At 41.9% G+C, this 57,671-nt stretch carries 57 protein-coding genes and 2 tRNA genes (2 of these 59 running past the window's edge); 34 read left to right on the forward strand and 25 right to left on the reverse strand.

From position 1 onward, the window contains the following. Positions 1–109, forward strand: partial view of a hypothetical protein gene (locus WJR50_RS09135; protein WP_341292953.1) — the 3' end only. The gene continues 1,238 nt to the left of window position 1, outside the view; only the last 109 of its 1,347 coding nucleotides appear in the window; the start codon falls outside the window, past its left edge; the stop codon is at positions 107–109. Positions 110–118: 9 nt separating this feature from the next. Here the strand turns inward: WJR50_RS09135 and WJR50_RS09140 are convergent, their stop codons facing one another. Next, a complete protein-coding gene (locus tag WJR50_RS09140; RefSeq protein ID WP_341292954.1) occupies positions 119–472 on the reverse strand; it encodes a YraN family protein in 354 nt (117 codons plus the stop codon). Between the two features lie 104 nt (positions 473–576). Here WJR50_RS09140 and pgi point away from each other — a divergent pair, with 104 nt between their 5' ends. The 4 genes from pgi (at position 577) to WJR50_RS09160 (ending at position 4,490) form a co-directional block, all read left to right on the forward strand. Next, positions 577–2,229, forward strand: coding sequence for a glucose-6-phosphate isomerase (pgi, locus tag WJR50_RS09145; RefSeq protein WP_341292955.1), 1,653 nt, complete (start codon positions 577–579; stop codon positions 2,227–2,229). A 119-nt stretch (positions 2,230–2,348) separates the two neighbouring features. Further along, entirely contained in the window at positions 2,349–3,332 is a 984-nt protein-coding gene (locus WJR50_RS09150; protein WP_341292956.1) for a type I phosphomannose isomerase catalytic subunit, read from the forward strand. 1 nt (position 3,333) lies between these two features. After that, the gene (lipB, locus tag WJR50_RS09155; protein ID WP_341292957.1) at positions 3,334–4,092 is read left to right on the forward strand and encodes a lipoyl(octanoyl) transferase LipB; all 759 of its coding nucleotides are present in this window, start codon (positions 3,334–3,336) and stop codon (positions 4,090–4,092) included. Then, positions 4,089–4,490 (forward strand): hypothetical protein, encoded by a 402-nt coding sequence (locus tag WJR50_RS09160; protein ID WP_341292958.1) that lies wholly within the window; start codon positions 4,089–4,091, stop codon positions 4,488–4,490. Before lipB ends, WJR50_RS09160 begins: the two co-directional genes overlap by 4 nt. A gap of 32 nt (positions 4,491–4,522) precedes the next feature. On the opposite strand, the gene WJR50_RS09165 is transcribed toward WJR50_RS09160, so the two are convergent. The 4 genes from WJR50_RS09165 to WJR50_RS09180 form a co-directional block, all read right to left on the reverse strand. Further along, positions 4,523–4,912, reverse strand: coding sequence for a hypothetical protein (locus WJR50_RS09165; protein ID WP_341292959.1), 390 nt, complete (start codon positions 4,910–4,912; stop codon positions 4,523–4,525). A 230-nt stretch (positions 4,913–5,142) separates the two neighbouring features. Beyond that, positions 5,143–6,000, reverse strand: coding sequence for a transglutaminase-like domain-containing protein (locus WJR50_RS09170; protein ID WP_341292960.1), 858 nt, complete (start codon positions 5,998–6,000; stop codon positions 5,143–5,145). A gap of 52 nt (positions 6,001–6,052) precedes the next feature. After that, complete coding sequence (locus WJR50_RS09175) at positions 6,053–6,976, reverse strand: MlaD family protein (RefSeq protein ID WP_341292961.1); 924 nt, start codon at positions 6,974–6,976, stop codon at positions 6,053–6,055. Positions 6,977–7,071: 95 nt separating this feature from the next. Continuing rightward, a complete protein-coding gene (locus tag WJR50_RS09180) occupies positions 7,072–7,857 on the reverse strand; it encodes an N-acetylmuramoyl-L-alanine amidase family protein (protein WP_341292962.1) in 786 nt (261 codons plus the stop codon). A 76-nt stretch (positions 7,858–7,933) separates the two neighbouring features. Between WJR50_RS09180 and WJR50_RS09185 the strand changes: the two genes are divergently transcribed. Next, positions 7,934–10,762, forward strand: coding sequence for a putative LPS assembly protein LptD (locus WJR50_RS09185; protein ID WP_341292963.1), 2,829 nt, complete (start codon positions 7,934–7,936; stop codon positions 10,760–10,762). Here WJR50_RS09185 and WJR50_RS09190 read toward each other — a convergent pair. From WJR50_RS09190 to WJR50_RS09200, 3 genes are all read right to left on the reverse strand, one after another. Beyond that, entirely contained in the window at positions 10,759–11,283 is a 525-nt protein-coding gene (locus WJR50_RS09190) for an NADH-quinone oxidoreductase subunit J family protein (RefSeq protein ID WP_341292964.1), read from the reverse strand. The two genes, WJR50_RS09185 and WJR50_RS09190, sit on opposite strands and share 4 nt — an antisense overlap. 3 nt (positions 11,284–11,286) lie before the next feature. After that, complete coding sequence (locus WJR50_RS09195; protein ID WP_341292965.1) at positions 11,287–12,081, reverse strand: 4Fe-4S dicluster domain-containing protein; 795 nt, start codon at positions 12,079–12,081, stop codon at positions 11,287–11,289. A gap of 93 nt (positions 12,082–12,174) precedes the next feature. Then, a complete protein-coding gene (locus tag WJR50_RS09200) occupies positions 12,175–13,977 on the reverse strand; it encodes an ABC transporter ATP-binding protein (RefSeq protein ID WP_341292966.1) in 1,803 nt (600 codons plus the stop codon). A gap of 156 nt (positions 13,978–14,133) precedes the next feature. On the opposite strand from WJR50_RS09200, the gene WJR50_RS09205 reads away from it, so the two are divergent. From WJR50_RS09205 to WJR50_RS09240, 8 genes are all read left to right on the forward strand, one after another. Next, positions 14,134–15,252: a Glu/Leu/Phe/Val family dehydrogenase gene (locus WJR50_RS09205; RefSeq protein ID WP_341292967.1), complete on the forward strand. Its 1,119-nt coding sequence runs from the start codon at positions 14,134–14,136 to the stop codon at positions 15,250–15,252. Positions 15,253–15,340: 88 nt separating this feature from the next. Beyond that, positions 15,341–16,507: a transcription antitermination factor NusB gene (gene nusB / locus WJR50_RS09210; RefSeq protein WP_341292968.1), complete on the forward strand. Its 1,167-nt coding sequence runs from the start codon at positions 15,341–15,343 to the stop codon at positions 16,505–16,507. Positions 16,508–16,620: 113 nt separating this feature from the next. Beyond that, the gene (locus WJR50_RS09215) at positions 16,621–16,917 is read left to right on the forward strand and encodes a YtxH domain-containing protein (protein WP_341292969.1); all 297 of its coding nucleotides are present in this window, start codon (positions 16,621–16,623) and stop codon (positions 16,915–16,917) included. Between the two features lie 40 nt (positions 16,918–16,957). Then, positions 16,958–17,509, forward strand: a complete 552-nt coding sequence (locus WJR50_RS09220) for a DUF1573 domain-containing protein (RefSeq protein WP_341292970.1) — start codon at positions 16,958–16,960, stop codon at positions 17,507–17,509. Positions 17,510–17,531: 22 nt separating this feature from the next. Beyond that, positions 17,532–17,849: a preprotein translocase subunit YajC gene (gene yajC / locus WJR50_RS09225; protein WP_341292971.1), complete on the forward strand. Its 318-nt coding sequence runs from the start codon at positions 17,532–17,534 to the stop codon at positions 17,847–17,849. A 4-nt stretch (positions 17,850–17,853) separates the two neighbouring features. After that, positions 17,854–18,840, forward strand: a complete 987-nt coding sequence (locus WJR50_RS09230) for a YbbR-like domain-containing protein (protein ID WP_341292972.1) — start codon at positions 17,854–17,856, stop codon at positions 18,838–18,840. Further along, positions 18,830–19,438 carry a dephospho-CoA kinase gene (gene coaE / locus WJR50_RS09235; RefSeq protein WP_341292973.1) on the forward strand — a complete coding sequence of 203 codons (609 nt, stop codon included), beginning with the start codon at positions 18,830–18,832 and terminating at the stop codon, positions 19,436–19,438. The genes WJR50_RS09230 and coaE overlap by 11 nt, the downstream gene beginning before the upstream one ends. A 77-nt stretch (positions 19,439–19,515) precedes the next feature. Beyond that, positions 19,516–20,058, forward strand: a complete 543-nt coding sequence (locus WJR50_RS09240) for an NUMOD4 domain-containing protein (RefSeq protein ID WP_341292974.1) — start codon at positions 19,516–19,518, stop codon at positions 20,056–20,058. 38 nt (positions 20,059–20,096) lie between these two features. On the opposite strand, the gene WJR50_RS09245 is transcribed toward WJR50_RS09240, so the two are convergent. The 4 genes from WJR50_RS09245 to WJR50_RS09260 form a co-directional block, all read right to left on the reverse strand. Further along, positions 20,097–20,297, reverse strand: a complete 201-nt coding sequence (locus WJR50_RS09245) for a hypothetical protein (RefSeq protein ID WP_341292975.1) — start codon at positions 20,295–20,297, stop codon at positions 20,097–20,099. A gap of 168 nt (positions 20,298–20,465) precedes the next feature. Next, positions 20,466–20,541, reverse strand: a tRNA-His gene (locus WJR50_RS09250). Positions 20,542–20,614: 73 nt separating this feature from the next. Beyond that, a complete protein-coding gene (locus tag WJR50_RS09255; protein ID WP_341292976.1) occupies positions 20,615–21,661 on the reverse strand; it encodes an endonuclease/exonuclease/phosphatase family protein in 1,047 nt (348 codons plus the stop codon). A 109-nt stretch (positions 21,662–21,770) separates the two neighbouring features. Beyond that, the gene (locus WJR50_RS09260; protein WP_341292977.1) at positions 21,771–23,105 is read right to left on the reverse strand and encodes a dihydroorotase; all 1,335 of its coding nucleotides are present in this window, start codon (positions 23,103–23,105) and stop codon (positions 21,771–21,773) included. A 297-nt stretch (positions 23,106–23,402) separates the two neighbouring features. On the opposite strand from WJR50_RS09260, the gene WJR50_RS09265 reads away from it, so the two are divergent. After that, positions 23,403–23,954 carry a DUF6141 family protein gene (locus WJR50_RS09265; RefSeq protein ID WP_341292978.1) on the forward strand — a complete coding sequence of 184 codons (552 nt, stop codon included), beginning with the start codon at positions 23,403–23,405 and terminating at the stop codon, positions 23,952–23,954. A gap of 3 nt (positions 23,955–23,957) precedes the next feature. On the opposite strand, the gene WJR50_RS09270 is transcribed toward WJR50_RS09265, so the two are convergent. The 3 genes from WJR50_RS09270 to WJR50_RS09280 form a co-directional block, all read right to left on the reverse strand. After that, on the reverse strand, positions 23,958–25,130 hold the full coding sequence (locus WJR50_RS09270) for an AIR synthase related protein (protein WP_341292979.1): 1,173 nt from the start codon (positions 25,128–25,130) through the stop codon (positions 23,958–23,960). A gap of 127 nt (positions 25,131–25,257) precedes the next feature. After that, positions 25,258–27,228 carry a CHU_0125 family OmpA-like outer membrane integrity protein gene (locus tag WJR50_RS09275; RefSeq protein ID WP_341292980.1) on the reverse strand — a complete coding sequence of 657 codons (1,971 nt, stop codon included), beginning with the start codon at positions 27,226–27,228 and terminating at the stop codon, positions 25,258–25,260. 104 nt (positions 27,229–27,332) lie between these two features. Further along, on the reverse strand, positions 27,333–27,839 hold the full coding sequence (locus WJR50_RS09280; protein ID WP_341292981.1) for a hypothetical protein: 507 nt from the start codon (positions 27,837–27,839) through the stop codon (positions 27,333–27,335). A 338-nt stretch (positions 27,840–28,177) separates the two neighbouring features. Here WJR50_RS09280 and WJR50_RS09285 point away from each other — a divergent pair, with 338 nt between their 5' ends. Both WJR50_RS09285 and WJR50_RS09290 read left to right on the forward strand, forming a co-directional pair. Beyond that, positions 28,178–29,332 (forward strand): serine hydrolase domain-containing protein, encoded by a 1,155-nt coding sequence (locus tag WJR50_RS09285; RefSeq protein WP_341292982.1) that lies wholly within the window; start codon positions 28,178–28,180, stop codon positions 29,330–29,332. Between the two features lie 85 nt (positions 29,333–29,417). Further along, complete coding sequence (locus WJR50_RS09290; RefSeq protein WP_341292983.1) at positions 29,418–30,113, forward strand: energy transducer TonB; 696 nt, start codon at positions 29,418–29,420, stop codon at positions 30,111–30,113. A gap of 59 nt (positions 30,114–30,172) precedes the next feature. Here WJR50_RS09290 and WJR50_RS09295 read toward each other — a convergent pair whose 3' ends face one another. Both WJR50_RS09295 and WJR50_RS09300 read right to left on the reverse strand, forming a co-directional pair. Next, positions 30,173–30,940, reverse strand: a complete 768-nt coding sequence (locus WJR50_RS09295; RefSeq protein ID WP_341293123.1) for a (Fe-S)-binding protein — start codon at positions 30,938–30,940, stop codon at positions 30,173–30,175. Positions 30,941–31,050: 110 nt separating this feature from the next. Then, positions 31,051–32,409, reverse strand: a complete 1,359-nt coding sequence (locus tag WJR50_RS09300; protein ID WP_341293124.1) for a 4Fe-4S dicluster domain-containing protein — start codon at positions 32,407–32,409, stop codon at positions 31,051–31,053. A gap of 74 nt (positions 32,410–32,483) precedes the next feature. Here WJR50_RS09300 and WJR50_RS09305 point away from each other — a divergent pair. Then, positions 32,484–32,556: transfer RNA gene (locus tag WJR50_RS09305), tRNA-Phe, on the forward strand. A gap of 835 nt (positions 32,557–33,391) precedes the next feature. Here WJR50_RS09305 and WJR50_RS09310 read toward each other — a convergent pair. Next, positions 33,392–34,177: a pseudouridine synthase gene (locus tag WJR50_RS09310; RefSeq protein WP_341292984.1), complete on the reverse strand. Its 786-nt coding sequence runs from the start codon at positions 34,175–34,177 to the stop codon at positions 33,392–33,394. A gap of 260 nt (positions 34,178–34,437) precedes the next feature. Here WJR50_RS09310 and fumC point away from each other — a divergent pair, with 260 nt between their 5' ends. The 4 genes from fumC to recJ all read left to right on the forward strand — a co-directional run bounded on the left by fumC (position 34,438) and on the right by recJ (position 38,954). Next, the gene (gene fumC, locus WJR50_RS09315; RefSeq protein WP_341292985.1) at positions 34,438–35,838 is read left to right on the forward strand and encodes a class II fumarate hydratase; all 1,401 of its coding nucleotides are present in this window, start codon (positions 34,438–34,440) and stop codon (positions 35,836–35,838) included. Between the two features lie 49 nt (positions 35,839–35,887). After that, entirely contained in the window at positions 35,888–36,544 is a 657-nt protein-coding gene (locus WJR50_RS09320; protein WP_341292986.1) for an Ezrin/radixin/moesin family protein, read from the forward strand. Positions 36,545–36,702: 158 nt separating this feature from the next. Next, positions 36,703–37,224, forward strand: a complete 522-nt coding sequence (locus tag WJR50_RS09325) for a hypothetical protein (protein WP_341292987.1) — start codon at positions 36,703–36,705, stop codon at positions 37,222–37,224. 23 nt (positions 37,225–37,247) lie between these two features. Continuing rightward, the gene (gene recJ / locus WJR50_RS09330) at positions 37,248–38,954 is read left to right on the forward strand and encodes a single-stranded-DNA-specific exonuclease RecJ (RefSeq protein WP_341292988.1); all 1,707 of its coding nucleotides are present in this window, start codon (positions 37,248–37,250) and stop codon (positions 38,952–38,954) included. Positions 38,955–39,015: 61 nt separating this feature from the next. On the opposite strand, the gene murA is transcribed toward recJ, so the two are convergent. Genes murA through WJR50_RS09345 form a run of 3 tightly spaced genes read right to left on the reverse strand, consistent with a single transcriptional unit; the run spans position 39,016 to position 43,244 of the window. Continuing rightward, positions 39,016–40,323: a UDP-N-acetylglucosamine 1-carboxyvinyltransferase gene (gene murA, locus WJR50_RS09335; protein ID WP_341292989.1), complete on the reverse strand. Its 1,308-nt coding sequence runs from the start codon at positions 40,321–40,323 to the stop codon at positions 39,016–39,018. Between the two features lie 3 nt (positions 40,324–40,326). Next, the gene (locus WJR50_RS09340) at positions 40,327–40,956 is read right to left on the reverse strand and encodes a DUF4290 domain-containing protein (RefSeq protein ID WP_341292990.1); all 630 of its coding nucleotides are present in this window, start codon (positions 40,954–40,956) and stop codon (positions 40,327–40,329) included. Positions 40,957–40,985: 29 nt separating this feature from the next. Further along, entirely contained in the window at positions 40,986–43,244 is a 2,259-nt protein-coding gene (locus tag WJR50_RS09345) for an ATP-dependent helicase (protein ID WP_341292991.1), read from the reverse strand. A gap of 424 nt (positions 43,245–43,668) precedes the next feature. Here WJR50_RS09345 and rpsT point away from each other — a divergent pair, with 424 nt between their 5' ends. The 5 genes from rpsT to WJR50_RS09370 all read left to right on the forward strand — a co-directional run bounded on the left by rpsT (position 43,669) and on the right by WJR50_RS09370 (position 46,235). Next, positions 43,669–43,923, forward strand: coding sequence for a 30S ribosomal protein S20 (gene rpsT / locus WJR50_RS09350; protein ID WP_341292992.1), 255 nt, complete (start codon positions 43,669–43,671; stop codon positions 43,921–43,923). A gap of 89 nt (positions 43,924–44,012) precedes the next feature. Continuing rightward, positions 44,013–44,717: a RadC family protein gene (gene radC, locus WJR50_RS09355; protein WP_341292993.1), complete on the forward strand. Its 705-nt coding sequence runs from the start codon at positions 44,013–44,015 to the stop codon at positions 44,715–44,717. A gap of 106 nt (positions 44,718–44,823) precedes the next feature. Next, on the forward strand, positions 44,824–45,432 hold the full coding sequence (locus tag WJR50_RS09360) for a DUF1684 domain-containing protein (RefSeq protein ID WP_341292994.1): 609 nt from the start codon (positions 44,824–44,826) through the stop codon (positions 45,430–45,432). A gap of 24 nt (positions 45,433–45,456) precedes the next feature. Continuing rightward, the gene (locus tag WJR50_RS09365) at positions 45,457–45,870 is read left to right on the forward strand and encodes a HEPN domain-containing protein (RefSeq protein WP_341292995.1); all 414 of its coding nucleotides are present in this window, start codon (positions 45,457–45,459) and stop codon (positions 45,868–45,870) included. Next, on the forward strand, positions 45,849–46,235 hold the full coding sequence (locus WJR50_RS09370) for a hypothetical protein (protein WP_341292996.1): 387 nt from the start codon (positions 45,849–45,851) through the stop codon (positions 46,233–46,235). Before WJR50_RS09365 ends, WJR50_RS09370 begins: the two co-directional genes overlap by 22 nt. 83 nt (positions 46,236–46,318) lie before the next feature. Here the strand turns inward: WJR50_RS09370 and kbl are convergent, their stop codons facing one another. Beyond that, a complete protein-coding gene (gene kbl, locus WJR50_RS09375; RefSeq protein ID WP_341292997.1) occupies positions 46,319–47,509 on the reverse strand; it encodes a glycine C-acetyltransferase in 1,191 nt (396 codons plus the stop codon). Positions 47,510–47,713: 204 nt separating this feature from the next. Between kbl and WJR50_RS09380 the strand changes: the two genes are divergently transcribed. Next, complete coding sequence (locus WJR50_RS09380; RefSeq protein WP_341292998.1) at positions 47,714–48,682, forward strand: NAD-dependent epimerase/dehydratase family protein; 969 nt, start codon at positions 47,714–47,716, stop codon at positions 48,680–48,682. A gap of 77 nt (positions 48,683–48,759) precedes the next feature. Here WJR50_RS09380 and htpG read toward each other — a convergent pair whose 3' ends face one another. Then, on the reverse strand, positions 48,760–50,583 hold the full coding sequence (gene htpG, locus WJR50_RS09385) for a molecular chaperone HtpG (RefSeq protein ID WP_341292999.1): 1,824 nt from the start codon (positions 50,581–50,583) through the stop codon (positions 48,760–48,762). A 250-nt stretch (positions 50,584–50,833) separates the two neighbouring features. Between htpG and WJR50_RS09390 the strand changes: the two genes are divergently transcribed. The 3 genes from WJR50_RS09390 (at position 50,834) to WJR50_RS09400 (ending at position 55,069) form a co-directional block, all read left to right on the forward strand. Next, entirely contained in the window at positions 50,834–53,200 is a 2,367-nt protein-coding gene (locus WJR50_RS09390; RefSeq protein ID WP_341293000.1) for a TonB-dependent receptor, read from the forward strand. Positions 53,201–53,283: 83 nt separating this feature from the next. Beyond that, a complete protein-coding gene (locus WJR50_RS09395) occupies positions 53,284–54,288 on the forward strand; it encodes a sensor histidine kinase (RefSeq protein ID WP_341293001.1) in 1,005 nt (334 codons plus the stop codon). 10 nt (positions 54,289–54,298) lie between these two features. Continuing rightward, complete coding sequence (locus WJR50_RS09400; RefSeq protein WP_341293002.1) at positions 54,299–55,069, forward strand: LytR/AlgR family response regulator transcription factor; 771 nt, start codon at positions 54,299–54,301, stop codon at positions 55,067–55,069. Positions 55,070–55,072: 3 nt separating this feature from the next. Here the strand turns inward: WJR50_RS09400 and WJR50_RS09405 are convergent, their stop codons facing one another. Then, positions 55,073–55,624: a hypothetical protein gene (locus WJR50_RS09405; RefSeq protein WP_341293003.1), complete on the reverse strand. Its 552-nt coding sequence runs from the start codon at positions 55,622–55,624 to the stop codon at positions 55,073–55,075. Between the two features lie 18 nt (positions 55,625–55,642). Further along, a complete protein-coding gene (locus tag WJR50_RS09410; RefSeq protein ID WP_341293004.1) occupies positions 55,643–56,131 on the reverse strand; it encodes a DUF4293 domain-containing protein in 489 nt (162 codons plus the stop codon). A gap of 191 nt (positions 56,132–56,322) precedes the next feature. Here WJR50_RS09410 and WJR50_RS09415 point away from each other — a divergent pair, with 191 nt between their 5' ends. The 3 genes in view from WJR50_RS09415 to gmk are tightly spaced (at most 56 nt apart) and all read left to right on the forward strand, a layout consistent with a single transcriptional unit that may run on beyond the window. Next, positions 56,323–56,982: a sigma-70 family RNA polymerase sigma factor gene (locus tag WJR50_RS09415; protein WP_341293005.1), complete on the forward strand. Its 660-nt coding sequence runs from the start codon at positions 56,323–56,325 to the stop codon at positions 56,980–56,982. Between the two features lie 56 nt (positions 56,983–57,038). Further along, on the forward strand, positions 57,039–57,290 hold the full coding sequence (locus tag WJR50_RS09420; protein ID WP_341293006.1) for a hypothetical protein: 252 nt from the start codon (positions 57,039–57,041) through the stop codon (positions 57,288–57,290). Further along, positions 57,291–57,671, forward strand: the 5' portion of a protein-coding gene (gmk, locus tag WJR50_RS09425; protein ID WP_341293007.1) for a guanylate kinase. The gene runs 213 nt beyond the window's last position; 381 of the gene's 594 nt are visible here — the first part of the coding sequence; the start codon lies at positions 57,291–57,293; the stop codon falls past the right edge of the window.

The following is a 57,671-nucleotide window of genomic DNA, read 5'->3' on the forward strand; positions in this document are numbered from 1 at the left end:
CATAGAAGTAAGCTATAACACCTTCAACTATGGGGTAGGCTGCCAGTTTCTCTTATTCAATAAAAAGGCGGCGCTGAGCAAGAGGATGCCCGCAGAAGATGAGTACTAGGAGCTGCGATCAGAAAAAGGCGTCCTGCAGGTGCTGAATATCAATTTTGGGACTGGTGAGTATGGCAATGATATCAAAGCGGATATTCCCCTGCCAGTTATGCTGGTGGATATAATGATCTGCTGCTTCAATTACCAAGGCTGTTTTTTTGTTATCTACAAAGTCTTCAGGATTACCAAATGCAGTACCTCTTCTCGTTTTGACTTCTACAAACACCAGTAGTTGTGCTTTACGGGCAATCAGGTCTACCTCAGCCCTGCGGTAGCGATAATTGCGGTTGATAATTTCATAACCTTTTTCTTCAAGAAATTGTGCGGCAAGGTCCTCTCCCGATTGCCCTGTATATTGTGCTGGTGTTTTCATCCGTTTCCTGGAGATTGTTCATCGCAAAATGAAGTACTTATTCCCAAAGTTTGAATTCATTTTCTATTTTGCCATTACATTATCACAAATTAAAATTTTTTGATATGCTACCCAACGTCAATCCTACACAAACGCAAGCATGGAAGAAGCTAAGCACACATCATCAGCAGATGAAAGATGTGCATATGAAACAACTGTTCAAAGATAATCCTGATCGCTTCCAACATTTTTCCACTCAATTTGAAGACATACTGCTGGACTATTCCAAAAACCGCATTACCCAGGAGACATTAGATCTCCTGCTGGATCTGGCAAAAGAAAGCAAGCTGAAAGAGGCCATCACGGCTATGTTCAGTGGTGAGCATATCAATCAGACAGAGGATAGGGCTGTACTGCATACGGCTTTGCGTAATCAGTCGGGTAAATCGGTGAAGGTAGACGGGCAGGATGTGATGCCGGAGGTGAATGAAGTATTGCAAAGGATGAAACAGTTCAGCGAGCAACTGATCAGCGGAAGCTGGAAAGGCTACAGCGGAAAAGCCATTACCGATATCGTCAACATCGGTATCGGAGGATCCGATCTCGGTCCGGTGATGGTGACCGAAGCCTTGAAGCATTATCAGTTACCCAATATCAAAGCCCATTTTGTCTCCAATGTAGATGGTACGCACATCGCAGAGACTTTGAAAGCACTCAATCCGGAAACCACACTGTTCATTATTGCCTCCAAAACTTTCACCACGCAGGAAACCATGACCAATGCCGATTCGGCCAAGGCCTGGTTTTTGAAGGAAGGAGGAAATCAAAATGCGGTGAAGAAGCATTTTATCGCCCTGTCTACCAATAAAGAAAAAGTGGAAGACTTCGGCATTGATGCCGACAATATGTTTGGCTTCTGGGATTGGGTAGGCGGTCGTTATTCCCTCTGGTCCGCTATCGGTATGCCCATCGCCTGCACTATTGGTTTTGACCGTTTTGAAGAACTGCTGGCGGGTGCCCATGCCATGGATCAGCATTTTCAGCAAGCTTCATTTGAAGAAAATATTCCGGTTATTCTGGCCTTGATCGGGATCTGGTACAACAATTTCTTTGGTGCCGAGTCAGAAGCCATACTGCCGTATGATCAATACATGCACCGCTTCCCCGCTTATTTCCAGCAGGGTAATATGGAAAGCAATGGCAAATATGTAGATCGCAACGGCCAGCCAGTGGATTATCAGACCGGACCTGTCATCTGGGGAGAGCCGGGCACCAACGGGCAGCATGCCTTTTACCAGCTGATCCACCAGGGTACAAAGTTAATACCCTGCGATTTTCTGGCTCCGGCGCAGACGCTGAATCCGGTAAGTGATCATCATGAAAAACTACTGGCCAACTTCTTTGCCCAGCCCGAAGCTTTGATGAATGGAAAAACAGCAGAAGAGGTGAAGGCGGAACTGGAAAAACAGGGGGTGAGTAAGGAAGAGATAGAGAAGCTGGCGCCTTATAAAGTATTTGAAGGGAATCGGCCTACCAATTCTATTTTATTCAAAAAGCTTACCCCTCGCACTTTAGGTACGCTCATTGCGATGTACGAACATAAAATCTTCGTGCAGGGCGTAATCTGGAACATTTTTAGCTTTGACCAATGGGGCGTTGAGTTAGGCAAGCAACTGGCCAAAAACATCCTGCCCGAACTGGAAGGGGAGAACAAAGTAAGCAGCCACGATGCCTCTACGAATGGACTGATTAATGCTTATAAAGAGATGAGAAGGTAGATGGTGTTATAGTTCTTGGTGTTAGGGTGTTATAGTTGGATGAACTATATATACTAAAAACCACAACATTCAAACACCTTAACACGATAACACTATTGCACCATAACACCATAAAAAAGATGTCAGAACTGTATCCGCTGAAATTCCGAACCATTTTTAAAGATAAGATATGGGGAGGCGAAAAGATTAAAACCATTCTAGGCAAAGATTTTAGCCCGCTACCCAACTGTGGGGAGACCTGGGAAATTTCCGGTGTGGAAGGCAACATCTCAGAAGTAGCTGAAGGCGCGCTGGCAGGCAAAAACCTCAAAGAACTGATTCAGCAGTATCAGGGCGAATTGGTGGGAGAAAGAGTATATGGCAAATTTCAGGATGAATTTCCGCTCCTCGTCAAGTTTATTGATGCCAACGATGACCTTTCTATACAGGTACATCCCGATGATGCATTGGCGAAGAAGCGTCATAACTCATTCGGGAAAACAGAGATGTGGTACATCTTTCAGGCCGATGAAGGTTCCAAACTGATCAGTGGATTTAATCAGCCCATGAGTAAGGAGAAGTATTTGGAAGCCTTTAATTCCGGTAAGCTGACTGAAATCCTGAATCAGGAGCCAGTGAAAGCAGACGATGTTTTCTTCCTCCCTGCCGGAAGAGTGCATACCATTGGCAAAGGCTTATTGCTGGCGGAGATTCAGCAGACTTCTGACATCACCTACCGTATCTATGACTTTGACCGTACGGATGCTCAAGGTAATAAGCGTGAACTGCATGTAGATGAAGCGCTGGATGCCATAGATTATCGGCATTATGAAGCTTATAAAACCAAATATGAGCCTAAACTAAACGAAGCTGTGAAATTAGCTTCCTGTCAATATTTTGAGACCAATCGTATAGAGGCAAATCGGGCGATTGAAAGGAACTATCAGGGGCTGGATTCTTTTGTAATATACGTATGCATGGAAGGTGAAGCGGAGATCATTGCCGATGGTAAAGGTTATCCGATGCAAAAGGGAGATTCTTATCTGATTCCTGCCAGCATACAGCATACAAAACTGACAACCAGCTCAAAATTCAAGATGCTGGAGTCTTATGTGCCGCAATAGCATGAATGCAATTCAAAACAAAGAGGTTATATTTCAGCATCTGGGACTGGTAGATTATCAGGAGGCCTGGGATTATCAGGAAAAGCTTTTTGCAGATACGATCCAACTTAAGATAGAAAATCGCAAGCTAGCTGAAGCCGAGCAGCAGATCACACCTAACTATTTGCTTTTCTGCCAGCACCCGCATGTATATACCTTGGGGAAGAGTGGAGATTTAGAGCACTTACTGTTAGATGAGCAGGCTCTAGCCGAGAAACAGGCAAAGTTTTATAAAATCAACCGGGGAGGTGACATTACTTATCATGGGCCAGGCCAAATCGTGGTCTATCCCATTCTGGACCTGGATAATTTTTTTACAGATATCCATCGCTATCTGCGTTTTCTGGAAGAAGCCGTAATTCTCACATTGGCCGATTATGGATTGGAGGCAGGTCGCATTGAAGGGCTGACTGGCGTATGGCTGGACCATATTGAGCAGAAGAACCCTCGTAAGATTTGTGCTATGGGTGTAAAATCAAGCCGCTGGGTAACTATGCATGGCCTGGCATTTAATGTTAACAGTGACTTACAGTATTTTGAGTACATCGTGCCCTGTGGCATTAAAGGTAAAGCAGTGACTTCTCTGGAGAAGGAATTGGGTAGTCGGCAGAATATACAGGAAGTAGAAGAAAAGTTGAGAGCGCATTTGGGAAGCCTGTTTGAGATGGAACTTCTGAAGGATAAAGTACAAAAGTTCTCAGCCACAAAATTAGAGATATGAAAAAAGACATAGATTTTCCTAGGGTAAAAGGTGTGGCGATGGCAATCACACGCCAAAGAAATCAAGAGACCAAAAAGTATGAGTATATTGTGTACCTGATCAATGACAATCAAGTAGCCTTAGAAAATGTTTTGATCAATTCAGATGGGTACAGTAGAGGCAAAGAAACCAAGACTTCTACTCTACGCCATTTTGTAGAAAAAGTGGAGCCAGAAACTTCTTTTAAAGTAGAAACCATTATGCCCGATTTATTCAGGCTGGTTAACCAGTTTTGGGTGAGTTATTATATTGATGGAGAGATGTACGATAAGAAATTTCTCTTTATGCCAGAGAGTATGCATGATGACCACTTTACCTTCATAGAAGCGGTACAGATGGAAGGTGTTTTACACGCTTAAGCTTTTGAGATCTACTAATTTGAATGTTAGCGTTAGCGAGAACAGGTACTAAGCAAGGGTCTCCCAATTTTGGTAAAATAGTGCGGGTGTTTTTGTAAGATTAGGTTGCGCTCTTCCTGTGTTTTTGCCAGCTTATATTCCTCCACGGCTTGTTTATTCACATTGTTAATGTACTGTATCTCATACCAGGATAAATTCCAATAGACAAAAATATTTTTTACATCCTGTAAAATTCCCTTTCTGTGGAGGCTACCATCTTCCAGGCTTTCTTTGCTTTCTTGCAGTGGAAGAGATACGTTATATTGGTCCGTGAGAGTATTGGAATATTCAGGACGGAAAGGAGCGTTAGCGCCATCTTTTGTATAATAAAATGAAACGATTATGAGCAGAAGCGCAAAAAAATAGGGAGTTACCTTTTTCATTATTCAAATGTTTATCGCACATCTTATTTTAATACCTTAGCTTAGATTGCTTCAAGTATTCATATTGACAGATAAAATAGTGATAATATGTGGTTTTTTTTCTATACCTCCGAACAAACGGTATTTTCACCCGGTATTTAAGGTGTTTTTCAAGGAGAAATCCCTATTGGCTTTGTCAGGGACACAAAAAAGAGAGCACAAAAATTAGTTTACTTGTTTAGAGACATACTTTAAATGCTTAAACCAGGGTCATTTTCCGAAAAAATAATATCCAGAAGAATTTTTATTTCCTCTGCTTTGTCATAGTCCCCCAGCTTCTCAAAAGAGACGATCAGGTTACGAAACATACGGCGTACAATGTCAAGATTACTACAGGGCTGATAAAAAATATCAATAGGTTGGAGCTTTAACTGGGCTATATAATTATCAATATCATTTTTGCTAAAGATTAGTCCACGATTGAAGGCATTGATATAAAACTGTGTTTCCTGAGACTTATAAGTAAGAATAAACAAGCTCGGTAAATTTACGCCATAAACCGGAAGCTTAAGCCTTTGGGCCACCAGCATATAAATAACACAGAGAGAAATAGGGTTTCCTTTCTTGGTTTCCAGCACAGTGTTAATCATAGAATTAGCCGGAGCGTGAAAATTTTTAGTATTTGCGCTGAATTTCAGCTTACCAAAAAGCACACTATTGAGAATTTTGACCCGGTCAAAAGGATGAACATCAGTCTTAAATTCCAGCCATGCTTCATAGTAAATTTGTTCTAGCTGTTTTTTCAAATCCTCCAGCGTGAGGTCAGGATATTGGTAGGTGGCAATAATCCACATACCTTCCAGCATATCCTGTTCTTCAGAGTTGAACCATTCTTCCAGTCTTTTTTTAAGGGCTTCAAACTGAAGGGTATGGATAATATCCTCAATGCGCTTTTGTACATTGGGATTAAAACTGTTCTCCCACTCTTCTTCCAGAAAGGGAATGATAATATCCCCAAAAGAAATAATTTTCTCCTCTACATGTCCCAATACTTCCTGGTCTTCATCGTCAAGTAATGAGACAAGTGCTTTAAGCTCTTTATTATCCATAGGTATAAGTGTGCCTTCCTCTTCTTATGTTTTTTTTGTTGTGTTAATTAGTCTAATCTTTACCTCCAAATATGGAGAATCTGACATAACGCTTAGGGTTTTCTTTCAGGTCTACCAATAAGCTATCCAGGTCAGCTACTGTTTGGTTGAGACTTACGTACAGTGAATCATCGTTGACAAGCTTACCCATAGTCCCTTCTTTTTGCTGAATTTTTTGGGTAATAGACTGCAGATTGGCCAATGTCTGATCTAGCTTTTGCACGGTAGATTGTATCTCAATCTGGTTAAGCGAATCAGCCAGGTTATTGAGTTTAGTCATAAGAGGAGCTATCCCCTTTTCTTCATTAGTTAGCGTTTCTGAGAGTATACTTAAGTTTGTAACGATAGTTCCCAGGTTACGACGATTTTCGGATATTAAGGATTCAGCTTCAAAAGTAATTCCCTCTACATTTTCCAATGCGTTGGTTACGCTGCTTGTATCCCGTGCAAATGCTGAAAGAATAAAATTAAGCTTGGTAATGGTTGAGTCTAGCTGGTCAACGATAGGTAATGTTTTAGCTTGTACCAACTCAGCTATGCCTACCTCTTTCTCCGCAAGCAGGGTGTCTCCCTCCTGTAAAGGCTTATTGATATCTCCCGGTTCCAGAATAATGGCTTTCCCTCCTAAAAGGTCGCTGGTGGTTAAGATAGCAGTAGCTGCGCTACCTATAATTACTTTTTCATCAAGCTTAAGCGTAACCAGCAGCTTATTTCCTCTCTGCTGTAGCAGGTCTATTTTATCTACATAGCCTACCGGTAATCCATTGATTAGTACGGGATTAGAGGAGGTAAGCCCATCTATATCTTCATACACTACATAATAAGTATCATTGGTAGATAATACTTCAGTCCCTTTTAAAAATCGGATTCCAAAATAGAGTATTGCTCCTGCTATTACTGCTAGGGTGCCTACTTTAACTTCTTTAGAAATTTTCACTAAAAAAAATGTTGGTTTGTATTAATCTAGGGTCGCAATTTGCAACCAGCCTGTTGTAAATCAGCAGGCCACAATCATAAATAACGGGATATTCCTTAAAGGGATTCTATTTCTTCCTTATAATCTCTAATCGCGCGATAAATACCTGAGGCAATGTAAATTTGTCCAAGCTTGTCATTCAGGTATTTCTCTTCCTTTGGATTGGTTAAGTATCCCACTTCAACCAATACGCTTGGCATAGAAGTACGCCATAACACCCAAAAACCAGCTTGTTTTACTCCCCTACTACGACGACCTACCCGTTCTTCAAATTGTCTCTCTATTTTATCTGCTAAGCGGAGACTATTGTTTAGGTATGCCCCCTGATAAAGTGAAAAAAGTATGTGAGACTCTGGCGAAAGCGGATCAAAACCTTCATAGCGTTCCTCATAATTTTCTTCCATCAGGATTACTGAGTTCTCACGCTTGGCCACTTCCAGATTGCCTTCACGGGTGTGAGCACCCATCACATAGCTTTCCGTACCATAAACATTTTCATGTCCGGATGGCATCGCATTGGCATGTATGGAAATGAAAATATCTGCATCATTTTTGTTGGCTATTTCAGCACGTTCTTCCAATGATGGAAAGCTGTCATCTTTACGAGTAAAGATCACTTCTACATCGTCCATATTCTCTTTGATGATACGCCCGAGGTGATGCGAAATATTGAGTACCACATCTTTTTCATTAGAAATAAGACCGTGTGTTCCCTGATCTTTGCCGCCATGTCCTGGATCAATGACTACTCTTTTGACACGGTATTGTTTGACGCCTGCCGTATTGAAAGTAGTAGCTACCAGCAAGAGCGAAAAACAACTGATTAAGATAATATTTTTCACTGAGCTACGGTTGTTAGATAAACAAACAATAACTTTGCACAAAGTTGATACATTTTATTAAAAACTGAAATACCAGTTGACTTATTTAAAATACGTATGTAGCCTTTCATTATTATTTCTTCTCTTTCCTGATTTACATGCTCAGGAGGACGAAAGACCATTTGAGTCAGATACCACTGGTATACTGTCCCCTTCCGTATTAGATACTATTCCTACAGATACCATACCTAATGATAGCCTGGCTGTTAAGGATACAACAACCACAGTGGCTATTGATAGTTCCCAAGTGGAGGGAGATATTCAAACCACCGTCAATTATAATGCTGAAGACTCCATATTTTTTGACGTAGTCAATAGAAAAATCTATCTCTATGGCAATGCTGAGATTGATTATGGTGAAATTAAACTGGCTGCAGACTATGTAGAGCTTGACTGGGTGAACAATATGCTCACGGCCAAAGGTATGCCAGACTCTACCGGAAAAGTAGTAGGGCAGCCCATCTTTACCGATGGCCCGGAAGAGTACCAGACCGAAACGATTCGCTACAATTTTAAAACACGCAAAGCCTATATCTCGGGAGTGTTAACCCGCCCTCAGGACGCAGAGGGGTATGTGTATGGAGAAAAGGTTAAAAAGAACGAAAATGACGAAGTATTCATCAATAGGGGGTGGTACACTCCCTGCGATTGTGAACCGGGAGAGACTCCCGACCTGTACATAAGATCAAGAAAGCTGAAAGTAGTACCTGGCGAACTGGTAGTAGCAGGGCCATTTAACCTGGTGATTACAGATATCCCCACCCCTTTAGGGTTACCATTTGGGATCTTTCCTATGCCCAGAAGGCAAAATTCCGGTATCATCATCCCTACCTATGGAGAGGAAAGAAGAAGAGGCTTCTTTCTGAAGAATGGAGGTTATTACTTTGATATCAATGATTATGTGAATCTGACACTTCTGGGTGATATCTATTCCAAAGGGAGTTATGGTTTCTCTGTGATCTCGGATTACCGGAAAAGGTATGCCTATAATGGAGGGCTAAATTTTCAATTTAATCGTCAGCTTATTGATCCAGATGGAGCCAGCCCGGAGGAAGCTAATGATTTTCGCCTTACCTTCCGGCATACGCCGCAGTCCAGAGGAAATAGTCGCTTTTCTGCATCGGTAAACATAGCTACCAGCTCTTACATTCAGAATAACCCTACGACCAATGTGGATGCTAACCTAAGGACGACACTAAACTCTGCGGTAACCTATTCAACCGCTTTCCGCGGTACGCCATTTAACCTGGCCATGAGTTTCCGCCACAACCAGAATCTGGTAACCGAAGTATTTAATGTCATTCTGCCGGAGATATCGTTGAACATGAACCGGATTTACCCTTTCAAAAATCTGGTGGCTTCTCGCAGTAGCTGGTTGAGTAAGGTGAACGTAGGGTATAGAATGGCAGGACGTAACCAGTTTACCAACGAAGCTGTACGACCGCCTAGTGGTATTCCTTCGGATATCATAGCCAATCGTGATCCTCTGGCTGATAGCGTGCTGGCGATTAATGGAGATAACCTTTCGGCCATATTGGACCGTACCGAAACTGGCTTTGAACATTCTATCCCGATCTCTACTTCATTCAATGTATTCAATTACTTTACCGTATCCCCCTCATTCAACTATGAAGAGGTATGGTACCTGAAAGAGTACGATTATGATGACGAAACTATTCCCGGAAGGGTAATTGTCAATGAAGTACCTGGTTTCTCCCGGGCTTCATCCTGGAATGCCAGTACTTCTGTGAATACTCGTTTCTACGGTCTGTTTAATATTGGAGGAGAGAAAATACAGGCAATTCGCCACACGGTTATTCCTTCGGTGAGTCTTAGCTATCGCCCTGATTTTTCAGATCCGAGATATGGTTATTATCAAGAAGTCAGGTTGGATGATGAAGTATTGATTGATCCTAATACGGGTTACGATAGAAACTTAAAGTTAGTTTCTATCTATGATGGCTTCATCTATGGTGCCCCTTCTCCCGGTAAGAGTGGCTCTCTTGGTTTATCGCTGAACAATAACCTGGAAATGAAAGTGCGCAATGATAAAGATACGACTGAAGACGCCAGTGCTACCCGTAAGATTCCCATTTTTGAGAGCCTGTCTTTGAGCACCAGCTATAATCTAATCGCTGACTCTTTCAAACTGGCTCCGCTCAATGTATCCGGACGTACCCGTCTGTTTGATAATAAACTCAGTATCAATGCCTCTATGTCAATGGATCCTTACTCTTATGTAACTGATGACTTTGAACCTATTGATTCTGTAGGTAGTGGAAGCAACCTTAGAGTTTACAGGAATTTCACAAGGGTAGATAGATATGCCTGGCTTCCGTCAGATGATGAAAATTGGGATAGAAAATTAGGAACAATCACCCGAGCAAGTCTGGCTTTGAGCACTAATTTTCAACCCAAGCAGAAAGAAAAAGATAAAAAAGAAGAGGAGGAAGAAGCGGATGTTACCGCCGATGAGTTGGATTATATCAACCGCAACCGTAGCGATTATGTGGATTTTGATATTCCCTGGAGCGTACGGCTACGCTATAACCTGAGCTATACCAATGATCCTCGCCGAAAGCTGATTGAAGGTGAGGATGATAAAGTCAGGCAGTCTGTTATGTTCTCCGGTGATGTGAGCATTGCTCCCAAATGGAAGGTGCAGTTCAACTCAGGGTTTGACTTTGTCAATCAGGAGATCACCCAGACCAGTATTGATGTGTTCCGCGATCTGGGCTGCTTTGATTTTCAATTCAACTGGGTGCCTTTCGGAAGGTTCACCTCCTACCATGTGCAGATCAATGTGAAGTCAGCCATGCTCAGTGACCTGAAGCTGCAAAGAAGAAGGGCCTGGCAGGACTTCTAGTCCAGCTGCCGCTTAGCGATAAAAGCTGCGCCGATCAAAGCGATCAGCAAAAGAATACCTGCCAATTCAAAAGGCAAAACAAAGTCTGACATGAGCAGTATTCCCAAGCGTTGAATAGCAGACTCCTGGACCAGTTCTCCGGTAGTGCTGGCTTTCTGTATCCATCCCAGAGAAGCAAAATTGACCTGCAAAATGGTGTAAGTAAGCAGTCCAAAAAGAGATAGCCCTACTAAAGCTGCCCAAAAGTGGTGTTGCCCCTCAGTCATGACGGCCTGGCCGGAGATTTTGTTGGTAAGCATTACCCCGAAAATCATGAGTACAAGAATGCCGCCTACGTACACCAGAATCTGAGTGATCGCCAGAAAATCAGCTCCGGCAAAAATATAAATTGCAGCCACTCCCAGAAAAGTAACGATCAGCAAAAAGGCCGAGTAGAGTACATTACGGGTAAAAAGAATCATCAGGGCACTGATGACTGTCAGGGCTGCAAAAGTATAAAATATAATCTGTGTTAGGCTCATAGATTATTCACCAGATTGGCTCTGGTCATCATTAGGTTTGTTCTTTCTCTTCTCTTCCATGAGTTTTTTTGCTATCTCCTGCGGGTCATTTTCCTGACCTTTCGGTTTGATCTTAGGTTTAATTTTGGGCTTGTAATTAGCCTTAGGTTTAATAGTGAGTTTCGGTTTAGCCGGAGTAGAACTTTCCCCCTGTGCAGCTTTTTTTGCTGCCGCTTCAGCCTTAGCCTTTTCCTTCTGCTCCATAAATTCCTCCAGCTCTTTTTTCTTCTCCAGTATTTCCAGAGGCGTCATATTAGAGAATTCAAAATTATGGTCAGCCACATCAAACTCGCTGAAATCGTAGTCTTTGGTCATGGTCAGGCATTCGGTAGGGCATACGGTGGTGCACAGACCGCAGAAGCAGCACTTGCCCATATCAATATCAAACTTAGCCGGGTATAGTCGCTTGGAAGAGCCATCAGAGGTTTTGCCGATTTCTTCCACCGCACGTATTGGCTCAATCTCAATGCAGTTTACCGGGCAGATCTTTGCACATTTGTCACAGACAATACAGTCCTCAATCTCGTTATGGAGCTTATAGCGCCCATTGTCAGGCACCGGGATAGATTCATGCGGATACTGTAAGGTAACTATCCCATGATCCTGCTCAAAGTAATGCGCATCTTCCACCCCAATAGGTTCACGATGCTTTCGCGCATCTATTAAGTGCTTAAATGATAACTTCAGCCCCCCTAATAGAGAGCTGATGCCTTCCCTGATATTTCCCCAGTATGTATTATTTGCTCCTTGGTGTGGCATACAAATCTGATCAACTTCTTCTAAAAATACGCTCTCAATAAGATTTAACGACAGCTAATGACAATATTAGCCATGTTGTAGGTTAATACAAAATTAGCTGAGAGATCGTGCCTTGTTTTCCGCTTCATCGGCCTGCATTTGCTTATCATACAGGTTTTTATAAAAGCCATCTCGGCTGAGAAGTGATTCGTTGGTGCCTTCTTCTACAATTTCGCCATCGTCCAACACTACTATTTTATCCGCCAGCTTGGCAGATGATACCCGGTGAGAAATGATGATAGTGGTTCTGCCCCGCATGATATCTTTCAGACTGGTCAGAATAGTGTTCTCCGTTTTGGTATCCACAGCAGAAAGACAGTCATCCAGCACCAGGATTTTGGGGTCGCGGGCAATTGCACGGGCAATAGATACTCTCTGCTTTTGTCCACCGGAGAGAGTGATACCCCTTTCTCCGAGCTTGGTACCGAAACCTTCCGGAAAATCTTCAATGGTATTTTTCAGGTCTGCATTATAAGCGGCCTCTTCTACCTGCTGTTCAGTAATACCTACTGAGCCGAAAGTAATGTTGTTATATATGGTATCAGAGAAAAGAAATACATCCTGAGGTACATAACCTATCTGGCTGCGAAGGGTATGCAAATCATAATCTTTGATATTAACACCATCAATAGTGATCGTTCCTTCCTGTATGTCATACATACGGGGTATTACATTGGCTATTGTGCTCTTACCGGCGCCGGTGGTTCCTACAATCGCAATAGACTGGCCCGCTTTAACATCAAAGGAAATATTTCTTAAAGCTTTTATGCCAGAATCGGGATAAACAAAAGAGACATTCTTAAGCGCTACATCTCCTTTGATTTCTTTTTCTACCTCACCAGGCAGGATATCATTTTTGGTATGTAGAAATTCGTTGATACGCTTTTGCGAAGCTGCGGCACGCTGAATAATGCTGGTGATCCAGCCCAGGGAGGTAACCGGCCAGGTAAGCATATTCACATAAATGATAAACTCAGCAATGACTCCGGGAGAAATAGCTCCTTTGATCACCTCTGCGCCGCCGATAAAAACAGTGATTACAGAACTTAAGCCAATCAAAGCTACGATCAGAGGAATGAAAAGAGCATTTACAAAAGCCAGTTTGATTGACTTATCTTTATAATCATTACTGGCATCCACAAAGGTGTTGGCCGAGTCTTCTTCCCTCACAAATGATTTGATCACACGAATTCCCGAGAAAGCTTCCTGCACATAAGTAGACAATTCTGAAAGGCTGCGTTGTATCTCCTCCGAGCGGCGGTTGATAATATTATTAACGTAATAAATACTAAGAGAAAGTATTGGCAAGGGAATCAATGTATAAAGCGTAAGGCGAACATTGACCGAAAACATGTAAGGAATTAAGATCGCGAAAAGCGTAAAAAGGTTAAGCCCGTACATGATTCCTGGCCCCAGGTACATCCTTACTTTGGATACGTCCTCGGATATACGTGCCATCAGGTCACCCGTATTATTTCTGCGGTAGAAGCTGGTAGGTAATGACTGATAGTGCTCGTAAACTTCGTTCTTCAGGTCAAATTCAATGAAGCGGGAGACAACAATTACGGTTTGCCGGGTAAGAAAAGTAAAGAAACCTTTGAGCAAGGCTAGTACCAGAATAGCAATACCATATACTAATATACTGCCGGCAAAAATATCATAGATAAGATCCTGTAGTTCCAGCCCTTCATATACCTTGAACAGTGCAATGTTTTCCTCTACAAGATTAATAGATCTTCTAACAATCTGGGCAGGAATGATTGCAAATACATTGGATATAATAATGAAGAGTAAGCCCAGTAAAAGTCTTAACTTATACTTGAGCAGATACTTATTTAAGTAGCTGAGTTCTTTCACTTTTTGTTACAACGGTTTCCTCAACAAATGGTTCTTTGATCAGAATTGTAAATTGGTATACTTCTGAAAAAAATCTACTTTTGTAGTGCTTTTCAGCAAAACCCTAGTTTTTTTAAGATCGAAACCTCCGCAATTTTTAAGCAGCGTGCAAGAATAATGAAAGTAAAAACAGTAGAAAGTGTATCGGAGAATCCAAAAAGTAAAGCGCTTGACGTGTTTGGGATTATGGCTCAATACGGCCATGAACAGTTGGTACAATGCTATGATAAAGCTACTGGTCTCAAAGCAGTAATTGGTATCCATTCTACTGTACTAGGCCCTGCGATGGGGGGCACCCGCATGTGGAATTACGCTACGCATGAAGAAGGGGTGATAGATGCCTTACGCTTATCGCGGGGTATGACCTACAAGTCGGCCATTTCAGGACTTAATGTAGGGGGCGGCAAAGCAGTGTTAATTGGGGATGCTAAAAAGCTGAAGTCAGAGGCTTACCTGCGCAGGTTTGGCAAGTTTGTAGAGAGCCTGAATGGTAAATATGTAACTGCCGGAGATGTAAATATCAGTACTCGCGATCTGGAATATATCCGTATGGAAACTTCTCATGTTACGGGCTTACCGGAAATGCTGGGAGGTGGAGGTTCATCTTCGCTCATTACTGCCTTCGGCGTATACATGGGTATAAAGGCAGCAGCTAAGCAGGCCTTTGGTACAGACGCCTTGGAGAACAAAAAAATAATGGTGCAAGGCGTAGGAGCAGTGGGTATGAAACTGGTGGAGTACCTTATCAAAGAGGGCTGTGAAGTTTTTGTTTCCGATGTGGAGGAGGATAGGTTGCAAACTGCCTCTCGCGAGTATGGCGCTCAGGTCGTAAATCATGAGCATATTTTTGAGATTGAAACGGATATTTATGCCCCCTGTGCTCTCGGAGCTACACTTAATGATGAAAGCATTCCTTTACTAAAATGCCAGGCTATAGCCGGGGGAGCCAATAACCAGTTGGAAGAAGAAAAGAAGCACGGACAAATGCTGATGGAAAAAGGAATCGTTTATGCGCCTGATTTTTTGGTTAATGCAGGAGGTATCATGGCGGTAGCTGCTGAATATTTTGGAGAATTCCATAAAGACTACCTGTATCAGAAGGCAGAACGAATATATGATAAATGTCTGGAGGTATTAAAAGAAGCTTCAGCCCAGAAGAAAAATGCGCAGTTTGTAGCTATGCAAATGGCAGAGCAGCGAATCGCTGCTGTAGGCCAACTAAGCCATACCCTTTAAATTGACTCTCTAAACTTTTTAAAAAAGTAAATTTTTTGTGTGAGATCAGTGTTACTAGTCAGCTACTCGCGTATTATCAAATAAAATCATGCTAAACAGAAGAATATTAAGAGCTAAAGCAATGCAACATGTATATGCTTATAAACAGTGTCAACGCTCAAATTATGAGTTGGCATTTCAGTATATACATGATGCTTATGAACCGGATCTCAACTCCATGGAGGTGCAGGATAAGCAGAAGCTTGCCGAAGAGAGGACAGTTGCTACCCAACTGCTGGAAGACTTTTTTCAGCACAAACCTTTGCGAGAAGCTGAGGAAAAGCATCAGAAGGTAGTGAAAGAAGCCATCAGCCGTTACGAAAAACAGTGCCGCAAAGACGAAGAGTTTTTGCTTAACCAAATGCTCAGTGCCACCGAAAGGATTGCCGATCATTATCGTTTGTTTTTACTGTTGTTACTGGAGTTGGCAGAAGAGTCGCATCGCGACCAACGTAAGCAGCAGACCTTTGCTTCCCAACCTCAGGTGCAAGAGGTACATACCAATTTTTATCTGAATAAGGTGATTCAGGCAATCAGAGATAGCAGGCCTTTGCATCAGCAACTTGAGGAGAAAAAGCTCAACTGGAATAGTTATACCGTAGAAATCCGGCAGTGGTATAAGAATAGTGTCAAAACGGATGAAGAGTTTAAGAAGTATCAGCTTCTTGCTCAGCCCACGCTGGAAGATGATATTAATATTGTACGCTATATCTTTAATAATATCATCCTGAAAAGTGAGCCAATCGCCAATGTATTTGAAGAAAGTGACATCAACTGGGCAGAGAATAGCAAAGCGATCAAAAGTATGGTCAACAAAAGTGTGAAGTCTGTTAATGCTGACGCTGAAGGAATAGAGATTGTAGAGCTTACGCCTAACTGGGAGGAAGATAGAGACTTTCTTATAGAGTTATACAAAGTGACTATTAAAAACGATTTGGAATATGAACAGCTCATCAGGGAAAAATCTAAAAACTGGTCAGTAGAACGAATCGCAAACCTGGACAGTATTGTGATTAAAATGGCGATAGCTGAAATGATCCACTTCAGAAGTATTCCGGTTAAGGTTACGATCAATGAATATATTGACCTCTCCAAAAACTACAGCACGCACAAAAGCAAACAGTTTGTTAATGGTATGCTGGATGTGATTGCCCAGGAGTTGCAGGAGAGAAATATGATACATAAAAGCGGAAGAGGTCTTATTGATAACCAATAGGTAATATTTATTACATATTAGCGTATTAATAGCACCCTAATCGTTGGCAAGGATGGAAAGTCCTTTGTAATTTTATGTAAATTTGAAACAAGAAGACTAAAAGTAAAATAATTATGAGCAAAACGGGTAGTAGTTTGTTGGTGTTTTTTTCCGGTTTGCTAGCCGGTACACTAGTAGGAATTCTATACGCCCCTGATTCGGGTATTAATACCAGAGATAGAGTAACCTTCAGGCTAGAGAAGTACAAAGGCAAATTGGAGGAACTGTTATCTGACCTGGTTCGTTCTAAAGAACAACTTCCTGAGAGCGTGGCCAAGTCTGATGGTGAGCGTGTCATTAATGATGCCAGAGAAAAAGCCAAGCAATTGTTAGATGATGTTGATAATCTGCTCGGCCAGATTAAAAAGTAATTAACCGTTAATACTGTTTTCATACATAAATACAATCACGATGAAAAGACTGAAAATTAGTGTATTGGCTTTTTTCTCAGCGGGGCTGATACTTACGTCCTGTAATAATGCTGCATTAGAAGAGAAAGTAGCTGATTTGGAACAGAGAGTTTCCGAGCTTGAGTCTAAGACTCCTGCATCAGCCTCTAAAACAGCTGCACTAACTAAGCAAATAAGTCAACCTGAAACCGATGCTCCTCAGGGAGATGCACCTAAATTTGAGTTTGAAGAAAGCTCATACGATTTTGGTTCCATCACTGAAGGCGATGTTGTAGAGCATATTTTTAAATTCACTAATACTGGTGAAGCTCCACTAGTTATTCAAAGTGCTTCTGCTTCATGTGGATGTACAGTGCCTAGCTATCCTCGTGAACCGGTAGCTCCTGGTGAGAGCGGTGAAATTCAGGTGAAATTTAACAGTGCCAACAAGCCGGGCATTCAAAACAAAACTGTAAGCATTACTGCCAATACCAACCCTACAATTACCAGGTTGACTATTAAAAGTAATGTGATGCCTAAAGGAGAGCAGGCAGCAGGTCCTGTAAGAAAATAGATAGAGTAATTTTAAAATAAGTATGCTAACATCCATCCTATTACAGGCCACCGAAGGACAAGGTGGCCTTATCGGCAACCTAATCCTAATTGGAGGTATTGCCTTAATTTTCTACTTTTTTATGATTCGTCCCCAGCAGAAAAAGCAAAAAGATCAGCGCAATTTTATAAGTGCTGTGAAAAAAGGGGATATGGTGGTGACTATAGGTGGTGTACACGGAAAAGTTATTAGTGTAGAAGATGATACCTTTATATTAGAAGTAGACCGGGGAGCCAAAATTAAATTTGAAAAAAGCTCTATCTCACTAGAATCCAGCAAGAAGTACGCAACGAACTCCTGATCCTGTGAGCCGGGGCAGAATAAATACTAAAGAAAAACTGCGCAAATTCGTGCAGTTTTTCCCTTCCAATAAAGACAAACTCAAGGTAGTAACGCTTTGCCTTCTGGTAGCTACTACCTTCTGGTTTTTTAGTGCTCTTAATAAAAATTACAATACCCGCATAGAGTATCCACTGACTTTTAATTATGATCAGGACAGTACTTATGTGCTCAGTTCTCTGCCAGAAAACATTCTTATAGAGGTAAGTGGTGGGGGGTGGAATCTACTACGGAAAACCTTATTATTCGATACTCCTCCTATAGAAGTGCCTTTGGAGGACCCGGTAAGCACCAAGTTTATTACAGGACAATCACTCTCCCAACAACTCGCCGAGCAACTCGGAGATGTACAACTGGACTATGTAGTAACTGATACCCTGTTTATAAATATTGATCAGGCTGCTGAAAAAGAAATTGTAGTTACGTTAGACTCCTCTTCAATCCATCTGGGTGATTCATATCAATTAATTTCTCCTGTAATACTATCCCCCGGCCGGGCTACTTTGAAAGGGCCTATGACTATTCTACAGGATATCGGAGATACTTTATACCTTAGTCTTCCTGATCCGGAGAATGAGATTAACGCAGACTACCAGCAGACTATTCCTTTGGAATATAGTGCCTCTGACTTAGTAAGTGTAATTCCTGAAGAAGTAAATGTTGAATTTAGTGTTGCACCTTTCGATCTCTTGACCCGAAGCGTAGAAGTAACAACGATTGACTTTCCTGCAGACTCTTCTTTGCGCCTATCACCTAACCGTGTTGATGTAACTTTCTGGATACAGAATGAGTATTTAAACTTAATTAAAGAGTTTGACTTTGAAGTAGTAGCAAATTTGCGTACATTGAACTTAAAGGATAGTACATTAACTCCAGTCCTTAGAACATATCCCGAATTTGCAAAAAATATAGCTATTAGTCCCTCTAAGTTGAGAGTAGAGCATGTGCAATAATTTTTTTTCGGTAGGAATTACTGGAGGTATCGGATCAGGAAAAAGCCTGATTTGTAAAATTTTTTTAGTACTAGGAGTACCTGTTTATTCGTCAGATGAACGTGCCAAGTGGCTGCTTTCCCATGATGATCTTCTTAAAAGACAAATTATTCAGCAGTTTGGCAAAGAAGCATATAATCAAGGGGGAGAACTTAATCGTTCCTATCTGGCCAAAACTATTTTTACGGATGAAGAAAAAAGACTGCAATTAAATGCTTTAGTGCATCCTAGGGTTGGTGAAGATTTTAGGAAATGGCGAGAGGCCCATAAGGCCAGCCCATACGCATTGAAGGAAGCGGCTTTACTTTTTGAAACGGGCAGTTATAAGCAGCTTGACAAAATCATTAATGTCAGTGCTCCGGAAGCACTCCGAATACAAAGAGTTCTTCTTAGAGACACCCATAGAAGTAAGGAACAGCTAGAAGCAATAATGCAAAAACAATGGTCAGATAAGCAAAGGGAGGATTTGGCCAACTTTACCATCAATAATGATGAAAGAAAGTTGATGCTTCCCAAAGTACTTAAAATTCATAAACAGTTAGTTAAAATATCATCCTGAGAACCTTAAACTCAAACTTTTATTGATATAATTTTTACTCGCCACATTTACATTTTTTAACTACTAAATTTTTAATCATGAGTTTAGACCGGTATAGAAACGAGGTCTGGAAAGAAATTGACTTCGAGACAGATTTGCCTCATGCACTTTATGAGGTTTCCAGTCATGGCAGAGTAAAAAGTTATGCCGTTGATAAAAAGAAAGGACGCATCATGAAGGGATCTGATGTGAACGGATACCTTTCCGTAATGGTGAGATTAGGGAAAAAAGTTTCACAGACCCATTACCTGCACAGGTTGGTTGCCATGGCATTTTTGCCCCGCCCAAGTGAAGATCACCGTTATGTAGTCCACCTGGATTATGACAAAAAAAATAACAGTCGTTACAACCTGAAATGGATGACTGAAGAAGAACTGACCAAACACAACAATAAAAATCCTGCAATATTACGCAGCAGAACGACGGGCTATAAGCTTACTGAGTCGGATGTAAGGGTAATTAAAAGGCTGCTAAAAAATAATAAGACAAGGCTCAGCATGATTGCTAAACGCTTCAATATTACACATACCCAATTGAACAGAATAAGGTCAGGAGAGAATTGGGGAAATGTTACCATCTGAGATAAGATGGTAACATTCCACAACTTTTACTGAGATCTTTACAGCAGGTCTTCTGGCAAAGAGATTTGATCCATGTAAAACTTCATTCTGGAGTGAGAACTTTCCAGCAGATTAATTTTTTCTATTTTGTCATCTTTATGGTTGTAAAACACCTCTACATAATATCCATGAAGTAGGTAAAGGTTTACCTTATAGTTGTAGTAACGTATGGCCACCACAAACGATCCCTCCCTATACAAGACTTGAATCTTGTTCCTCAAAGAAAGAGACATGAACCTGGAGGAGGACATCATTTTCACAAAAATTAATATAATGATTTTGTTCCGCTGCGTGCTGCCTGCTCACAAACACTTATAAGGTAAATATAATAAAAAAACCGCTTTAATTTTCATGAAAGCGGTTTTTAAGGGTGAAAGACGGGACTTGAACCCGCGACCTCTGGTGCCACAAACCAGCGCTCTAACCAACTGAGCTACAATCACCAGATTATGAGGGTACAAAAGTAGAAATACCGATGCATATTGCCAAATAGTAATCCTCTTTTTGTGGAAAATTCTTAATCGAGTGTGTATTCTGTCTGGATAGGAAAGTGATCTGAATAAGGTACTTCCCGATGAGTATGATAGCGTACTGGTTTTAGCTGTTCGCTATAAAATTGATTATCAATTCTCAGGAAAAAAAGTCTTCCGTTATAGCTAAAGCCAAAGCCGTTGCCTGCTTCCTCAAATGCATTAGACAAGTGCTCTTTTAGGGTAAGGTAAGTATAGCTGTAAGGAAGGTCATTAAAGTCTCCACATACGATTACCGGATGGGGACTCCCATTAATATGTTTTACCAGATTGTCTACCTGCTTAGCACGCTCAATGAAGCCAAATTTTAACTTCTTAGCAATATTCAGGTAGTTTTCTTGCTCAAAATCACCAATCTTGCTTTCATCAATACTCATAGATTGAAGATGAATGTTATATACCCGAATGGTATCTTCTCCTACATCAATATCAGCAAAGATAGCATGCTGATGAGGTACATCGTCAAGGTTAACATCCCCCGAGTCAACAATTGGGTAGCGACTGAAAATTGCCAATCCAAACTGAGCGCCAATGCGATTGACAAAGGCCGCCTTTACAATTACCTGTTGATGTGTTTTACCAGATAGCTTATCAACCGTATTGAAGACATCTGAAGTATTGTCATTGTAAAACTCTTGCAAGCATTTAATGTCTGCTTCAGCCTCAGCCAGCCAGTTGATCATTGACTTACCAGGAGTATTTTTGTTCTGAAGATAAGCGTAAGTGTTGAATACTCTCACATTGTAGTTGAGTACGCTGATTCGTTTTTGCCCCTCCTCTACCGAATTTTTGGGATTATAAGAAAAACTGGAGATAAGGTATGGATAACCTAATACTAAAATACATAAGTGCAGCAGAGATAAACTGTGAAACTTAACCAGGAAAAAGCAGAGTAAGATAATATTCATCAGAAGAATTACAGGAATAGCCAACGAAAGGAAACCTGTAATCCATAGGCTGGCAGGGGAGATATTAGGGCTAAGGTATGCAAGTACGCTTACCGTTGCAGTAATAAAACTAATGACTCTAATCAATGTCTTTACTCTTTGCGGGTACTTTAAAGTATCATACGTGGAAGCACAATATAAACAATATTATTACCAAAAAATTGTCTGTAAATAGGGGTTATATATTTCAAAAAAATTAACGGTCAAAATGAAGGCGCATCCCTTTTTCAGAGTTATTCAGTTTTCCATCAGAATATGCTAGATGCCCTGAAACTAAAGTATGCTTTATGCTTGATTTAAATGTTTGGCCCTCAAAAGGTGACCACCCGCATTTTGCCAGTATATTTGATTTCTCTACTTTCCAGGGATTATCAAGATCTACCAGTACAAGGTCAGCATAATATCCTTCTCTGACATAGCCGCGGCGCTCAATCTGAAAAAGGATGGCAGGGTTATGACATGCTTTTTCTACAATCTTTTCCAGTGTTATTTTACCCTGATGGTACATTTCCAGTAGCGCAACCAGGCTGTGCTGCACGAGTGGACCTCCTGATGGAGCTTTGAAATAGCTTTGCTGCTTTTCTTCCAGCGTATGGGGAGCATGATCGGTAGCAATTACATCTATTTTGTCATTAAGTACTGCCTTCAGAATAGCATCCCGATCCTCAGAGGTTTTTACTGCGGGATTCCATTTGATAAAAGAACCTTTATCAGCATAGCAGGAGTCATCAAACCAAAGATGGTGAATGCAGGCTTCGGCAGTAATCCTTTTTTCGCTGAGCGGCTTGCTATTATCAAAAAGGCCAGTTTCTTTTCCTGTTGATATATGCAGGATATGAAGCTTGGTGTTATATTCTTTAGCTAGACCAATGGCCAAGGAAGAAGATTTGTAACAAGCCTCAGCACTGCGAATAAGAGGGTGCATTTCCATAGATACGTCTTCGCCATATTTCTCCCGGAACTGCTGCATGTTATTTCGGATAGTTTGTTCATCTTCGCAATGGGTTGCTACCAACATTTCAGCATTCTGGAATACGTTTCGTAGCGTAGTTTCATTATCCACCAGCATATTGCCGGTAGAAGAACCCATAAAAATCTTAAGGCCGCATACATCTTTGGGGTTGGTCTTGAGCACTTCTTCCAGATTATCATTTGAGACACCCATGAAGAAAGAGTAGTTGGCTAATGACTTGGCTGCTGCAATCTGATATTTATCTTCCAGTAGTTCCTGCGTGAGGGTATTAGGTACAGTATTGGGCATTTCCATAAAAGAAGTAATACCTCCGGCTACTGCTGCCCTGGATTCAGTAAATATATCTGCCTTGTGTGTCAGGCCCGGCTCACGAAAATGAACCTGATCGTCAATAAGTCCGGGAAAAAGGTAAAGTCCTTGTGCATCAATGGTTTTAGTGGCAGACACTGAGCTTAAGTCCTTATCAATTCTGCTGATGAATTTTCCTTCTATTAGTAAGTCAGCTTCTTCAATTTTGCCTTCGTTGACGATACGAGCGTTGTATATTTTGGTAGTCATATGCTGTCAAGGTTATTCTTTTGAGTCGGTATATTACATGAAAGACAGATGAAAAAAAAATAACGTAGCCTTAGAATAAGGTCTCATCTTAAAGGTTGGTTTATATCTTTTATTCCGAAAAGAGAATAAACAAAAATACGAGGTAAGGCGGTAAGCCAAAAACCATAAAATACTTGAATATGCATTATTTCCTTACAAAGAATTGCTAACCTTGGCTTGAAAATCTCAAATATTCTCAGGTAATTATACCTGTATTCATTAAGCCAGAGCATATTATTTTCGTAACTTTGTTGTGCAATGGTAAACATTAATGTTTTTTCCAAGACCACTTTTAGCTCTTCACCGAAGTCACATTTTGGAGAGGTGCAAAAAGTACGTCAAATCTGGATGTGGATTTTGCTCGCTATTGCTTTTGCTGGCCTGGTGTTGATGGGCGCCCATCAGGTGATCTTCAAGAAGGCATTTGGAGAAAACTGGCTTACACTTTCTTCTATTAGTTTTGTAGCCGTTGTATTAGGGCTTTTTGCCCTGCTCATTTATAAAGCTCATCTGGAGACCAGAATTAACGAGAAAGGAATACACCATCGCTTTTTTCCACTCCAGTTGCAATTCCGGACTATCCGTTGGGACGAAGTAGAGGAAGTCTACATACGTGAGTATGATGCGCTCAGTGAATATGGAGGTTGGGGCATCAAATTTGGAAATGGTGGCAAGGCCTATACTGTTAAAGGTAGATATGGCCTGCAATTGGAGCTATCCGACGAACGCAAAATATTGATTGGTACCCAAAAGCCTATAGAGCTAGAGCGTCTGATTATGCAGCTGCTGTATGATTATGAAGTGCTTTAACTATTAATAAGTAAAAGTACCATGCGCTCCTTCTATGGTAACTTTCTTTTGATCTGAGCTTTCTACCCTTCCGATTATCTTAGCATCTACCCCAAATGCGTTGGAAATATCAATAATGGATTGAGCATGCTTTTCAGCAATGTAAATTTCCATACGGTGACCCATATTGAATACCTTGTACATTTCTTTCCAGTCGGTATTACTTTCCTCTTGAATGATTGAAAATAGAGGAGGAGTATCAAATAAATTATCTTTAATGATGTGCAGATTATTGATGAAGTTCAGCACTTTTGTTTGTGCTCCTCCACTACAATGGATCAATCCATGAATATGTTGGCGATATTGTTCTAGCACCTGCTTCATCAGCGGGGCATAGGTGCGTGTAGGAGCAAGCACTAATTTTCCTATATCCAGTTGCTCTCCTGTATTTGACACGAATTTTTCAGTGAGAGGGCGACTTCCACTATATACGAGTGATTTGGGTACCTGAGGGTCAAAGCTTTCCGGGTATTTTGCAGCAAGTTCATGATGGAGCACATCGTGGCGGGCTGAAGTAAGTCCATTGCTGCCCATCCCACCATTATAACTATCTTCATAAGTAGCCTTACCAAATGAAGCAAACCCGATGACCACGTCTCCCGCCTGTATATGTTCATTGGTAATAACCTGATCACGGCGCATGCGGGTGGTAACAGTACTGTCTACTATGATGGTTCTGACAAGGTCACCCACATCAGCAGTTTCACCGCCTGTACTGATGATATTAATGCCGTGAGAGCGAAGCATGGCTAATACTTCTTCCGTGCCTTCAATGATTTTGGCAATCACCTCTCCGGGGATGAGGTTTTTATTGCGACCAATAGTGGAAGATAAAAGGATATTGTCCAGCGCACCTACGCAGATGAGGTCATCAATATTCATGATGATGGCATCCTGCGCAATACCTTTCCACACTGATAAGTCTCCGGTTTCTTTCCAGTACAGATAAGCTAGTGATGATTTGGTACCGGCTCCATCGGCATGCATAATATTACAATACTCAGGATTACCCCCTAAAATATCAGGTACTACTTTGCAGAATGCGTTGGGGAAAATACCTTTGTCCAGGTTTTTGATGGCCTGGTGCACATCCTCTTTGGAAGCTGAGACTCCTCTCTGGTTATATCTTTCACTCATGTTTAGGTCAAATCTTTTGCCGAAGGGCAAAGGTACAAATTGTATCGTGAGCCTGAAACAAAAAAAGAGGTTGCTAAACTTTAAGCTCAGCAACCTCTTTCAATTCTATATCTCAACTCAAATATTATTACTCTGAGGCATCTGCCCGGCTGTTATCCACCCGGGTCACTTTGAACTCTGTTCTACGGTTGATCTCATGCTGTTCTTCTGTCATAGCATTTTTGATGATCAACTGCTCCTCACCGTATCCTCGGGCAGTAATACGCTCAGGATTGATGCCGCTGTCTACCAGATATTGAACCGCAGACTCAGCTCTTCGTTGAGAAAGCTCCTGGTTATATTCATTATCACCACGGGAGTCAGTATGAGAGCTAAGCTCTATGCTGATCTGAGGGTTATCTTCCAGTATTTTTACCAGCTTATCCAACTCTACTGCCGCAGCATCGGTGATGAAAGATTCGTCAAATTCGTAATAAATATTTTCTAAGACGATTGCTTTATCCAGTACAATCTTATTCAGTACAAGTTTGGTGGTAAAAGTAGTGTCAGTTACCATCTCTACCAGTTCTTCCTGAGGAATAGTTTTTCCTACAGTACTGAAAGGAACACGGGTAGTGAAGTAGCCTTCTTTTTCACCAACCAGTTCATAGTTGGTACCCCCTTGTACGGCAAATTTGAATGCTCCTTCCTCTCCCGAATTTTGTGATTCTATTGCACTACCTTCAGGAAAAGCCAGACTTACTTTTACATCTTCCAGTTTTTTCTCCTCGCCAGAATCTTCTTCCTCCGTTACTGTAATACCGGCCAGGAAGTAGTTAACGGTCTTCAATTCAGGATCATTGTTGACAAAGGCATAAATATCGTCGTCCCCTTTTCCTTCAGCACGATTGGAGGTGAAATAACCATCCTTGATAGAAGTGAAAGTCATACCGAAATCATCAGCAGTGGAGTTAACCGGAGGCCCTAAATTTTCAATGGTAATTTGTCCATCCTTACGGATAGCCACGAAAATGTCCAATGCTCCCATGCTAGGATGACCATCGGAAGAGAAATACAATTTACCATCGTCAGTGACGTAAGGAAACATTTCGTGTCCGGGCGTATTGATTACCTCGCCCATGTTGCGGACACTGCTCCAGCGACCTCTGTTATCTACTCTTGCAGAATACAAATCGTTACCTCCATAACCACCGGGACGGTTGGAAGAAAAATAAAGTGTGTTTCCGTCGCGACTGAAAGCGGGTGTAGAATCCCAGGCATCAGGGTCGCTGATGGTCATGATCTCAGGAGTAGTCCACTCTCCTCGCTGATAGCGGGAAATGTAAAGATTGACATCACGTGTACCTTTGCGTTTTCCACTATTGCCTCGGGCAAAAACCATTGTACGACCATCGGGTGAGAAGGTAATAGCCCCCTCATTGATAATTTCGTCTGCGAACTCTTCACCTAAGGTATGGGCATCCTCAATTTTGATGAGGCCGTTCTCTATAGGGGCTTGCATAATATTGGTAAAACCAGTACCCGTGGCTTTGTAGACTTTCTCGCTATTGCGAGAAGTAGTAAAATAAAATGTGCCTCTATGAACAGTAGGAGCATACTCAGCCCCTTCGGTATTCAGATATTCTTCGTTTTTGATTTCGTAGTAAACATCTTTAGATAAGATGTTACCAAGTCTGTCCAGGTTATCTAATTCCTGACGTGCCCACGCGGTATATTCCAGTACGGTATCTTCTGAGAGTTCAATGTACTCCTGTAATTCTTCTTTAGCCTGATCATACTCCCCATTTTGCTTGAGAGACATGGCGTAGTGAAACACGGCCGAAGTATCAGGGATACCGGATTCAATGGCAGCCTCATAATAAGGCAACGCTTCCTGAAGACGGTTGCTCAAGCGATAAGCCTCAGCAATTTTATAGTTTGAAAGCGTGGTTTCCATGCCATTGTCAATGGCTACTTTGTAATGATCAATGGCTACATTATAGTCACCACTTTCAAAACTGTTGAACCCTTTAACGAGCGCTCTCTTGCCAGCATTACATCCGGCGAGCAAGAAGAGAGCAATCACGAAAAAGTGTAGATACGCTAATTTATTTCTCATAGTACTATGAATGATAATATTTTGATAGTATAACAGTAATCAGATATACTGCTATGTGAGCCTCCATGTAGGATGAACGATATAAATCGCTGTAAATTATGTACTTAGGCAGTCTTAAAATAGCGGGCAAGCCACGAATCTTTGGCGGGAATCACCCATTCTTTCTCAAACTGCTCTTTGTTACTTACTAAGTTATTGAAAGTTAAAGTCTCTGGTTTGATTTTCCCTTCGGAAACCTGTTGTTTTAGCTGAGCAGTAGACTCTACAAATATTTCATCCTGATGAAGGAAAGCTACCTTGGTACGGTCAAAGAAAGAAAAGCTTTCTCTTTCCGTGCTGAATTTTTCTTCCAGTTCTTTTACCAATGCAACTGAAGCATCAATAGAGCATCCACTCGCCATGTTATAGCCTTCGTCTACAGCAATCACTAAGAAACGGTTGTGAAAAACCTTTACGGATGAATGTAAAGGCTTACCATGCGCAGCCCAGGCAGAAGTAAACTGCTGACCCAACTGCTGAGCGTATTCTTCTTCCGCATGGCTAAGAAAACGGCTCGCCTGATAAACCCAGATTCTGGCTTGCGCCGGCATATCTTCAAAAGGTATATACATGATATATGAAATTAGAACTAGTAAATTACGAATTAAATTCGCATAATTTAATGAATGTTTTGCTGTTGTACTAACGCTTTTGCGTCATACAACGTTTGCTGAGCTACCCCAAACTCTTGCATTTTTTTATGTTTGTACTCCTTTTTTTGCTGCTTTTTATTTGTTCCCTTATCTGGCTGTTAGTCCAACTTACTCCCATCCTGAATGGCTTTTTGGCTAAGCACCTATGTTCCTGCATTTTTGTAAGTAAAAGGAAAATTGAGGAGATCAGAAAGACAGAGTTAAAGATTCTTCTTTTTAGATTCCCCTCTTTTAAGGTAGATGAGAAAAATAAAAGTGTGAAAGTTAGCTTAGCGAGCTACTTTTCCAGGCAGGCCTTTTATCATCCTTTTACCGGCTGTACGCTGCATAAGCGCTCACCCTTTGAAAAGTCTACTGATAAAGCAATTGCCCACCCAGCTATTCAAACTAAGGATGCAGAGGCAAATGTGAATTACATAGCAGGAGAAAAGCGATTTTGGGATAAGTGCTCAACATCCTGGATGCAAACTTCTCCCTCGCATACGCTTGCTTTGGTCATCATGCAAGGTGGTAAATGTGTAATAGAAAATTATGCAACAGAAATTCAAAAAGAGACACCTTTGGCAGGCTGGTCTATGGCTAAAAGTGTGGTGAATGCATGGGTAGGCATTATGGTGAAGAAGGGACTTTTACAACTGCATGAACCTCTTCCCAAAGAAATCTGGCAGGGAAATACAGAAAGAAGAGAGATTACAATGCATCATCTACTACAAATGAGCAGCGGACTCCCCTGGTCGGAAAGATACTGGTGGCGGAGTGATGTCACCAATATGCTCTTTAGCAGTGAGGATGTGGGCCGGGCTATGGCAGCTAAACATCTCAGGTATGAGCCAGGCACGAAGTGGCAATATGCCAGTGGTACAAGCAACCTCATTAGTAAGGCGCTGCGCATTATTCTCAAAGACGATTATACAGCGTTCCCTTACCGTGAGCTTTTCGCTCCACTGGGTATGGAAACTGCTTTGATGGAGGCCGATGCCAGTGGAAATTTTGTAGGATCTTCTTATATGCTGGCCTCTGCCAGAGACTGGGCAAAATTTGGGCTGCTCTATGCTCAGGACGGAATCTGGAAGGGAGAACGTATTTTACCAGAAGGTTGGGTAGACTATACAATAAGCCCGGCAGAGGCCGCCCCTTTTAATGAATATGGAGCTCATTTCTGGCTAAACGAGGGAATAGATCAGCAGGCTCAGACGCGTAAAATACCCGATGCGCCTCCTGATGTTTTCTATGCCTCTGGCTTTGGAGGGCAACGTGTTTTCATTGTCCCCTCGCATGAGTTGGTTATTGCACGATTGGGTAGTGCGCACTTTAAAGAACCGAACTTTAATGTTTTGTTATCAGATTTACTGGCTAATCTAGACCACAAGCAGGATATTATTTCAAAAACTGACATCAATCATAATCTTTGAAAAGATAGCTCATGTTTTCTGGAAAATAATTTGGCGAACTTCATAGGGTAAAAAGAGAAATTACAACCGCCAAACCGCATGAGTCATGGAACTGAAAAAAAATCCCAAATACGACATATATCGGCAGTCCGGTCTGTTTTTCAGTATAGGATTGACTACCAGTATGTTGATGGTTACTGCTCTCTTTGAGTGGAAAACCTATGATAATGATAATCTGGTACAACTGAGCAATACAGTTGATGATCAGTATGAAGAGGTTTTGGATATTCCGCCCACCACTCAGCCTCCTCCCCCTCCTCCACAACAAATCTACATGCCCAGCATTGTAGAAGTACCGGACGAAGAAGTGATCATTACTGATCTTGATATCAACCTGGATATTGAAATCAAAGAATCTACCGTGATTGAAGAATACGATTATAGCTCATATGTAGAAGAAGCCCCTGAAGAAGAAGAGGTAGAAGAAATATTTCTCATCGTAGAGGAATTTCCAGAACCAGAAGGAGGAATGGAATCTTTTTATAAGTATGTGGCTGAAAATCTGAAATATCCCAAATTTGCAGTGCTGAATGGAATTACCGGAAAAGTATATGTTCAGTTTGTGATTGATAAAGCAGGTAATGTAAAAGATGTGTCAATCATCAAAGGAATTGGCGGTGGTTGTGATGAGGAAGCCCTGAGGATTGTGAAAGAAAGCCCGATTAAATGGAAACCTGGCAAACAGAGGGGGGTACCGGTCAAAGTGAGGATGGTATTGCCGATTACCTTTAAGTTAGATTAAAGCTTCCTCAAGAAAAACAGCCCGCTGGAATTTCCAACGGGCTGCTCTTTTTTTATACACTATAGCTTTTCGTTTTCAGCAATAATTTCAGCGATATCTTTTACCGCAACCTCTTTTTCTTTGTTCTTATTCTTTACCCCATCACTCATCATGGTCATGCAGAAGGGGCAGGCTACTGCTATAGTCTGAGCTCCGGTAGACAACGCTTCCTCAGTGCGGTCAATGTTAACCTCTTTTTTACCGGGTTCAGCATCTTTAAACATTTGTGCCCCTCCGGCACCGCAGCAAAAGCCTTTGGTACGGCAGCGCTTCATCTCTACCAGGTCGGCATCCAGCGCTTCCAGCACTTCGCGGGGAGCTTCATAAATATTGTTAGCTCTACCCAAAAAGCAGGAATCATGGTAGGTAATCTTTTTACCTTTAAAAGAGCCGCCTCCCTGAAGCTTAATTCTTCCTTCGTTGATCAGTTGCTGAAGAAAAGTAGAGTGATGAATGACTTCATAGTTACCACCCAGCTCAGGGTATTCATTTTTAATAGTATTAAAACAATGAGGGCAGGCAGTCACAATTTTTTTAATGTTATATCCATTGAGCACTTCAATATTAGAAGCGGCCTGCATCTGAAAAAGAAATTCATTCCCAGCCCGCCTTGCGGGATCACCGGTGCAGGTTTCTTCAGGACCCAGCACAGCAAACTGAACGCCTACTTTATGCAGAATTTTGACAAAAGCTTTGGTCACACGTTTATAACGATCATCGTAAGAGCCGGCGCAGCCAACCCAGAAGAGTACTTCGGGCTTTTTGCCCTGCGCTGACATATCTGCCATGGTAGGCACCTCTATATGCTGTGTATTGGAAGCCTGTCTAACTTCTGCTGTTTCGCTATTTGCGGTATTGCTTGTTATGTTATTTTCTTGTTCAATCATGTCTTTCAGTTTTACTCTTGAGATTCTTTTTTTGTTCCGCTGGTTTCATTTGCCAGTTCGTCAGCCCAATTGAAACGATCGGTAGGAGCAAATTTCCAGGGAGCAAAGTTATTCTCTACATTGGAGAACATAGCATTCCAGGCAGGTGGAGATTGCGCCTCTTCCATGGCTACGTAGCGGCGTATTTGTAGGATGATAGCCAGAGGGTTAATATTTATCGGGCAAGCCTCTACACAGGCATTGCAGGAAGTACAGGCATTGATCTCCTCTCGCTGTATGTAATCGTCCAGTAAAGATTTACCATCTTCCAGGCCTTTACCCTCTTTTTGCAAGCTTTTCCCTACTTCTTCTGAGCGATCGCGGGTATCCATCATAATTTTACGGGGAGAAAGCTTCTTGCCGGTTTGATTGGCCGGACATTCCGCGGTACAACGACCGCATTCGGTGCAGGCATAAGCACCCATAATATCTCGCCACTCCAAGTCATTGACATCTTTAGCACCAAAACGCCCTACTTCTTCAGCATCAGTCTCTCCACCATTTTCAGGCTGTGCTCCCAGCATGATCTGCACTTCATTGGTCACAGCGGGCATATTATCCATTTTGCCCTTAGGGGCAATGCGTGCGTAGTAGGTATGGGGAAATGCCATGAAGATGTGCAGATGTTTTGAATATGTAATGTAGATAGCGAAGCCCAGAATACCGATAATGTGAAACCACCAGGCAAAGCGCTCTATGAATATCAAAGTACTGGTAGACATACCTTCAAATAGAGGAATGAGCAGGCCACTGAAAAAAAGATAGCCAGTGTCAGGGTAACTCGCATCCGGACGGTCCTGCAAAATTTGATCAGTGGCATTCATCGTCAGGATGGCAAACATCAGGATAATTTCTACTACTAAAATAAGGTTGGCATCCAGCTTTGGCCAGGCGGTCAGTTCTCTTGCTTCAAAGCGTCTGATGTGCAGTACATTTCTTCGGATCAGGAAGAACACACAGGAGAGAATAACCGCCACTGCCAGAAACTCAAAAATATTGATAGGGATAGTATAAAAACTGCCGAGTGTGGGAGCAAAGATGCGGTGCGTACCGAAAATACCATCCAGTACAAACTCCAGTACCTCCAGGTTGATTACGATAAATCCTACATAGATACAGAGATGGAGAAAAGCCGGAATAAATTTTTTGAACATTTTTTTCTGTCCAAAGGCCACCAGGAGCATATTCTTAGTTCTCACTGAAGGCTGGTCATTATGCTTGTCTCCTTTTCCAAGTAATATGTTCTGCCTGATTCTGCTAATTCTTCGGTAGAGCATATAGCCGGCGATGGCCAATATTAGGAGAAAAGCTATTTGCTGAATAAGTCCTATCATTCTTTTTTAAATTTTTTACAAGTTTCTATTGCGCCGCTATCATTATTCTTCTACTTTTGTACCCTCGTTACGGTGATGTAGCTCAGTTGGTAGAGCATCGGACTGAAAATCCGTGAGTCGGTGGTTCGAGCCCACTCATCACCACAAGCCTTTTCGTGATAGCGGAAAGGCTTTTTTTTATGCTTTTTTATTCCTTTCTGCACAAAAATTACGCTACCATACATAAGCCTTTACTTAACGCTCATCTCTAACAAATATATATAATTAAGGAAATAGTATGCAAGCATACTATTTTTAATAATGTAATTTGTGAAAGAAATTTAGGTGAATTCTTTAAAAATTTTCACAAACCTAGTGAGATCTTAAAAGATCTTCATAAATGCTTTGGTAGATGGAAAAAGTTAAATGCCTGATTTTCAAGAGAAGAGCAGTTAACTCAGATCAGCCATAGAAAAGCTATATTAGATAAGTAAAATACAAAATTAAATTAGTTATATTTTTTAATAAAAGCATTTTCATACTGGTAAGTAAAATTACACATGTATGCAAACGAGTCATCCACATAAGATATAAAAAATCAAACCTTGTACATTTGTTATATATCAAGTGAAGCAAAGTAGAGAAGAAAAAGAAATGAAGAAATGCTTCGCCTGATCAACGAATATTTAAATAGGTTAGGTTGTGTAGTATATAATAAATGAGGCGGTCCGTGAAAATGAAGATCGCCTCCTTTATCTTCCTTACGAAAAACTTTAATAAAGATATAGGTTAGGTTGTGTAGTGTACAAAAGAAGTCATCTGCGCCTTAGACAGGTGGCTCCTTTTTCTCTTAACTTCCGAAAAGAAATTAAAGATATATAGATTTTAGGTTAGGTTGTGTAGTGTATAAAAGAGGCTGCTTGCTGCGTAGACAGGCGCCTTTTTTTTATGCCTAATTCTTAAAATTGCTAGCTTTTTTAACTCAAAAGCGTCTTGTCCTTTACTTCAGATGCTTTAGCTGAATCACTTCCTGCTTGCTAAGATGTCGCCAGTTTCCTCGGGGAAGATCTTTTTTTGTGAGCCCGGCATACATCACCCTGTCCAGGCGGACCACAGTATAGCCTAAATGTTCAAAAATACGGCGAACGATTCGGTTTCTGCCTATATGAATTTGCAAACCTAAACTAGTCCGGGTTTCATTGACCAAGCCAATTTCATCTACCTGAGCCAGTCCATCTTCCAGAGTGATCCCATCCTGAATCTTAATAAAGTCCTCATCACTAATAGGCTTGTCTATATCTACCTGATAAAGCTTTTTCACATTGTTAGAAGGATGAGCCAGTTTATCCGCCAGTTCGCCATCGTTGGTAAGTAATAACAGACCGGTAGTATTGCGGTCAAGACGACCAACTGGGTAGATGCGCTCTTCACAGGCCTTGGCTACCAGTTCCATCACGGTTTTTCTTTCATCCGGATCATCGGTAGTTGTGATATAGTTTTTGGGCTTGTTCAGCAGCACATACATCAGTTTTTCCGGATTAAGGGATTTGCCCTGATATACTACCTTATCAGTGAGTTTGACCTTAGTGCCCAGTTCTGTGACTACTTTTCCATTCACTTTGATCTCTCCTGCGCTAATGAGTCCATCTGCTTCACGGCGAGAGCATACTCCCGCATTAGCGATGTATTTATTCAGCCTAACCAACTCATCTCCTTTTTTTGAAGTAGGATATGAAGGAGACTCTTTAGGGTTTGTTTTTTTATTGAATTTTTTTCTGGGTTTCATAGGCTATGGTTACGAATACTTGGCTTTTAAGATACTCAAACATTCAACAGATAAAGTAAATACATCGTGCCCGGTAGACACGAAAGAAATACGGACAAATATAGGAAGGAATAGGATATGCATAAGGGTTACAGTCATTTTAACTACCAGACAGAACAGCCGTAGTTAATACAGGTTGTGAATGCAGGAGTGAATAAATTTTATAAATTTGCTGTATACGTAAACAATCACATTTTTTACCCTTACAAGCGTAATTACACATGGATTACAGAATAGAAAAAGATACGATGGGCGAAATTCAGGTGCCTGCCGATAAGTATTGGGGGGCACAAACCCAACGTTCCCGAGAGAACTTTAAGATTGGCGGAGCATCTATGCAGATGCCCATGGAAATTATTCATGCTTTTGCTATCCTCAAAAAATCTGCGGCTGAAGCTAACTATGAGCTTAAGGTACTAGACAAAGAAAAGTATGAAATGATCGCCAAAGTTTGTGACGAGATTTTGGGTGGGCAGCATGATGAACAATTTCCTCTGGTAGTATGGCAAACCGGCTCCGGTACTCAGAGTAACATGAATGTAAACGAAGTGGTAGCCAACCGTGCCCACGTGCTGATGGGAGGAGAACTGGGTGATGCTAAGAAAAAAATTCATCCCAATGATGATGTAAACAAGTCGCAGTCGTCAAATGATACTTTTCCGACGGCTATGCACATTGCGGCTTACAGTATGATTGTGGAGCAAACCCTACCTAAGATAGAAAAACTCAGAAATACGCTGAATGATAAGGTAAACTCCTTCGGCGATATCGTCAAAATTGGCCGTACCCACTTTATGGATGCTACGCCGCTTAAACTGGCCCATGAGTTCAGCGGATATGTGGCGCAATTAGATCATGGCATGCGGGCGCTCAAAAATACGTTGGCGCACCTTTCTGAATTGGCTCTGGGTGGTACCGCGGTAGGTACTGGGCTAAATACCCCCGAAGGCTATGCCAAGCTGGTAGCAGAGAAAATTGCCAAGCATGCTGGTCATCCTTTTGTGACTGCGCCTAACAAATTTGAAGCGTTAGCGGCTCATGATGCCATAGTAGAAAGTTCAGGAGCATTGAAGCAACTGGCCGTTAGCCTTATGAAAATAGGCAATGACATCCGTATGTTGGCTTCCGGGCCTCGTTGTGGTATTGGTGAGATTCTTATCCCTGCCAATGAACCAGGTTCCTCCATTATGCCGGGTAAAGTGAATCCTACCCAATGCGAGGCGCTTACCATGGTATGTGCTCAGGTTGTTGGAAATGATGCTGCGGTAAGTGTGGGGGGAATGAACGGACAGTTTGAGTTGAATGTTTTCAAGCCCATGATGATCTATAACCTGCTTAATTCCGCAAGGCTGATAGGTGATGCCTGTGAGTCCTTTAACGATAATTGTGCAGTAGGTATAGAGCCCAATGTTCCGGTGATCAAGAAAAACCTTGAGAATTCTTTGATGTTGGTAACTGCATTAAATACCCATATTGGATATGAAAATGCTGCAAAAATTGCCAAGAAAGCTTATGAAGAGGGGACAACCTTACGTGAAGCAGCCATTGACAGCGGACTACTGACCAATGAACAGTTTGATGAGTGGGTAGTTCCTGAAAATATGGTAGGAAGTTTGAAGTAAAAACTTTGCTAAATAAGCTAAGTGCTACTTACAACATACTATTAACACCATGAAGTATCTATGGATTGTAGCGCTCTTGTTCTTTACGATGACAGTAGTTCCTGAAGTCTCGCAGGCTCAGGAGCTTTCCAAAAAAGAAAGAAAACGTCTGAAGAAAGAGCAAAAGCGCAAACTGAAAGAGCTGAAAAAAATGAGTCCGGCTGACTTTGAAGCTTTAAGAAATAAGCAGGATGAGTTTAAACAACAGGCCAGCGAATTGCAAGGTGAGGTGACCTCTCTGCAAAAGGCGTCAGAAAGTAAGGACTCCGAAATCAGGCAACTGAAAGATCAGGTAAGGCGATTGGAAAATCAGCTTCAGGAAGCCCGTGCTGAGCTAGAGGCCAAACCAGAGGTGGAGCAAAATGTGCCACTATCCAATCAGTATGACGAAGGTTTGGTATTCAGAGTACAAATCGGTGCTTACCGCGACAAAAATCTGGAAGCATATCTGGACACCAGCGAAAATTTCAATGGAGAAACAGATGCTCAGGGCTTACAAATTTATACTTTGGGTAACTTCCGCGACTACTGGGAGGCTGACAAGTTCAAAAAGTACCTAAGAGCGATGGGGGTGAAAGATGCCTGGATTGTTCCTTACCGCGATGGTGTTAGAGTACCTATCAAGGAAGTACTGGAAGATTTACGCAGCAATCAGAATACCGAATAGTAAACAAAGAAATCTGATAACAATATGAATAGCGTATACCTGTTAGGAGTATACGCTTTTTTTATGTTGTATTATTCCTTAAGGTTCGTCATCTTTATATTTACACACAAAAATAAAACCCCATCACTACAATGAAACCTCATTTCAAACTTTTCTTAATGTCATTATTGGCTGCAAGCTTTCTTTTTCAGGCTTGTAGCGATGATGATGAAGTAAGTAGAGAAGACCTGTTAATCGGTACATGGACGATTCAGTCCAATGAACTGACAGATTATAGCATTACACTCAGTGGATTTACATTAACCAAAGAAAGCATACAAAACTCACCATTTGCTGATGATGCTGCAGAGTTTGAGGAAGATCTGGCTGTAATCGCTGATGATTTGTTTCCTCCTAATACTACCATTACATTTAATGAGGATAATACTTATGTGGTTACTAATCAAACCTCTTCAGCACCTGATGATTGGGCATTGAGCTCCAATGAACAGGAGCTTACGCTTGATATTAATAGTAATGATATTCAAAATCTGGTATTTAGCATAGAGGAGCTTAGCAATAGTGCACTTCAGGTTGTTTTAACCCTTGATGACACTGATATAGACCTGGAAGCTATGGGAGGAGAAGAGTTAGGAGTAGATGATTTTACCATTGAGTACACATTTAGTTTCACTAAATAATATTTGCGCTAAAAAGGAATGTAATGGAGAAGCGGTGGGTATTTCAGGAATCAGCAGATGAAGAGACTGTCCAACAACTAGCAAAAGATATCAACGTCAACCCTGCTTTGGCAAATTTGCTGATACAGCGGGGGGTTGGCGCTTTTGATGACGCAAAGCGTTTTTTTAGGCCTAGCCTCAAAATGCTGCATGATCCCTTCTTGATGAAAGATATGGTGCATGCGGTCAATCGCCTGCTGATGGCTATGGAGCGAGAGGAAAAAATCCTGATCTACGGAGATTATGACGTGGATGGAACTACCTCTGTAGCATTGGCCTATGGCTTTCTTCATACCCTCTATGAGCATATAGAGTATTATATTCCTGACCGCTACAAAGAAGGTTATGGCATATCTGAAGAAGGGATACAGTATGCGGCGGAAAATGGTTTCTCTTTAATCATATCTTTGGACTGCGGCATCAGGGCCGTAGGGTTGATCAACGAAGCCCGAAAGAAAAATATTGATTTTATTGTATGTGATCACCATCGTCCGGGTGAACAGCTCCCCCCTGCTCACGCTATTCTCAATCCTAAGCAGGAAGGTTGCAATTATCCTTTTAAAGAACTTTGTGGTTGTGGCGTAGGCTTCAAGTTGCTGCATGGCTTATGCGTGCGAACTAAAAGCCATCATAAAGAGCTGGCAGAGTGGTTGGATCTGGTAGCCGTAGCCATCGCTGCGGATATTGTGCCTATTACCGGTGAAAACCGTATTCTTAGTTATTTTGGTTTACAAAGACTGAATGAGTCTCCTCGCCCAGGCTTACAGGCGTTGGCTCAACTGGCAGGTTTGAAAAACGAGATCAATATTGAGAATATCGTTTTTGGCTTTGCTCCCCGTATCAACGCTGCCGGACGTATGGAACATGCCAAAGCGGCCGTTCAACTTCTACTGGCTGAGACTGAGGATTGTGCCATGAAAATGGCTAATGAACTCAATGTGCAGAACACAGAAAGAAGAGGGTATGATACCCTCATGACGCAGGAGGCACTGGAAATGATTGAGGGTAATGCTACGCTGGCTCAGGCAAAAGCTACCGTTCTTTTCAAGAATGACTGGCACAAAGGGGTTGTAGGGATTGTGGCTTCCCGCTGCATAGAGAAGCATTATCGTCCAACTATTATTCTTACAGAATCTCATGGTAAAGCCTCTGGTTCTGCCCGTTCAGTAGATGGGTTTGATGTATACTCCGCTATTGAGGCCTGTTCCGATCTGTTGGATCAGTTTGGCGGACATAAATATGCTGCCGGACTTACGCTGCCTTTGGAAAATGTACCTTTGTTTCAAAAAAAGTTTGAGGAGATTGTTTCTGAGAGCATTAGTGCAGATCAGCTTATACCTCTGGTCAATATAGATGTGCAGATAAATCTGGCGGATATAACGCCCAAGTTTTTTAATATTATCAAGCAGTTTGCTCCTTTTGGTCCAGGTAATATGCGGCCCATTTTCATGAGTGATCATCTGATGGTGTATGGCTATCCGCAGATTCTGAAAGAGCAGCACTTAAAGTTTAGTGTACGCCAGGAGGGTAGCCAGAAAATATACAATGCTATTGGTTTTGGAATGGCACACTTCTATGAATTGGTACTGGAAGGCAAACCTTTTAAAATGGCTTATAATGTAGAAGAAAACCACTACAACGGAAATACTTCTCTACAACTGATGATTCGGGATATTAAACCAATGGAATAAAAAAAGGAGCGATAAGCTCCTTCAATACTTTTTTTAATTTACACTGACTAATCAATCATCATTAGTCATTTCTTTCAATGCGGGCGCCTAAAGCCTGAAGTCTTTTATCAATGTACTGATAGCCTCGGTCAATTTGCTCTACATTGTAAATCGTGCTTTTTCCTTCAGCAGACATAGCGGCAATGAGTAATGCTACTCCGGCACGGATGTCAGGTGAAGTCATAGAAATACCTCTCAGGCACTGTTTTCTGTCCAGACCGATAACTGTAGCACGGTGCGGATCGCAAAGAATAACCTGAGCGCCCATATCCAGCAGTTTGTCTACAAAGAAGAGGCGACTTTCAAACATTTTTTGATGAATAAGGACGGTACCTTTAGCCTGGGTAGCCACTACCAGAATGATACTCAAAAGGTCAGGAGTAAGACCCGGCCAGATGGCATCAGCGATAGTCATGATAGAACCATCAATAAAGGTTTCAATTTCGTAAGTTTCGTTATTATAGACATGAATGTCGTCTCCTTCAATGTCAAAATGGATACCCAACTTACGGAAAGTATCAGGAATAATGCCCAGCATATCTACTCTGGCACCTTTAATGGTAATGTCAGAGTTAGTCATGGCAGCCATACCGATGAAGCTTCCGATCTCAATCATATCGGGCAGCATAGTATGCTCAGTGCCTCCCAGTGAAGATACGCCTTCTATACGGAGCAAGTTAGAACCTACACCATTGATCTTCGCGCCCATGCGATTGAGCATCGCACAAAGTTGTTGTAAATAGGGTTCGCATGCAGCATTGTAGATAGTAGTAGTTCCTTCAGCCATCACAGCAGCCATCACAATATTGGCAGTACCCGTTACACTGGCTTCGTCCAGCAACATATAAGAACCAGTAAGGTGTTCTCCTTCTACACTGTAATATTTGTTAGCAGCATCATAGTGGAATCTGGCTCCGAGTTTTTGCAGACCAATGAAGTGTGTGTCCAAACGGCGGCGACCAATTTTATCTCCTCCTGGCATTGGGATGCGGCCTTTGCCAAAGCGGGCCAACAAAGGTCCGAGAATCATGATAGACCCTCTCAAAGCAGTGGCCTGTTTAGAAAAGTCATCTGATTCTAAGTAGCTAATATTAACATCAGCCGCTTTAAAAGTGTAAGATTCTTCTCCTATCTGCTCCACCATTACGCCCATGGACTTTAGTAAGTCAATGAGCTTCATCACATCACGGATGTTGGGTATTTTGTGAATAGTAACCTGCTCGGGAGTTAGCAGTACCGCACATAGGATTTGTAGGGCTTCATTTTTTGCACCTTGTGGTATAATTTCTCCCTGGAGTTTGTGACCTCCTTCAATCTTGAAACTTGCCATTCTTTATTTCTTTCGTCTGTTATTGCCTCCTGAGCCTCGTCGGCCTTTTGAGCGGCTTCCTCCTCCTCCTCCTCCTTTCTGAGAATCAAAAAGGTTATTATTTTTTACTTCATCTACCGAAATATCCAGCTTACCACCTGATATTTCTTTGATATTTTTGATAATAACCGCATCATCTACATTTTCTTTATTCCAGGTCTGATAAAATCCTTTCATCAGTTTACCAAGATAGATGATGGCTCCCTTGCGCTCTTCTTCGCTTTCTGTAGCGATAGCTTTGTCTATGAGCTTTTCAATATTCTTGCCATAATGCTTATAGGTAACAGGGTCTGTATTATATGAGAGTCTTTTTGGTTTTTTGGTAAGAATATCTACCTCAGGCATGGGATAAGGAGCATCTACATTTAGCTCAAAATTGGTCATGATGAAAAGGTCATCCCAAAGTTTTTGAGTAGTTTCATTGTTCTCACGCACGCTGGGATTGAGCTGGCGCATCAATTCTACCAAAGTGGTCGCATATCGGGTACGTTTATCACGATCCTCAATGGTCATGATATGCTCGGCAAGTTTCTGTACATTTCTGCCGTATTCTTTGAGGATGACATTGGACTTACTTGTGTTATATTCAAACATTTTACATTGGTTTTTGTAAAAAATAATTTTTATTCATCGTGAATTTTTAGTTTGGCAAAGCTGAGCAGCAGGGTTTTCTCACCAAAATCATCAAACTCAACCTTGGCCTTGCGGTTTGCACCTTCCACATCCAGGTTTTTCACTACGCCAAATCCAAACTTAGGATGCTCTACCTTCATACCTGCTTCCAGGCGGCTGGTATCACTTGGCGCAAAATCCGGTGAAGGTTTATAGCTGCTACGATTGTTGTTGGGCATCGCTTTTCGGCTGCGGTCTCTTTGGATACTTTTTAGCAATACTCGGGCATGTTCCGTATCGCCTACCACCGAGCGGCTTCCCATGGCTTTATTGACCATCACATAAGCAGGATCAATTTCTTCCAGAAAACGGCTGGGCTCGCAGTTTTTTAATCTACCAAAGCGATAACGGGACAAAGCATAAGAAAGTACCAACCTTTTCATGGAGCGGGTAATGGCTACGTAGAATAGCCTTCTTTCTTCTTCCAGATCATTGCGGCTGCTCAGCATCATTTGAGATGGAAAGAGGTCTTCTTCCATGCCCACTACATAGATATAAGGAAACTCCAGTCCCTTGGCCATGTGGATGGTCATCATGGTAACCCTGTCTTCTCCATCATCTTCCGACTGGTCTACTGAAGTGAGCAAAGCTACCTCCTGTAAAAAAGCGCCCATACTTTTGTCCTCCACCTCAGGATTATCCACAAACTCTTTGATCGCGTTGAGGAGTTCCTGCACGTTTTCGTAGCGGTTGAGTCCTTCAATAGTTTTATCTTCATAAAGCTCACGCAACAAGCCGGAACCTTTAGCGATATGCGAAGCAGCATCAAAAGCATCTTTCTTTTCTGCTTCCAGCATAAAGCCTTTCATCATATCCTTGAAAGCTGTGAGTGCATTGGCGGTACGTCCGCTAAAGAATTTATGTGCATTGTTTAATACCTCCCATATCGTAATGTCCTGCTCGTAAGCGGTTACGATGACTTTGTCTACCGTGGTAGCACCGATTCCTCGCTTGGGCAAGTTCACAATCCTGCGGAAAGCCTGCTCATCGCTTTGGTTAACTACAAAACGCATATAAGCGATGATATCTTTGATCTCTTTACGCTGATAGAAGGATAAACCGCCGATAATTTTATACTTAATATTTCTTTTGCGCAGCGCTTCCTCCATCGCCCTGGACTGACTGTTGGTACGGTAGAGAATGGCAAAATCGCTGTAGCGGGCGTGATCATTATTTTTCTGCTCAAAAATAGAGTAGGCTACCAGTCGCCCCTCTTCCTGGTCAGAAGTAGCCTTGATCATTTCTACCAATGTGCCTTCCTCATTGGTGGTCCAGATATGCTTTTTGAGCTGTGCTTTGTTTTTACTGATCACCGAGTTGGCAGCCTCAATGATATTCTTGGTAGAGCGATAATTCTGCTCCAGCTTAAATACCTGAAGGTCAGAAAAATCCTTTTCAAAATTGAGGATATTCTGAATATCAGCCCCACGGAAAGCATAAATACTTTGTGCGTCATCTCCCACCACGCAGATGTTGCGTCGTACAGCAGCCAGCTTTTTAGTGATCAGGTATTGAGAAAAGTTGGTGTCCTGAAACTCATCCACCAGCACATAATGAAAACGGTGCTGATATTTATTCAATATATCAGGGTGTTCTCTGAAGAGTACATTGGTATTAAAGAGCAAATCGTCAAAATCCATCGCATCCGACTTAAAGCAGCGTTGCACATAGGTTTTATAGATTTTACCAATATGAGGTTTGGCGGCGCTTTCGTCTTCCGCCCGGATCATCGGATTATCGTTGTACTCTCTCCAGGAGATCAGTCGGTTTTTGGCACTGGAGATACGGTTGAGCACCATACCGGGCTTATATACCTTATCATCCAGTTTAAGTTCTTTAAGTATATTTTTGATCAGCGACTTGGAGTCGTCAGTATCGTAAATCGTAAAATTACTTTGGTAACCAATCTTAGCTGCCTCAGCCCTGAGGATACGTGCAAAAATGGAATGAAAGGTGCCCATCCAGAGGTTGCGGGCTTCGGTACCAACCACTTTCTCAATACGGTCGCGCATCTCTTTGGCCGCTTTGTTGGTAAAAGTAAGCGCAAGTATGTTAAATGGGTCTACATTTTTTTCCTTAATAAGGTAAGCAATACGATAGGTTAGTACTCTTGTTTTGCCGGAACCTGCACCGGCAATAATCATGGTTGGTCCTTCTGTATTGGTGACCCCATTCCGTTGCGGTTCATTCAAGCTGTCCAGAAAATTCATAAAGTCTCAGGTTTTTCCCGTGCAATTTACAATAAGTCTCTCTTATTCATTAAGAAAGGCAGGCGCAGGCTTCAGATATGAAGCTGCCAATTTAGTGCATATTCATCAAAAAATCAGCATCTTAAAAAGCCAAAGATGAAGCTTCTTTTGTTGTAAAACAAAACAACAATATATAAGGCTAAAGATTTCTTCTCCGTGTCCTTTTCGCAATTTTTTTTGTTGCTTTTATGCGAATAGAAAGAGTGAAGAGGTAATTTTGTTCTGTTAAGATAATAAAATCAGTATCGTAATAATATGGAGCAAAAATTTGTCACATACTTTTAGTGATACTTTTGATATTTTAAAGAATACCTATATCTTTGCAGTTCTTTAAACTAAGAGCAGAAAATTCCTGTTAGAGACAGTAAAGAAATATATTTAAGCGATGGCAAACCATAAATCTGCATTAAAACGTATTCGTTCTTCTGAGACCAGACGTGAGAGAAACCGTTATCAGTTGAAGACTACTCGTACTTTTGTGAAAAAGCTGAGAAATACTACAGACAAGTCTGAGGCTGAGGAGTTGTATAAGAAAGTTTCTTCAATGTTAGACAAGCTGGCAAAAAAGAATATTATTCATAAGAGCAACGCAGCGCATAAGAAGGCAAAACTTGCCAAGCATGTGAATCAACTTGCGTAAATTCTTACATCAAGATATTACAGCGCCTTACGCTTTCTTAGTGTGAGGCTTTTTTATTTGCTTTAGCCTCCAAAATCAAAGCAAATACAATGGCAAGCCGCTACGCTTCTCGTGACACTGGAATACTAAGCTGGGCTGAGGAAGATCGCCCTCGTGAAAAGCTACTCAGTAAAGGCAGAGCGGCGCTTACCGATGCCGAACTCATCGCTATTTTGATTGGCTCTGGTACCCGGAAGAAAAGTGCAGTTGATCTAAGCAAAGAAATCCTAGCCAGTGTGGATAATAACCTTCATGAACTGGCTAAGCTCTCGGTGGTGGACCTGCAAAAATTTGATGGTATTGGAGAGGCAAAAGCCATTAGCATTGTCAGTGCTCTGGAACTGGGCAGACGTCGCAAAGCAGGAGAGCCAGTAAAGCGAGAGAAAATTACCAGTTCAGAAGATGCTTATCGCGTCATGCAGCCTTACCTGATGGATCAGTCAGTAGAACAATTCTGGATTATCCTGCTCAACAGGGCCAACCTGGTGATCAAGCCGGAGATGATCAGTGAGGGCGGCGTTTCCGGTACAGTAGCCGACCCAAAAGTAATCTTTAAGAAAGCACTGGATAAATTAGCCAGCTCAATCATTCTGGTGCATAACCACCCCTCCGGTAATCTGACTCCCAGTCAGGCAGATATGCAGCTTACCCGTAAACTCAAAGAGGCAGGCAAAAGCCTGGACCTTCCTGTGCTGGACCATCTTATCTTTACTGACCATGCTTATTACAGCTTTGCCGACGAAGGTATTTTGTAGAGAAAGTTTTCTTTGAACTTATTATTGTCTTACTGCTTTTTGCTTATAAATTTAGTGCGCTGTCAATTAGACAAAGTGTGTTTTCTGTTTGTAGGTTAGTAAAGTTATGAAAAAGGTTATTCCTGTTATTGTTATTATAGTTATTGCTGTTAGTATCATTTATGCCCTGCAGGGTGGTGAATCCGATGAGGAATATGTGGAGCGTATAGCTGAAGAAAGGCAAAGGACAGAACGCTTTATGCGCGCTTCTGATGAGTCGCCTTTTGCCCCGGAAGATATTCCTTTTAATGGTTTGGATTTTTATGAACCTAATCCTGCCTACAAAGTAAGGGCAAGATTGACACCAATCCAAAGCCAGAAGCTTTTGCAAATGCCTACCTCTACCGGGGAGGAAGAGAAATACATCCGCTATGCCTATGCAGATTTTGAAATAGAGGGGCAACAGGCTCGCTTGCTGGTATTGCAGCCTTTTGATTCACAGACAAAGCTTTTTGTGCCCTTTGCGGATGCGACCAGTGGAGAAGAGACCTATGGAGGAGGGCGTTATCTGGATATTGAAATGCCTGCCCGTACCAGCAAAAGTATAGAGCTGGATTTTAACAAAGCTTATAACCCTTATTGTGCCTACAATCCCACCTATAGCTGCCCACTACCTCCCAAAGAAAATATACTGGATATCTCTATAAGAGCTGGAGAAAAGGCTTATAAGAAATGAAAAGCTTTTTGTAAATTAAATGGAATGAATAGAAAAGGTTTACAAGATTTAGCAAAGATAAGATTAAAGGAAGCTAAAATTTTGTTAGATAATGAGTTATCCGATGGAGCCTACTATTTGTGTGGTTATGCAGTGGAGTGTGCCCTAAAGGCTTGTATCGCAAGAAATGTTAAACAATATGACTTTCCAGATAAGAAAGTTGTAAATGATAGTCATACTCATGCTGTTAGTACTTTGGTTAAGGTAGCTGGTTTGACTATTGAATTAGATAAACAATCGCAAGAAAATGATGATTTCAAGCTGAATTGGCAGGTAGTTAGGGATTGGTCTGAAGTAAGCAGATACAAGAAAAACTCTCAGTTAGAGGCAGAAGACCTTTACTCCGCAGTTACTCATCGCAAAAATGGAATAATGCAATGGATAAGAAAATATTGGTAGGTATAGATTTAGAAGAAGGAAAAAAAGTACTTGAAGAGCTTGATAAGTCAGGTTTGGAGGTTACTAGCGCGTTTTGGTTTTATCTTGCTGAGGTAGAAGAGTGGAGGCTTATGCTTGCAATGCCTAGTATTGATATTCAAGGACGTAAAAAAACCTATGCAAAAATCTGGGGAGTTCTTGATAGAAATAGGAGTACGCTAAATATTCCATTAGATGCAATTACTTTAATTAGTCCGAAGCATGAATTAAATCAGCTTTTACGTAGTGTGGTCAAGACGGGTAAAAGTATGTCTGGAATTAGATTCTCAGGTGATGTAATTAATGGGACTCTTATTGAAGATGCTTACATATATAGAGTAAATTAAATAAAAACACCCCCTCACCGAAGCTGACTCTTTGACAAGATCGCCTGGCAAGGAGGTGAAAAAAGATTTTTTGAACAGGTAAGTTAACTCAATACACTAAGCTCTTCGCCTACTTCTTTGAAAGCCTGTATGGCTCTGTCCAGATGTTCTTTTTCATGTACAGCGGATATCTGCACCCGGATACGAGCCTGTCCTTTGGGTACTACCGGATAGTAGAAACCGATCACGTAAATCCCTTTTTCTAGTAATCTTTCTGCAAACTTTTGCGCCAGCGGCGCATCGTACAGCATGATAGGTACGATGGCATGGGTTCCGGGTTTGATATCAAAGCCAGCGGAAGTCATTTGCTTGCGGAAGTAAGTAGTGTTTTCTTCCAACTTATCGCGCAGCTCAGTAGTCTCAGAAAGCAGGTCAATTACCGCAATGGAAGCTCCGGTGATAGAAGGGGCCAAAGTGTTAGAGAAAAGATATGGACGAGAGCGCTGACGTAGCAAATCCACAATTTCTTTGCGGGCGCTGGTAAATCCGCCGGAAGCTCCACCCAGTGCTTTACCTAATGTTCCGGTAATGATATCTACTCTGCCTATCACATCATGATATTCATGTACACCTCTGCCGGTTTTCCCCATAAAGCCGGTAGAATGACATTCATCCGACATTACCAGGGCTTTGTATTTATCTGCCAGGTCACAGATTTTATCTAATTGGGCAATGGTACCATCCATGGAGAAGACACCATCAGTAACGACGATGCGATGACGGGCACTCTGTGCTTCCTTCAGCTTTTCTTCCAGATCCTGCATATCATTATGCTGGTAGCGGAAGCGCTGCGCTTTACACAACCTCACCCCATCAATAATAGAGGCATGGTTGAGTGCATCGGAAATGATGGCATCTTCTGGGCCTAAGAGTGGCTCAAAAACTCCCCCATTGGCATCAAAAGCAGCAGCATAAAGAATCGTATCTTCCATGCCCAGAAATTCAGAAATCTTTTTCTCCAGTGTTTTATGAATGTCCTGTGTACCGCAGATGAAGCGTACTGAGGACATGCCATAGCCATGAGTATCTATGGTTTTTTTGGCGGCTTCTATCACCTTGGGATGGGCAGAAAGACCGAGATAATTGTTGGCACAGAAGTTAATGACTTCCTTACCGGTGGTAGTTTTGATCACTGCACCCTGAGGAGTAGTAATCACGCGTTCATTTTTATATAGACCGGCCTCTTTGATATCTGCCAGTTCCTTTTCCAGGGCAGGTTTTAGTGTTTCGTACATAAGGTATGGTATTTGAGTTCTGCTTAACTAACTATACTGCTTCAGTATCGTTATGTATTAAAAAATAATTTATATCTCAGCTGATTGAGACTTTGCAAATTTCGTAGTTTTGCGGTCAAAAATAAGTGGTTTGTTGAATAATAATTAGAAAAACCTGAATTAAAGAGACCTTCTTAAGATAAATGCCTGACAGGCAAGCATGATATGACAGAGCAAACGAAGATTTTAGTAATAGGTGCCAACGGACAGTTAGGAACTGAACTTACAGTGGCCCTCCAAGAAAAATACGGTTATGAGCAAGTAATTACCTCCGATATTCACCCCCCGAAAAAGCAACATGCCCTTTTTGAACCCCTAGACATACTGGATAAAGATCGACTTTATGCTTTGGTAGAAAAATATAAAATTACGGACATCTACCTGCTGGCAGCTATTCTATCAGCTAAAGGAGAGCAGAACCCTATGCTCACCTGGCAGGTGAATATTGATGGACTAATGCATGTACTGGAACTGGCACGTGATGGCAAAATCAATAAAATCTTCTGGCCGAGTTCTATTGCAGTATTTGGCAGTACTACTCCTAAGCAAAATACGCCTCAGGAAACCATCACTTCGCCTACCACTATGTACGGTATCAGCAAGCTTTCGGGTGAGCGGTTGTGTGCTTACTATGCGCAGAAGTTTGGAGTAGATGTGCGTAGCCTGCGTTACCCCGGACTGATAGGCTACAAAGCATTGCCTGGGGGAGGAACTACAGATTTTGCGGTAGAGATTTATCACAAAGCGCTGGAAGAAGTGACTTATCACTGCTTCCTGAAAGAAGATGCTATTTTGCCTCTCATGTACATGCCGGATGCTGTGCGGGCTACTACAGAACTGATGGAAGCTGATGCAGAAAAAATTACCGTACGCTCAAGCTATAATCTGGCCGGTTTCAGTTGTTCCCCTGCTGACATTGCTGAGGTAATCCGCCAAAGTATGCCTGATTTTAAGATTGATTACCAGCCTGATTTTCGTCAGAAGATTGCCGATAGCTGGCCCAACAGCATAGATGACACCAAAGCACAAGAAGACTGGAACTGGAAACCTCAGTTTGATTTACAAGCCATGTCAGCTGATATGCTGGAGAACCTGAAAAAAATGAAAGAGGCAGAAACTGCGATTAATATTTAAAAGGTTTACCTATTATATATAAAATGAGGAAGCCCACTTTATTAGTGGGCTTCCTCATTATAAAGCTACTCGTATGCTTATTCAGCCATCACATTCAGGCTGCGCTTGATGAAGTGCGTCAGCTCCGCTCCGCTCAGCATATTTTGCGAAAGTTTGGCTAAATCCACAGCCTGCTTGGCGATTTGCTCTTTCTTTTCTTCTGTTTCAGCTTTCAGGATTTTATCTACCAATGGGTGGTTGCCGTTGACAGCCACCGAATACTGGTCAGGCATATTGCCCATCATAGCCATGCCGCCACCCATCGCTGCCATGTCTTTCATACGGCGCATAAATTCTGGCAAGGTGATTACCACCGGCAGTTCATCCGGTGACATAGACTCTACCGTTACGGTCATTGCCTTGTTGTTAATAGCTTTTTCAAAGATGCTCTTTACAGTTTCCTGCTCTTTTTCAGAGAGTACACTTTCTATCTTCTCATCTTTCTCTACCAGTTTATCAGCTGTATCGGCATCCACCCGCTTCATCGTAGTTTTCTCCAGCTTTTGCTCCAGCATATTGATAAAGTGATTGTCCAGCGGACCATCCAGCTCCAATACATCGTAAGACTTATTTTTTGCCGACTCTACAAAAGCATGCTGCTTGTCTGTATCGTTGGTGTACAGATAAGTTACGCTACCGTTTTTGTCTGTCTGGTTGGCTGCCACTTTCTCACGATATTCGTCAAAGGTGTAGAATTCTCCTTCAGTGTTTTTAAACAAGGCAAATTTTACGGCTTTGTCATAAAATTTATCTTCGGAGATCATGCCATATTTGACGAAGAGACCGATGTTGTCAAATTTCTCTTCATAAGCCTTACGGTCTTTCTTGAACAGCTCCTGTAATTTATCCGCCACTTTCTTGGTAATGTGGTTGTTGATCTTCTTCACATTACTGTCAGATTGCAAATAGCTACGCGAAACGTTGAGTGGAATGTCAGGTGAGTCAATTACACCGTGGAGCAGCATCAAAAACTCGGGCACTACATCTTTCACCTCATCGGTGATGAACACCTGGCGAGAGTACAGCTGAATTTTGTTGCGGTTCAGCTCCAGCTCATTTTTGATCTTGGGGAAATAAAGAATCCCTGTCAGGTTGAAAGGATAATCTACATTGAGGTGAATCCAGAATAATGGATCTTCCGCAAATGGGTAAAGTTCTTTGTAAAATTTAAGATAATCCTCATCCGTCAGGTCGGCAGGTGCTTTCGTCCAGAGGGGATTAGGATTATTAATGACTTTCTCATCAAACTCAATCTCTACCGGCAGGAATTTACAGTACTTGTCAAGAATGCCCTGCAGGCGAGGCTTCTCTAGAAACTCTTCTGAATCTTCATTGAGGTGCAGTACAATGTCGGTTCCGCTCTCTTTCTTCACGGTGGGTTCAATTTCAAACTGCGTGCTTCCATCACAAACCCAGCGTACCGCTTCGGTATCTTCCTGATAAGATTTGGTGAAGATCTCTACCTTATCAGCCACCATAAAAGAGGAATAAAAACCGAGTCCGAAGTGACCAATGATCTGCTTATCCTCTCCTTTGTCTTTGTACTTTTCAATAAACTCAGTAGCACCGGAAAAAGCGATCTGGTTAATGTATTTCTTCACCTCTTCGGCGGTCATACCAATTCCATGGTCGCTGATGGTGATGGTTTTCAGCTCCTTATTGACAGAAACTTTGATTTTCTGATCGCCCAGATCTTTTTTGTACTCGCCCATTGAGGCCAGGCGGCGCAGTTTCTGAGTGGCATCCACTGCGTTGGAAACCAGCTCACGCAGGAAAATTTCATGATCCGAGTACAGATATTTCTTAATAATGGGAAATATATTCTCGGTATTAATGGATATCGTACCTTTTTCTTCTACCATAATATTATAGGTTTTAGGAAATTAGATGTTAGTTTTTTAAGCGAGGGTCAAAAGTTATTCCACCCTAAAAATAAAGGTGGTTTCGCCGATTTTGCTGACAGCTTGTCAGATAATATGAGAATCCTGTCAGCCCATCTATATATTCCACTCATCCTCTTATTCTTCCCGCTCACCCCGAAAAAAATTTTTGTCAGTAGGTATTGATACAAATTTGGAAAGTAGTATTCAGAACTATCTAACCAATCACATCATGAAAAAGATACTCTTTACCCTGATCATAAGCTTTATGACTGTTTCGCTTTGGGCGCAGGAGGTTACCCAAAGTATTCGCGGACGCATTGTGGATGCACAGTCCGATTTTCCCCTGGTGGGTGTAAATGTTATTGTGGCTGAAACTTCTCCACTCATTGGTACTGCCACCGATGAGCAAGGCTACTACCGGCTTACTAATGTATCCGTAGGTCGGCAAACGCTCAGGATCAGTTTTATGGGATATGAGGAGCAGGTGATTCCTAATGTAGTCGTTACATCAGGTAAAGAAGCTTTCATCAATATCAAGCTGGAGGAAAAAATCCTGATGGGCGAAGAAATCGTCATTACTGCCGCTCCGGAAAAGACCACCACCAATAATGAGCTGACTACCGTAAGTGCCCGTTCTTTTAACCTGGAAGAAACCGGGCGTTATGCAGGTAGCCGAAACGATCCGGCCCGTATGGCCGCTAACTTTGCCGGAGTAGCCGCCAACAATGATGACCGCAACGACATCATCATTCGGGGTAATTCTCCCAGTGGTTTGCTGTGGAGGCTGGAAGGGATCAATATTCCTAATCCCAGCCACTATGGTTCATTGAGTGCCTCGGGCGGGCCGGTAAGTCTGCTCAACTACAATACCCTGGACAAATCCGATTTCCTGACCGCTGCTTTTCCGGCTGAATATGGCAATGCCCTGGCCGGCGTATTTGATTTGCAGCTTCGCAGCGGAAATAATGAGAAGAGAGAATATCTGGGTCAGGTCGGTTTCAATGGCTTTGAACTGGGTGCTGAAGGGCCATTTACCAAAAACTCCAAAGCTTCATACCTTGCCAATTATCGTTATTCTACCTTGGGTGCCTTTCAGGCGCTGGGCATTGACTTTGGTACAGGTTCCGCTACCCCCGAATATCAGGATCTGACTTTCAAAGTAGATGTGCCCACTGCCAAAGCAGGCCGCTTTACCCTCTTCGGTATTGGTGGTAGAAGTAATATAGACTTATTGGGTAGCGAAGAAGACCTGGAATCTTCCGACAATTTGTATGGCAGTGAGAATGAAGACTCTTACGTGGATTACCGAACCGGAATCGTAGGATTATCGCATCTGTATTATTTTAATAAGAATACGTATTACAAATTATCAGTAGCGGCCTCTCGTCAGGAAGAGCATTTTTACAGTGACTCTCTAAGCATTGAAGATCGCAGTCCCATACCGCTGGAGAGTGCTGACTTTATCAACAACAAGTACTCTACCCACCTGATGCTCAACAAAAAGTTTAATGCCAGAAACAATGTTTCTGCCGGAGCCATCCTGGACCTTTATGACTTTGACCTGGTAAATTCCCGTCTGGTGCCTGGTGATGAGCAGTCATTAAGAAATACCGAAGGACAAAGTTTACTCACCCAGGTTTACGCTCAGTGGCAGCACAGATTTAGCGATAAGCTGACCTTGAATACAGGTATTAACTATCAGCAGTTTGAAGTAAGTGGCAGTCAGGCAGTCGGACCCAGAGCCGGACTCCAGTACGAACTTAATCCTCGCCAGACCATCGGCATAGGCTACGGCAGGCACAGCCAGATTCAGCCCCTGGAAGTGTACTTTACCCAATCCATGTTGGCGGATGGCAGCTTTGTGGAATCCAACAAAGATTTAGATTTCACCCATAGCGATCACTATGTGCTCTCTTACAGCAATAGCCTTGCCCAGGATATGATGTTCAAAGTAGAAACCTATTATCAAGACATCAGTAATGCTCCGGTAAGCAGTACTCCTTCTTCGTTCTCTATGCTCAATGCCGGTGCGGACTTTGCCCCAATAGATGAAACTTTTCTGGTCAATGCTGGCAGGGGCAGAAACTACGGGCTGGAACTGACTTTGGAGAAATACTATAGCCGGGGTTATTACTTTCTGCTCACTACTTCGCTCTATCAGTCGGAGTACAAAGGGAGCGATGGCGTATGGCGCAATACCGCTTTCAGTGGAAACTACATTGCTAACCTATTGGGCGGAAAGGAATTTAAGATTGGCAGAAAGAACAATACATTAAACATTGATGTAAAGATGACCGCTTCGGGAGGTAACAGGATTACTCCAATAGACTTTGAAGCATCGGCAGATGCAGGCTATGAGATACTTCAGGATGAGAAAGCATATTCAGAACAATTGAATGATTATCTGCGGGCCGACCTAAAAATCTCCTACCGCATCAATGCGCCTAAGGTAACCCATGAGTTTGGCATAGATCTACAAAATATTAGCAACAATCAGAATGAGTTTGCCAGAGTCTATAACCCCCGCACCAACAGCGTACAGACACAGTACCAGATCGGTTTTTTCCCTGTACCACAGTATAGAATACTCTTCTAAAATTCTGTAAAAAAATGTCAGGGAAAAAACCTAAATTGAGGAAAGGCTTTGACATAGCCTTTCTTCCCTTACCTCAGATCCTTATGAAAGAGAGAACGCTCAGATTAATAGGTATTCCACTCTTGAGCATATTTTTCATGCTATTGTATGATGATCATCAGCTCACCAGCTGGCAGGCAGTGCTGCGAGAATTTCTTGTTTCCTTTTCATTCACTTTCACTTTGTGGGAAGGAAACCGAACGATTGTAATGAAAATGCGCAAGCTATATCCATACAATGAGCAAACTACCCGTCGTCTGATGATCCAGATCCCTATTGGTATTGGATATACTTTTGCCGTTACCTTATTGATAGCCTATTTTTTTGCCCAGTTTGATATAGCGGTATGCCATCCCGGAGAGTGGCACCTCATGGCTCTCTCTAATTTGATCCCTACCGTTTTTATCCTTTCTATTTATGAAGGAGCCTATTTTTTTGAAGAATGGAAAAAGAACTTTCAGCGCTCAGAATCTCTGGCCAAAGAAAATATACGCTCGCAATTTGAAGTACTAAAAAGCCAGGTTGACCCGCATTTCCTCTTCAATAGTCTTAATACGCTGTCGGCTCTGATTGACCCTCAGAACAAAGATGCGCAGCATTATCTGGAGCAGCTTTCGGATGTGTATCGCTATGTATTGCTCAGCAAACAAAAGGAAACCGTGAGCCTGAGAGAAGAGTTGGAGTTTGTGCATGCTTACATTTACCTCAACAAAACGCGTTACCGTGACAACCTGCTGGTGCAAAACGATATTCCGGAAGAAAGCATGGAACAGCGGGTAGCACCCTTGAGCTTGCAGATATTAGTAGAAAACGCGCTGAAGCATAACATCATTTCCAAAGATAAACCGCTTACACTCAGCATTGCGGTTGACCGGCACGGCTACGTGGTGGTGGAAAACAATATCCAGAAGAAAAATATACTGGAAAAATCTACCAAGACCGGCCTGGAAAATATTGTCAACCGCTACGCGCTGCTGACTGTAAAACAGGTAGAAATCAGCAGCACTGCCGATTTATTTTCTGTCCGCTTACCTTTGATTACTTCCTGATATACTGCCCATGAAAATTCTGATCATAGAAGATGAGTACCCAGCGGCTGAAAGACTGCAAAGATTGCTGCAGGATTTGCCCGAATCTATTGAAGTTGTAGAAGTGCTGGACAGCGTGGAAACTGCTCTCAAATGGTTTGACCAAAATCCCGCTCCTGACCTTATCTTATCCGATATTCAGCTTTCGGATGGCCTGAGCTTTGAAATTTATGAGAACACTATCGTCAAAGCTCCCATTGTGTTCACCACTTCTTATGACGAATATGCCATCAAAGCTTTTAAGGTCAAGAGTATAGACTATCTGCTGAAGCCGATCAAACTCACTGAACTCAGCCAGGCGATTGAAAAATACAAACAGCTGAAACATGAGTTTTCAGATACTGAACATGTACATAAGCTGGAACAGTTGCTGGACAGCTTAAATCACAGTGGAAAGCAGGGCTATAAAAAGCGATTTCTGGTGAAAAAAGGGGAGCAGATACTTCCCATCAGTGATGAAGATATCGCCTATTTTCGTACAGAGCATGAAATTGTTTTTCTGTTCACGCGGGAAGGAAAAAAGTATGTGGTGGATTATACTTTGGAACAACTGGAAAACTTGCTTTCTCCTACCAAATTTTTCCGTATTAATCGGCAGTACATTATTCAACTGGAAGCCATCTCGCAGATTCATACTTATTTCAGCAACCGTTACAAACTACTGGTAACCCCCGCCTCTGATGAAGATGTGGTGGTGAGTAAAAGTAAAGCCAAGCCTTTCAGAGTGTGGCTTGAGAGCTGAATATTAAAACAGAGCACTTAGCCAGCCATATAACCACTGGACCGCTGAGGTAAAAGCAAAAAAGATTAACCAAAGTAAAGCAAGGAAGATGAGCAGGAAAATATACTTGGTCCAGGAATATTTGCGCATGATATCCTGCCAGTAGATCCAGCCAAAAATCCTGACTACCCAGAAATACAAACCACCGAGGCGAAAACGCTGCCGGCGGAGCTCATCCAGAAAAATCTGATCGATAATTTTACGAGAAACCTGATCTCTGTACTCATCACGAAACTGGTACAACACATCATGGACAAGAGAAGCAAAGTAGGTGAGTGGCTTACGCGTCTCCCTGTTAATAATACCATCAGGTGTGCCAAAGTAGACATCTAAAAAGAAAAACTTGGGAGAACAGCCATCCCAGGCATAGCCATTGCATTCAGGGTTAGAACCCAAAACTATGATTTGCCCATCCTCTCTGATCTGTAGCCATTCGTTTGAAAAGTTTACTCCCTTCAAACGAGTTTGATAGCTGATATCATCGTGTTCTACAAATACATAGGGGCTATCCTCCATGTCCTAAACTCAAAAAGTTTAGCGCAGGCGGTCTACAGAACGCACCAGTTTTTCGTCACGGCGGATGAAACGGTTGGCCATTACATTTAGCAAGAGCGCGATACAGGGCAGGATGAAGCCAATATCGTAACTGCCGCGAGTGGCTTCATTTACAATTTTTTCTCCCTCAAAACTGTACCAGACTGAAGCGCCCAGTGCTCCCGCCATAAAAAGACTGTTCAGTGCTCCCAGCTTTATCTGGGTCAGACGATTATGGTATTGAAAGATTTCATAGAATGCGGTAATTGTAGCCAGCACTGCCAGGATGGCGATTACCCAGGTGCCCTGCTCCACAGTAATTTGGTTTGCAGCACCTTCGGCAGACTCAGTTACCGTGAGGTAGTAAGCATTCAATACTACCTGCTCTCCTTCTTCGAGATCTGTCTCCTGCCATATGTCAAAAATCAGCATCAGGCCCATGCAAATTCCTACTCCCAGTAAAAAAATTGATTGTATTCTTTGTAACATAGCTCAGGTAATTCGATATCAATATTGTAATTTTTACGTAAATATACAGGTTATGCAATTCGGCACGAAGATATTAAGATTTGCTATAACTTTATTCATTTACAGAAGTTTAATGTATAGCGGACGAAGTAAATGGATACTATTCATCTCTTCGTGACCGTTGAATTTGAAAAGAAAAAATAATTAGCACTATGGCTGATAATAAAGATAAAAAAGTTGATCAAAAAGATATTGCTAATAACTCTGAAGCTAACAAGCAGCAAGAGAACGTGCAAAGTTCCGAAGATCAACGTCCAAAATATAGTGAGCGGGAAAAAGTTGAAATTTTTGACAATGAATTTCTGCCACAAATAGACTCGATGTATAATTTCGCCTATCGGCTGACCTATGATGAAGATGATGCCAAAGACCTGGTACAGGAGACGTACCTCAAGGCCTTTCGTTTCATTGATTCATTTCAACGCGGAACTAACGCCAAGGCATGGTTGTTTCGGATTTTAAAAAACAGCTTCATTAATGATTTCAGGAAAAAGAGTAAGCAACCTTCCAAGGTAGATTACCAGGAGGTAGAAACTTATTACAATTCTGAAGGAGTTGATGAAAGCATCACTACTGACCTAAGGGTTGAATCTGTACAGGATATGATCGGTGATGAGGTATCCACAGCTTTAAACTCACTGGCGGTAGATTTTAGAACTGTCATTATTCTTTGTGACCTGGAAGGGTTTACTTATGAAGAGATGGCTAAAATTTTGGATATTCCCATAGGTACAGTTAGGTCGAGATTGCATAGGGCAAGAAATCTTCTTAAAGAAAAGCTCAAATCATACGCCGACTCTATGGGCTATTAATTATTTTTTTAACAACAGTTACAACCTAGATTTATAGAATTTTTAACCTTGCAAATATGGAGACCTTATCTAGAGAAAGTCCACAGTACAAGCGTTGCATGGAGCTTTTGCCCTTGGTATTAGATCGTGAAGCTAACTTAGAGGATACGGATTTTTTCCATCAACATGCAAAATTCTGGCCTGAGGTTCTGGAATGCTATGAAAAGGAAACTGCTTTCCGGGTGGCTATTAAACAAAAATTAGGTAGCTTATCTGCTCCTGAAGAATTGCTCAGCAGCATACGCAACCGAATCAAACAAGCTTCTTAAATGCAGCAAGGAAAAGCATTTATTTTCTCGGCCCCTTCTGGCTCAGGCAAAACTACTATCGTAAAGTACTTACTAGAACATAATACAGATCTGAGCTTCTCAATTTCAGCATGTACCCGATCAAAAAGACCCAATGAGGTTGATGGTCGGGATTATTATTTTATGACTCCTGCAGACTTTAGAGCACGCATAGAAGAGAAGGCCTTCATAGAATGGGAAGAAGTATATGAAGGAAAGTATTATGGTACGCTTAAGTCTGAAATTGAACGTATCTGGCAACAAGGTAAACATGTAGTATTTGATGTAGATGTACAGGGGGGAGTAAATCTCAAAAAATATTTTGGCAATCGTGCGCTAGCAGTTTTCGTAAAAGTGCCCTCA

Origin of the sequence: Catalinimonas locisalis (genome assembly GCF_038039535.1) — a bacterium.
In the GTDB taxonomy this organism is placed as follows: domain Bacteria; phylum Bacteroidota; class Bacteroidia; order Cytophagales; family Cyclobacteriaceae; genus Catalinimonas.

What these genes read in the sequence shown, in the direction of transcription:
- WJR50_RS09140 (WP_341292954.1), bottom strand. Translation starts at nt 472, where the DNA reads ATGAAAACACCAGCACAATATACAGGGCAATCGGGAGAGGACCTTGCC.
- recJ (WP_341292988.1), top strand. Translation starts at nt 37,248, where the DNA reads ATGGAGAAGCGGTGGGTATTTCAGGAATCAGCAGATGAAGAGACTGTC.
- WJR50_RS09295 (WP_341293123.1), bottom strand. Translation starts at nt 30,940, where the DNA reads ATGGCAGATATGTCAGCGCAGGGCAAAAAGCCCGAAGTACTCTTCTGG.
- WJR50_RS09395 (WP_341293001.1), top strand. Translation starts at nt 53,284, where the DNA reads ATGAAAGAGAGAACGCTCAGATTAATAGGTATTCCACTCTTGAGCATA.
- WJR50_RS09240 (WP_341292974.1), top strand. Translation starts at nt 19,516, where the DNA reads ATGAGTTTAGACCGGTATAGAAACGAGGTCTGGAAAGAAATTGACTTC.
- WJR50_RS09380 (WP_341292998.1), top strand. Translation starts at nt 47,714, where the DNA reads ATGACAGAGCAAACGAAGATTTTAGTAATAGGTGCCAACGGACAGTTA.
- WJR50_RS09360 (WP_341292994.1), top strand. Translation starts at nt 44,824, where the DNA reads ATGAAAAAGGTTATTCCTGTTATTGTTATTATAGTTATTGCTGTTAGT.
- nusB (WP_341292968.1), top strand. Translation starts at nt 15,341, where the DNA reads ATGCTAAACAGAAGAATATTAAGAGCTAAAGCAATGCAACATGTATAT.
- WJR50_RS09415 (WP_341293005.1), top strand. Translation starts at nt 56,323, where the DNA reads ATGGCTGATAATAAAGATAAAAAAGTTGATCAAAAAGATATTGCTAAT.
- WJR50_RS09420 (WP_341293006.1), top strand. Translation starts at nt 57,039, where the DNA reads ATGGAGACCTTATCTAGAGAAAGTCCACAGTACAAGCGTTGCATGGAG.
- WJR50_RS09320 (WP_341292986.1), top strand. Translation starts at nt 35,888, where the DNA reads ATGAAGTATCTATGGATTGTAGCGCTCTTGTTCTTTACGATGACAGTA.
- WJR50_RS09400 (WP_341293002.1), top strand. Translation starts at nt 54,299, where the DNA reads ATGAAAATTCTGATCATAGAAGATGAGTACCCAGCGGCTGAAAGACTG.
- WJR50_RS09260 (WP_341292977.1), bottom strand. Translation starts at nt 23,105, where the DNA reads ATGACTACCAAAATATACAACGCTCGTATCGTCAACGAAGGCAAAATT.
- kbl (WP_341292997.1), bottom strand. Translation starts at nt 47,509, where the DNA reads ATGTACGAAACACTAAAACCTGCCCTGGAAAAGGAACTGGCAGATATC.
- WJR50_RS09270 (WP_341292979.1), bottom strand. Translation starts at nt 25,130, where the DNA reads ATGAGTGAAAGATATAACCAGAGAGGAGTCTCAGCTTCCAAAGAGGAT.
- murA (WP_341292989.1), bottom strand. Translation starts at nt 40,323, where the DNA reads ATGGCAAGTTTCAAGATTGAAGGAGGTCACAAACTCCAGGGAGAAATT.
- lipB (WP_341292957.1), top strand. Translation starts at nt 3,334, where the DNA reads ATGAATGCAATTCAAAACAAAGAGGTTATATTTCAGCATCTGGGACTG.
- WJR50_RS09150 (WP_341292956.1), top strand. Translation starts at nt 2,349, where the DNA reads ATGTCAGAACTGTATCCGCTGAAATTCCGAACCATTTTTAAAGATAAG.
- WJR50_RS09275 (WP_341292980.1), bottom strand. Translation starts at nt 27,228, where the DNA reads ATGAGAAATAAATTAGCGTATCTACACTTTTTCGTGATTGCTCTCTTC.
- yajC (WP_341292971.1), top strand. Translation starts at nt 17,532, where the DNA reads ATGCTAACATCCATCCTATTACAGGCCACCGAAGGACAAGGTGGCCTT.
- WJR50_RS09215 (WP_341292969.1), top strand. Translation starts at nt 16,621, where the DNA reads ATGAGCAAAACGGGTAGTAGTTTGTTGGTGTTTTTTTCCGGTTTGCTA.
- WJR50_RS09290 (WP_341292983.1), top strand. Translation starts at nt 29,418, where the DNA reads ATGGAACTGAAAAAAAATCCCAAATACGACATATATCGGCAGTCCGGT.
- fumC (WP_341292985.1), top strand. Translation starts at nt 34,438, where the DNA reads ATGGATTACAGAATAGAAAAAGATACGATGGGCGAAATTCAGGTGCCT.
- WJR50_RS09370 (WP_341292996.1), top strand. Translation starts at nt 45,849, where the DNA reads ATGGATAAGAAAATATTGGTAGGTATAGATTTAGAAGAAGGAAAAAAA.
- radC (WP_341292993.1), top strand. Translation starts at nt 44,013, where the DNA reads ATGGCAAGCCGCTACGCTTCTCGTGACACTGGAATACTAAGCTGGGCT.
- WJR50_RS09390 (WP_341293000.1), top strand. Translation starts at nt 50,834, where the DNA reads ATGAAAAAGATACTCTTTACCCTGATCATAAGCTTTATGACTGTTTCG.
- WJR50_RS09365 (WP_341292995.1), top strand. Translation starts at nt 45,457, where the DNA reads ATGAATAGAAAAGGTTTACAAGATTTAGCAAAGATAAGATTAAAGGAA.
- WJR50_RS09265 (WP_341292978.1), top strand. Translation starts at nt 23,403, where the DNA reads ATGGTAAACATTAATGTTTTTTCCAAGACCACTTTTAGCTCTTCACCG.
- htpG (WP_341292999.1), bottom strand. Translation starts at nt 50,583, where the DNA reads ATGGTAGAAGAAAAAGGTACGATATCCATTAATACCGAGAATATATTT.
- WJR50_RS09340 (WP_341292990.1), bottom strand. Translation starts at nt 40,956, where the DNA reads ATGTTTGAATATAACACAAGTAAGTCCAATGTCATCCTCAAAGAATAC.
- WJR50_RS09165 (WP_341292959.1), bottom strand. Translation starts at nt 4,912, where the DNA reads ATGAAAAAGGTAACTCCCTATTTTTTTGCGCTTCTGCTCATAATCGTT.
- WJR50_RS09160 (WP_341292958.1), top strand. Translation starts at nt 4,089, where the DNA reads ATGAAAAAAGACATAGATTTTCCTAGGGTAAAAGGTGTGGCGATGGCA.
- rpsT (WP_341292992.1), top strand. Translation starts at nt 43,669, where the DNA reads ATGGCAAACCATAAATCTGCATTAAAACGTATTCGTTCTTCTGAGACC.
- WJR50_RS09325 (WP_341292987.1), top strand. Translation starts at nt 36,703, where the DNA reads ATGTCATTATTGGCTGCAAGCTTTCTTTTTCAGGCTTGTAGCGATGAT.
- WJR50_RS09280 (WP_341292981.1), bottom strand. Translation starts at nt 27,839, where the DNA reads ATGTATATACCTTTTGAAGATATGCCGGCGCAAGCCAGAATCTGGGTT.
- WJR50_RS09405 (WP_341293003.1), bottom strand. Translation starts at nt 55,624, where the DNA reads ATGGAGGATAGCCCCTATGTATTTGTAGAACACGATGATATCAGCTAT.
- WJR50_RS09410 (WP_341293004.1), bottom strand. Translation starts at nt 56,131, where the DNA reads ATGTTACAAAGAATACAATCAATTTTTTTACTGGGAGTAGGAATTTGC.
- WJR50_RS09190 (WP_341292964.1), bottom strand. Translation starts at nt 11,283, where the DNA reads ATGAGCCTAACACAGATTATATTTTATACTTTTGCAGCCCTGACAGTC.
- WJR50_RS09170 (WP_341292960.1), bottom strand. Translation starts at nt 6,000, where the DNA reads ATGGATAATAAAGAGCTTAAAGCACTTGTCTCATTACTTGACGATGAA.
- WJR50_RS09310 (WP_341292984.1), bottom strand. Translation starts at nt 34,177, where the DNA reads ATGAAACCCAGAAAAAAATTCAATAAAAAAACAAACCCTAAAGAGTCT.
- WJR50_RS09345 (WP_341292991.1), bottom strand. Translation starts at nt 43,244, where the DNA reads ATGAATTTTCTGGACAGCTTGAATGAACCGCAACGGAATGGGGTCACC.
- WJR50_RS09195 (WP_341292965.1), bottom strand. Translation starts at nt 12,081, where the DNA reads ATGCCACACCAAGGAGCAAATAATACATACTGGGGAAATATCAGGGAA.
- WJR50_RS09205 (WP_341292967.1), top strand. Translation starts at nt 14,134, where the DNA reads ATGAAAGTAAAAACAGTAGAAAGTGTATCGGAGAATCCAAAAAGTAAA.
- pgi (WP_341292955.1), top strand. Translation starts at nt 577, where the DNA reads ATGCTACCCAACGTCAATCCTACACAAACGCAAGCATGGAAGAAGCTA.
- WJR50_RS09220 (WP_341292970.1), top strand. Translation starts at nt 16,958, where the DNA reads ATGAAAAGACTGAAAATTAGTGTATTGGCTTTTTTCTCAGCGGGGCTG.
- coaE (WP_341292973.1), top strand. Translation starts at nt 18,830, where the DNA reads ATGTGCAATAATTTTTTTTCGGTAGGAATTACTGGAGGTATCGGATCA.